A 53,789-nucleotide genomic window follows, 5' to 3' on the forward strand; every position below is an offset into this window, starting at 1 on the left:
GATCCATCAATACTATTTGAGTAGAAGCCTAATCCAGCAAGATCTTTTTGCAATTGCGTGACGGCTGAGCCTTGGCTGCCTAAGGCAAGATCTTTGGTCCCATAATCTACAGTGGCTGTAGCTTTGGATGTTGCTGCATGTACTGACGGAGTTAATCCAGTCAATGCAAACAATGTCAAGAAAGTTAGAATTGCGAAACATTTTAACAAATCGCGATTTTTTTTCAAAATATTCTCCTTCCTTAATAAGGTCGTTTTAGCAAAAAAATAATTAAAGACAAAATTCTACATAAATAATCAAACCTTTCATAAATAAAATTTTTTTGGTAATAGAGTAATCAATGACAAATTTCTACAAAATATAGGAGAACCCTGCCGATTTATGGTGGTAAATAATGGAGATAACCGGTATTATTCGTCATAAATGGGGGATCGTCGGGATTTTAGAGGGGTTTATGTCGACACCAGAAGGTGGAGTTTAATGGGTTATAGCGGCAAGGATGATCTTGGACTGGAAATAGCAGACTAGATTGACGAACATATCATATGAAATCGATGCAATTGAAAAAACCTATGATGGAGAACCTTGGATATAAAATGTTCCGGGCAGGATTAAAGGAGTGTTTATGTGCTGGACCGTTATCATCAAGCCAGATATGTGACCCAAGCAACGGGGCATATTGAAGGCAGCGCAGCTATAATGTGGAAGTATATTCATAGCGGTGAAAAAAAGTTGCGACAGGTTTTTGCAGTATTAATCACTGCAATTGAAGGTGAAGCTAAGAAGCCATCTGTAGGGGAAGCTAGAAATCATCATGTACAAAAACCGGCTTGACAAGGGAGGAAGGCATGTAATATAATTTGTCTTGCTGAGGCAATAAATCAGCATTAAGCGGCAGTGGCGGAATTGGCAGACGCGCTAGATTCAGGTTCTAGTCCCGCAAGGTGGTGGAGGTTCGAGTCCTCTCTGCCGCACCATAATTAAGCCCTCAAAAAGATGTTCTGCGGAAAAACCGCAGAACGTTAACTTTTTTCGGGCTTTTTTTATACGGTTTTTGCCCCGCCAAGACAGATATTCGGTTTGAGGATATCTTTTCAATGTTTAGAGAAATCCTATATTCAAACTCACACATGAGGGACTTTTACGATGATTGATACGGAAATGAGGACTTGCAGCGCTCAAAATGGTTTTATATGTCCTAACGCCTTCCCGCCCTTTTCTGTAATGGTACATGAGTATACCTCCCTACTGGAAAGGGCGCCGCTTCTCATATTCTCATATCCGACAGCAGAAACGACTCCTACCATCTGATCCTAACGGCGTAGTTCCGGCAGGAAAGGAAAAGGGCGCTATGATATCAGTCTGCCTTTGGCTCATTCCCTATCCATGTTCTGCAAAGAGCGAATAAAGGCCGCCACTGCCCTCAGCTCCCCGTTATCCATCTGCTTCACTTTCTGAATGGTGTCGTTTTGCAAATCGCTATGCGCGATTCCATTGTTTTCTGGCCTTTTGCCGGTCAGTATCCACTCGGCGGAGTACCCGTAGGTGCTTTCAATCAGTCGTGCCAACGGCCCGGATATTAAGGTTTTCCTGCCGCTGGTCAGCAGATAGACATAATTTGCGCTGATTCCAAGTGCTCTGGCGAAGTCCACCTGCTTAATCTGCTGTTCTCCAATGATCCATTGGATGCGTGACGCTAAGGTTTCCAGTTCTCTCGGTTCACTTGTTTCCCGCATTTGCGCAGCCTACCTCCTCCATCATCTGAATATACACCATCAGCTCCTTGCGGGAGGTAACGTTTAGCTTCATATAGATGCGCCGGTTATGTGTTTTAATTGTATTGATGGAAAGGCAAAGAATCTCTGCAATTTCCTTGGCCTTGTGCCCCTGCACGTACAGATCAAAAACCGATTTCTCAGCGGCCGAAAGCGTTCGGATATTCCTTACGAACTCCAGGTACAGAGCGGAAGGCTCCCGTGCCGGGAGCTCCTTTTTTTCTCCGGACACAGGTAATGCATCATGGGCCGCGAGAAACTCGATCAGATCATCGATTTCCGGAATTTTGGTTTTGGCGGTTAGGTTGGGTTCTTTCAGATGCTCCAAAGCCGCCGCCACCGGGTGGACATACTTGTGGCTGATAAACGACGCCAGGCCAATGTTGACAAGCATCAGTATCAGAAGCCCTAAGATCAGGTTGCGGCTCTTGGCTGAAATCAGCGTGTTAAGCCCTTGATAGGGCATCATCAGCGCCACCACCCACTGCTCATCCGCGTATGCGGAATCAGCCGGATACAGGGATACTGTCTGGTGCAGGCCGGCATAGCTCTCCTTTTCCGGCTGCTGGTAGCGGTAAAATTCGCCGCCACCGGAGGATATCTCCATTTTCGTGTGTTCCGGCGCGTTGGGGCCGGCAGCAAAGTTTCCGGCAAAGAGTGCGCCAGACAGCCGCAGTGTATTTTCTTCCAGGGGCGAGAGCAGACAGAACAAATGGTCATAGCTCTCTGATCCCGGGGTGTGGGAGAGCTTAAAGAGCATCTCGCTCACCTCAAACCCGCACACGCCAAATACCGTGCCGTCCGATGCGATCAGCGGCACGATACAAAGCATAATCCGTTCGCTGTTGCCCGGCAAGCTTGTCCCTTCGCTCCAGCGGTAAAGGCGGGAAAAAGGGAGCTTTTGTTCTCTTGCGGCAGCCATCAGCTCAGTAAAGCAGGGCATCTCGCTCAAATCAAACTCCATCTGCCACTGCGGAAGAATATGGATGCCATTGTTTCTTGCAATGGTCATGGGGCCAAAGCTCAGGCGCAGATTTGCCGCCATGCCATTGATAATATTCGGCTCCATATTTTTCAGGTAAAGGCAGGCGCGGGAATCCTTCGCACCTGGCAGCTCGGGATTGACAGTCGCATCCAGTAGCAAGAAAACGCCGCTTCCTCGGGATCTTTCCAGGGCGCCGGTGAGCCTGTCCAGTTCCTCCTCCAGCAGATGCTCCAGCAGATCGGGATTTTCCTGCAACGAAGCAGCCGATCCGCCGTGTTCTTTCAGATTGCGCTCCAGTCCCGCCGAGAGCTCTTTGGCCAGATCCACCGTCTGTACCGAAAGGTTGCCGAAGGATTTATAGATATCCGCCGTATAGTGCATCAATTCCCTTTCAAGAACCGGTCTGTGCTCAAGCAGGCCGGCTTTGAAAACGCCGACGGAAAACAGGATGAGAAGAACACCCAGCATAATGGTGTTGAGGAACAGAATCAGAAAAAGAAACAGCCGCAGACGCATGGGCAGGCCGTTTTGGCCGCCGCGGCGTATGGCCTCGCGATAAAGTCCCACAATCTCCATTAGTCTCTGCTTTGGCATTACCTGCCCTCCGTCTGTCTCGCAATAAATTCCTTCAGAGCGCCGTTTGCCGCCCTCTCAAAGGCGCCGTCGGGCTCCATTGTTTTCAGACTTTCCATATACTGCTCCCGCCTTTGCTCCGTTATGGCAAGGAAACTGGCTTCAAAGCTCGCGCTGATGGTGTTGAATCCATCAAATACCGGGGGGATGTAAAAATCGTATTCTTCATGAACTGTAATAGCGGTGCGCAGCAGCCTTTGAATATTCGGGTTGCTGTTTTCAGAGATCTCCCGCTCCATGTGGTCGGTAAAAGCCCGCCCGGTCACTGGAAGGTACCCGGTGGAAGCCACAAAGCGCATGTTTTGCTCCGGGGCGGTAAACCACTTGAGGAATAGAGTGGCCGCTTTTTCCTTTTCGGGGGTGGATTTTGCCACTGCCAGGCCACCACCTCTCTGGATGGCGATTCTTTTGCCTCCCTCAAAGGTTGGGTACGGCAGGATAGCGTATTCAACCGCTTCCTTAGTGTTATTGGGATAGGTGATCTCCTCACCGTAAAAGAGGACACCCGCTGTCGAGCCCGTTGAACAAAGAATATCGCCTGTCTTGGAAAGATCGGAGGAATAGCCGTCATATATGGCGTAGCCGCCACGCACTGCCGGTTCCAAGATCGTGTTCCAGATCTGCTCGAATTCCGGTGTGTTCAGCCGAAGCTTCTCTCCATCAAAGAGGGAGGTTCCCATCTGTTCCATCCCCACCTGAGCGAGATTGAAAAAGGAATCCGCAGTATAAAAGGCTTTTCCATCGTTTGATATGTCCGGTGTTTGCTGGTCGGTCCAGCGGTAGTACTGTGTCGCTGCATCAGCAATCCCCTCGAAGGTGGCAAGGCTGTCCGCAGTGACCCCGGTGGCAGATGAAAAGCGCTCAAAAAGCGTTTGGTTCAGGAAAAGCACCTCGGTGGATTTGGCAAAGGGAAACACATAGAGTTTTCCGTCGGGCAGCCTGCCCTCCTCCAGGAACCGGGGCAGATAATCCATAAGCTCTGCGTCGGTAAAGTACCCATCCATCGGCGCAAGAAGCCCTTTGTCCGCAAGCAGCATGGCCGTGGCCGGATAACAGGTGGTGATGTCGGGCATTTCCGGAGCACCGGGATCGCCCCTGGCAATCATGGTCAGCTTCTCTTGGAGGGCAGCCGAACTGGAAATAGACGTGACGCTTACGATCACGCCTTTTTCCTTACCAATCGTGGCGTTAAACTCCCCGATCTGTTCATCCATAGTGGCCTGCATCTGTCCGCCAAAATTGTGCCATAGTGTGATGGTTACCGGGCTTTTCGGATTCAGCCCCTTTGTCTGCCCACAGCCAGACAGTAGGACGGACAGCAGCAGCACTGTCCAAATAATATATTTCTTTTTCATAAGAACACCTATTCCCTTCCGCAAGGCTCGTTTTAGAAATCTTCCTTTCATCACCTGTTCCCGGTGCCAGACAAGCATTTCCCAGGTAACTTAGACAGGCTATTCGGAGGATTATAAAAAATCACCCCAATAATCACCCCTATTTTGACTTGACAATCACCCCGGGGATGATTACAGCAGGTGGCATTTTCAGTATGATAACACGGAAAATCAATGGGACCGTTGCCTGTATATTACCAAACAAATCTAACTCAGCCAAGCATTTCCTGCCGGTGAGAAAGAGGGGGTGCGATGCAAAAAGATCACAGACAATTTGGAGGAAATAATAGAGGCCATCCGCAGGCTGGATCATTTTAGTATGCAAAAACTGCCTTTATTGCCGGTTAGGAAAGTGTGAAGGTACGGGATAAGGAAAGCGAGGGTCAAGATCATGGTGGCGGATCGGCCGGTTCCAATATTTACGGCAAAATACCGAACGGTGCGGGAAGGGGCCGGGTTTCGCCTGACCTTTTTCTGCGAACTCTGCGGCGGTGGATATACCACTCCGCTGCTTGGCTGCGATACTCCGAAGGAGGCCCTGCATTTGGGGGAGCAGGATGCGCGGCTGCATTTCAACCGCTGCGAATGCTGCCACGGGTGGGTGTGCGACGAGCATTTCAATGAGAATCGCATGATGTGTATTGCTTGTATGCCCCGTATCTGCACCCAGTGTGGCGCCCCTGCGTCCAAGAGCGAACAGTTTTGCAAGGTGTGCGGTGCACCGCACTTCGAAACATGTGAGGAAAGGATGGATGACTATGAGTGAGTTGTCCGGCGGATTTGGCGGCCTGATCAAGGGCTCTCCGGCTTCATGCCGCAGGCTCAAATTCTGTGGCAGTTGCGATAGCAAGATATAACGGGATATGAAGATATATCACCGTAAGCCCACCGAATCCAAACAAATATAAAAACTTTGGAGGAAATTGACATGACAGAGCAAAATAATAATCTTGAAAACCAGGGATTGGAATCCATACAGAAAGACATCTATACCATGGAAGATATCGAAAAGAATAAGACTATGGCGGGACTTTCCTATTTTCTGTTCTTCCTGCCGCTGATCGCCTGTCCCGAATCCAGGTATGGCAAATTTCATGCCAATCAAGCGCTGCTGCTCTTGATTACAGGAATAGCAGGCAACGTAATACTGGGTATCATTCCCGTGATTGGCTGGATGCTGATGCCAATTTTCGGAGCCGGTGTTTTAATATTGGGTATTATGGGACTCATCAATGGATTTGGGGGGAAAGCAAAGCAGTTGCCCCTCATCGGCAAGTTTACCATCTTGAAATAAGGCATGGTTTTATAACTGCGAAATCGTATTCTGATCATAAGAACTTTGGAGAACCGATATGAAGAAATTCTTATCTTGGCTTTAGCGACCACATGGAATTTTCCGCTTTCAAGGACAGCAGCATGATGGTCTGCGCTTATACAGGTGAGGAAAAACAGGTATCCATTGAATTTCAAAAATAGGGCAGCTGCAAAATAGCTGCGTTTAAACTGAGAGGAGAGATGATATGAAGAAGATTATAGTCGGTCTTTTGGCCTTTATGCTGATCTTATCCTTGGCCGGGTGCGGCGCAAAAGAAAAAATGGAGGAAAAGGCCGGAGAGGCCTTGGCGGAAAAAATTATCAAGGAAGCCGGAGGGGGCGATGTTGACATCGACGGAGACAAGGTGGTCATCAAGGGCGAAGACGGAGAACAGGTGACTTTCGGTCAAACTGAATGGCCAACCTCCGACTTGGCAAAAAGCATTCCCAAATTCAAAGGCGGGAAAGTCGTTACAGTTATGGAAATGAATGATTCGCTGATTATCGCCCTGGAAGAGGCATCTAAGGAGGACTTTACAGATTATCTGGGTGAAATCAAGCAGACCTTTACCGAGCAAAGCTATGATATGAAGTCGGAAGGAAATGTGACCTATGGTGCGGAGAACGGCGAAGGTATTGGCGTTTCGCTCATTTATACCACAGACCAAACCCTCAGCATCACGGTCGCGAAAATACCGCAATAGCATTTTATCAGGGTGATCTGCCCCTTGGCGCCAGCGAGGGAACGGATCACCATAACATAATCACATAGAACAATAAATCCCTGATATTATTTCAGGGATTTTTACTTTTCAACAGGAACCAGCATCATCAACTGTTAGCTTGCGAGCACCCGCCAACATATTGACGATCCGCTAATGTCAGCGCTTCACGCTCTTCTGCCATCTACTTAATAAATTTTGGTATTAGTGAGACTAGCACAGAATAGTGTCTGCAAGGTATATATTGCAATTAATAGAATACTAAAAGAAGGGTGATATATGCAGACCAGCAACCAAACCCGCCTGGAAAAGTCATTGCTCAGAATTCTCGATCAGATAGAACAATTACAGGAGCAGATAGGAAAGTCAAGCGATGAGGAAGAGAAAGCTTCGCTTAAGATCAAACTGAGAAACCTGGGGATATTAAGATCGTATTATATTCAGTTGATTATGATAAAATACGGTGATCCGAATAGCGATAAACATGCCGCACGTTGATTGCAGGATTTCCGCAACTGATGCTTTAAGCCCCAAACCTGCTTTGGTGACTGTGGCGCTGCAGCCTTTCCCAGTAGAATCCGCAGCCGGCTAGCAGCACACCCACACCACCCAGCATCAGGGTCGTCTTCATAAAGGCGGCTTGAACAGCCGTTTTTAAAATTCTGGCCAGTACGGCGGGATTTGCGCCCAGTGAAAGCCAATTGCTATTGTCGGTCACATGTTCTATTATATAACGTTCCACGCGGACATCACCGGCATTTAAAGCCACCAAACACAGTATGCTGGCCAAAACCAGTCCCAGGCCAAACCATCTTAAGCCTGCGGCAAAGCCCCGAACGAGGATCAACATCGCCAGCAAGCCCAGGAGCACATAGTACAGGTAGGCGGTATAAGGGTAGTACTGTCTGAAAGCCTGCATGTATTGCTGTGTTTCGGGCCGGGAAAATACCGTGTTCTGAGTAATATCAATAGTCTCCGGCAAATGCAGGAATTGGCTTATATGACTTAATAGACGCTCGCTTTGCTGCTCGATCATGTCTGCCAGGGCGCTGTTTGCCGGGGGAAGTGTTCTGAATTGTTGGATATATTCCTGCAGTAATAAATTCTGCCTGGGACGCAAGTCAATGGTTAGATCCAGTACATCCTCCTGGTTTTTAAGGTAGCCCAGCAGGTTCTCAATCAAGCGGGAAGTCTCCTGACGGGTCCATTCCGGGGAAAAAGACCTTTCTATAGCATGCATCAAGGCATCACGAACCGGTTCCGCCAGCTGCTGGTTGATGCCGGAGCGTATCTCCATAAGAACATAGCGCTGTGACAGCTCGTAGATATTATGCCGGGTAAATTGCTGCTCATAAAAATCGGCGTTGAGCAGCGAAGCTTCACTTCCCAGCCCAAAACACGTCACCATTCCGGCAGCCACAACTCCAAAAAATAATATTATAAAAACAAGTAAACGAAAATATTTCATGATAGGACCATATCCCTAATACTCTTACTAATTATAACAGATTAGCACCTGTAGAAAGCAATGTCATGTTTATCGGCATTAGCCAGGGCTTCAAGGAGCAACCTATACATGATAGAATAATCCCATAAGTCAATTATTCCATAAGGAGGATGCAATGATGGAAATGGGCAAGTACAGATTGGATCGGCTGGATTCGCTCTTGTTGATTATCGACTTGCAGGACAAGCTATTAAAAGCCATGAAATACCGGGACTCGGTGGTGAAAAACACCAGCCTCTTGCTCAAGCTCGCCAGGGAAACAGGCCTGCCGGTTTTAGTCACCGAACAAAACCCCCGTGGCCTGGGCCCTACCGTTACCGAGATAAAGGAGAATTTTCCCGAAGGAACCGAGGTAGTCGAAAAAATGTCTTTTACCGCCTGCACCCTGGAGACCAGAAAAGCGCTCTTCGCGTATGACCGGCCCAAGATCATCGTTACCGGCACTGAGACTCACGTTTGCGTGTACCAGACCGTGAGGGACTTGCTCGAGAACGGCTACACCGTACACGTGGTAGAAGATGCGATCTGCTCGCGTTTTAAACAGAATTATCGCAGCGGTCTGGAATTGATGAAGCAAATGGGAGCGGTGATCACCAATGCGGAGACCATATTCTTCGATATCCTCAAAACTTCAGGCACTCCGGAATTTAAGGCATTGTCACCGCTGCTCAAATAGGTAAATTCAGAGAGGCATGGGAAGCGGATACGATGGGTGTAAAGGGCATAGGCCAAAGGCGCGGAGGAGCGGTAAGATGAAGAGAATATATATGGACCATAGTGCAACGACTCCTGTTGATCCTGAGGTTGCCGACGCGATGATGGAAGTTATAACAAATGGCTGGGGGAATCCATCCAGTTTGCACAGCCAGGGACGCGAGGCCAAAGAACATTTAGAAACTGCGCGGAAACAGGTAGCCGCACTAATTGGAGCAGAAGCTCAGGAAATAGTGTTTACCAGCGGCGGAACCGAAGCTGATAATCTTGCCATCATCGGCGCGGCCTTGGCCAGGCAAAAACAAGGGCGCCATGTTATAACTTCCGCAGTAGAGCATCACGCAGTGCTTAACGCTTTTCAATTTCTGGGTCAGTTGGGTTTTGAGGTAGCAGTTTTACCCGTCGACTTTTATGGAGCTATTAATATAGACCAATTAAAAAAGACTATCCGTGAGGACACAGTCCTTATCAGCATTATGCACGCCAATAATGAGATCGGCACAATGCAGCCCATCGCTGAAATCGGAGAAATCGCCGGGCAGAACAACATATGTTTTCATAGTGATGCGGTGCAGTCCGTAGGCCGCATCCCGGTAAATGTCAAGGAACTGGGTGTAGATCTGCTGTCGCTGTCAGCCCATAAATTATATGGGCCCAAGGGGAGCGGCGCATTATACATCAGGTCGGGAATAAATGTGGCCCCACTGGCTTATGGAGGGGGACAGGAGCGAAACTGGCGTCCGGGGACCGAAAACCTGCCGGGTATCGTAGGTTTGGGCAAAGCCGCTGAAATAGCCCGGTATGAAATGGAAAAACGTGCTTCTCATCTGGGGCGACTGGGACAGAACCTTATTCAAAGGGTGTTGGATGAAATTCCTCAGAGTTACCTTACCGGACACCCGCAGCATCGTATCCCCGGCCATGCCAGTTTCGTATTCCCCGGGGTGGAAGGTGATTATTTAATATATTTCCTGGACTCGCAAGGCATCTCCGCCTCCAGTGCGGCGGCTTGCAGCTCCAATTCATTTCAGGCATCCCATGTTTTAAGAGCCCTGGGATTAAAAAACGAAATTGCCTTAAGCGCTTTGCGGCTAAGTCTGGGTAAAGATAACTGCGAAGCGGACATCGACAAGCTGATGTCAATCCTGCCGGAAGTGGTGGAGCGCTCCAGGCTTATCTGGTCGATGTCGCAGTAAAACAAAGGATTCGAATTATGCAGGCATAAAGCATCAGCCCATATGGCGGCTGAGTAATATTACTTTTCCATCAACTGCATCATTCATCCCGAAAGCACCCCATCTGGAGGTGCTTTCAGGCTGGATAAGGGTTCTTTAGGTCTGTGAAAGTTTAAATACCGGATGGGTGCATTACAATTCGCAAAGAAAATGCTACACTATTTTGGAGGAATATGCCTGATATTGAAAGCTCTCTTTAACTTAGAGCCAGCCTTTAAGCCACTACAGTAAAGAAATATTGAATATAGCTTTTACCCCAAATCAGTTGCAGTGGGACATAAACAGCCGGATAGCGGTTGAACCTAACCTCAAGGAGGCGGCAATTTGAATATTTATCGCAAAATAAGGCATAGGCGTCGTTACCGGCAAATCATCCAGACCTTGTTGAAGCATGGCCTGGGTTATTTCGTCCACCGGTTGGGTCTGGAAAGCGTAGTGCCCTTACCTGCGGTATATTCACTGCAAAAATGCCAAAAGGAATCGGACAGCTGTATGGCAGATAAGCTGACCAACGCCCTGATGGAACTGGGCCCCACCTTTATCAAGTTCGGTCAATTGCTCAGCACCAGGTCAGACATTCTTTCACCGGCTTTTATTGAAGAACTTGAGAAGCTGCAGGATAAAGTACTGCCTTTTCCTGTCGATCAAGTCAAAGCACAGATCGCTGCGGAGATTGGCCCGGTGGAGGAAATCTTTGCAGAGTTTAATCCTGTACCGCTGGCGGCCGCATCTATTGGACAAGTGCACCGGGCCCGTTTAAAAAGCGGGGAAGAGATTATTGTAAAGGTGCAGCGCCCAGGCATTGAAAACCTGGTGGAAGACGACCTGCAGATACTGATCGATTTGGCCGGCCTGGCGGAAAAGCGCTCTGCGGATGCCAGGCAAATCGGCATACAGGCTATGATTGAGGATTATGCCAAAATATTGCGCCTGGAATTGGATTATGAACGGGAGGCCAAAAACACTGAAAGAATGCGTGTGAATTTTGCCGCGGACCATTCAGTGGTTATTCCCCGTGTTTTTGCGGAATACAGCACCAGAAAGATTCTGACCGAGGAATTTATTGATGGAGTAAAACTCAGTGATTTTAATACCATTCAAGCCCGGGGATGGAACCGCAATAAGATTTCCCGTTTGGGAACCCGGGCCTTTTTGACCCAGGTCATGATGCACGGTTTTTTTCAGGCTGACCCGCATCCCGGGAATATGATGCTCCTGAATGAAGATAAAATCGCCTTTATTGATTTTGGGGAGATCGGGTTATTGACGGAAAAAAGGCTGACCACCCTGGGACAGCTGCTGGTGGGGATCGACAAAAAGGATCTGGACAGTGCCATGAGTGCCTTATATGATATGGGAATATTAAATGAGCGGGTTGATCTGGACAGTTTTGAGGCGGACTTCTCGGATCTGATAGAAAGGGTATATTTATCCAATATGGGGAGCATTGACGCCGACCGCTTGCGCCGGGAAATGATGGACATCGCCTACCGTTATCAACTGCGGCTGCCCAATTACCTCACCGCTCTCATGAAGGCTTTGATCACCGTGGATGGCGTCGGCAAAAGACTCGATCCGAACTTTAATATCTCCGAAGTGGCCGGTCCTATCATTCGGGAAATGTTTATAGAAAGGATAAAGCCGGAAGGTATTTACCGCAGCCTGCGCCGTAATTATTATCGGGAAATCAAGCCTTTGTTTGCTTTCCCCCGGAATCTGAACCATTTGGTAAAGGTGGCCGGGCAGGGGGATCTGGAAATATCCCACAAACATGAGCTGAAGAAGAGCTTCGAAACTAAAATCACCCAGGTATCAAACCGTATAAGCGCCAGTTTGATCATTGCCGGCGGGCTGATCAGCACGTCTTTGCTGCTGCTGGCGGGGGATCATTCCGCGGCTCACTTGAACAGAGTCCTCATGGCTACCAGCGGCTTTGCCATCTTAATGGGCTTATATGCCTTCCTTATTTCAGGGCGGCGTTACTGAAAAACCGTCATCCTGACAATGGGAAGGGCAGAGGTCTCAAACCCTGCGGGTATAATCACGACGGTACACCCATATGGCCGAAAAGGCTAATAAGGTGTCTGCGTCTAAATTGACAAAAACAAAGCCCCCGCTTAATCTGTGAGGACATAGCGGGGGCTGCATATTTTACTGACGAGGTCGATCATTGATAATGATTAGCTGTCTCTCCAATTGGTGAAGTATGGCAGTTGGGTGGCAATAAATTCTTTGGATAAGGCGATGGTGCTGCCCAGATCGGTTTTATCACTTCCCATGACCGGAACCGGATTGCATCCGCCTTTTATCTTTTCGACCTGGTCAATATGAAATCTATTTCCGCAGTTCTGGCAGACCAGATAGGAGCCTTCCTGAATATAATAGCCCCGGCCCGAATCATAGCAAACCTGACAGGTATTTAAGGCCGTTCTGATAGTGCCGTCGCTTGCCTTAACCGCAATTATCTCCATGTTCACGCCATTAAGCGTATAGGGGATAAAGCTGGCTTGGGAAGAGATTTGACTCTTGGTAATATTTATGGCGATGTCTCCATTTTGGGGATTGTTTTTGCTGTCAGCCTTATTGGATTGAGCATTGCCGCTTGGTTGGTTTTCGCGGGGCGCATTGGGGGCCGGTTTGGTGATAGGCTCGGGTTCAGCATTGTTTCCCGCGGAAGTGCTTGTTCTGTCGGGAACGGCTGGATCAGCTGATCCGGGGTTTAAGCCATAAAAAGCTATAATGGCCAGAGATAGCGCCACACATCCCCAAAATACTATTTTTGAAATACCACCGCTTTTCTTCATTAAAAATCCCTCCTGTACTGAAATTGCTTTGACCATTTTATCTGGTAAATGTGCAGATATTGTGAAGACATCATAAGCCGGCCTTAACTAGCTTGCTAAAGCATAAAATATCATTACGTTAACCAGAGCCAGTATAATTACTTGGCCCCAGACGAGAGGGGCCACCCAGGTTGATGATGGGGTTCCGGCTATTATTTCACCCGGATTTCGTTTGCCAAGCCAGCTATTTAGCGCATAAGACACTACAATGAATGCCAAACTGGTTAAATGCGCCGGGGTGACGTCGCCAATGATAGTTGGATTGGTTCTGAAAAACTCCAGCATCAGTCTGATCAGCGCGTAACCGCCCAAATAGTACACGAAGATTTGCCCGGTATATTTTTGCCGGGAGCGCTGGCCCCATAGGAAGACAAAAAGTGCCAGGTCCAGCAGGGCTTCATAGATCTGTACCGGGTGCACCACGAGGCCGTTTACCTCTATACCCCAGGGCCAAATTCCGCTCATGACCTTCCCGTATACATCACAACCCACGCGGGCAATTCCCTGTCCCAAAACGGCAGCTGGAGCTATCAGGTCAGCGGTCTTCCAGAAGGGCAATTTAACCTTTTTGGTATACCAAAGTCCGGCCAGTAACGCGCCCAAAATACCTCCATGTATGGAAAGCCCCCCTTCATAAAGTTTGAAAATATCGGCCGGGTTGTGCCAGTAGTAAGCAGGTTGGTAGAAAAGAACAAAGAATATACGTGCCCCCAGAACACCGGCCAGCAGTATAACAAGTATTAGGGTAGATAACTTTTCTTCATCCAGAGCGTTTCTTTTGGCCTCTCTAATGGCCAGCAGGTAGGCAGTCAAAGTCCCAACCGCGATGGCAAAGCCAAAGGTATATATTGTCAGCGGACCAAACTGAAACAGAATTCTATCCATATCTCGCGGTATCCTTTCTGATCAGGGCTCATTGTTGAATGACGATAGCAGACAAAACAATCCCGCTTCAAGACTATCATCACAGAGTGAAGATATTGTGAAGAAGTATCAGCGCTAAAAAAATTCTCATGGCTTATATTTTAATTTATGTATTCATTGTCAAATCATCGTGCTGCTTGCATCCGCTGTCAAGGATATATTATTATTCATATAAGAAAACTATATGGTATCTGGAGGTCTGGGCTATGAAGATGTCAACCAAAGGTCGTTATGGTTTAAGGGCTATGCTCGATCTGGCGCTAAACTCGGGCGGCGATCATGTTGCTTTAAACACTATAGCTGAACGGCAGGACATTTCCACCAATTATCTGGAGCAGGTATTTTCCACCCTGAGAAAGGCCGGTTTGGTAGTGAGCATAAAAGGGGCTCAGGGAGGATATATGCTGGCCGATAGCTTGAACCGGATTACGGTTGGCCAAATACTTCGAGCCTTGGAAGGGGATCTGGCCGTAGTCGGGGACAAGACCGGCAGTGAAGCGTTAAATCCGGTTGAATATTGTTTGAAGACGCAGGTATGGGATAGGATCAATACGAGCATCGACACAGTCGTTGACAGTATCACTTTGGAGGACTTGTTGATCGAGTATAGGAAAATGCAGGGAGCGGAATCTCTTATGTTTTATATCTGATCAACCTCGTGACTCCACCCATTCAAGATGTGATGCCGGGCAGCACATGGTATAGGTGACCGCAGATCCCTTGGTACATACGCATCCTTTTTGCCGGCAGTAGCTGGGTATGATCGTGATTAATCCTTAGGTCTTCATAAAATCAACACAAAAGCTTTTTAAAATGGAGTCAGTTAGAAAATGTAAGCGGCACGGCTAATGGATGGAGGTAATGGAGTATGGATTGCCATAATCATAATGAACGAAGCTCAGAACATAACCAACCCAATCAAAGTTCTAACCTGCCAAGCCCCAAAACCAATGGGCTAACCTGGTTGCCCTGGTTGCTGGTAATTGTCTTGGCAGGCATGATGGTCTTTTATTATATTGCACCACCGGGGAATGCCGAGGCTGGTTCCAAGAACTTGAGTTGGCTGCCCATATTGATAATGAGTCTGGCCTGCCCTTTAATGATGTTATTCATGCCTGGACATGGCCGAAATGGCGGCGGTGGCTGCTGCCACCCCCAGGAAAACCCCAATGAATCTGATGCCAATAAAGCCCCAAGAAGATAGGACACCACCCGCGCCAAGGTTGGGGCAACTTTTGGCCGGGGATAGTTATTCGGTTTAATTGATGCGCAATAATAGCAAGGAATACCCCCCGTTATTAGGGGGGTATTTATTATGAGAAAGCCCTAGCAGCGATTCACAAGAAAGGCTGCCGGAAAATATCCAACAGCCTATAACCATATTACTATTTGAGCCAATATTTCATTAAGTCAGGTTATGCAAGCATCTCCAGCCTATTTCAGCTGGTAGACCATGGTTACCGTGGCGTTTACCTTAAGCTCACCGGGACTGATGGGGACGCTGTTGACTGCCCCTCCCATACCCTTGGCGGAATCCATGGCTATGTTGGCTACATTGGGATATATGGTGGCGTTGTAACCTTCGCTGATGTTCAACAGGTCGCCCAGACTCATCTGGGCTGCACTGGCTATGAGCTGCGCTTTATCATGGCCGCGGGCAATGGCCTTGAGCAGGGCCTCATTTTCCGCCGCATCCAGGTTGGCCTTTTCAAAAGAGACATAATTCACGTTATTGGCCCCTGCCTGAACTGCTCCATCCAATATGGATCCAGCCTTGCTTATATCCTTGACCACTATGGTAATTTCATTTCGAACCTGGTAGCCTATCAGGACGCCGGTTGATCTCGTATTGTAATCGTATTGGGGATAGATGTTAAAACTGCTGGTCTGAATATGGCTTTTGTCAATTCCCATGGTTTGAACGGCAGCTATGACTTTCTGGGTGTTCTGATTATTCTCGCTCTGGGCCAGGGCCAGGTCTTTATTGCTAGTGACCACGCCCAGTGAGATTCTGGCTTGATCCGGGGCTACGGTGGTGGTTCCGGTGGCGGTAACCACCACCACCGGACCGCTATATTGCACTGGAACATCTGCAGCCAGGGCTGGCCCGGCAATAGATAAGACTAATAGACATATAATACCTAAAAAGGCGGTTTTACGGATTCTTTGCTTTAACACCTTGGATGCCCTCCTCTAATTGTAATGAATTGGCTATTACGGCTAATTCCTCAGTACTCAAGTTGCCGCTGACTACTAGTTGATAAAGCTGTTGATCATAATTCATTTCCGACTGGAAAGAGTTGATCAGGACCGTTTTTGGTGGTGAAGGGCCCCCTGATCCTTCTGTCCTGGCGGGGGAAGCGCTTTTTAACAAAAGTTCATCAGATGAACCCGTGATTTCAGCGCTATTTATTTGATTATCAACCACCGTCAACCTGAGGTTTAATTCCTGTTGTGTTGCCTGGTTTTGATATACAAAGGTAATATCCCGGTCTGAGTTGCTGACAACAGCCTGAAGCGTATACTCAGGCGGCAGGTTGGCCGGATGCAGGGTCGATAACTCCGCCCCACGATTAGGATTGCTAGTATAATTGGGTGATTTCATAATCTGATCAGCGGGGGCTGCGTAGGAAAAAGATCTAGCATCCGGGGCGGGTTGAGAAGCATCTGGCAGCAATGTGTCTTTTGGGGAAACGGGTGTCTGAACATCTTGCACTGCCACCTGGCGGGGTTGACCGGCAGTCTCTTCAACAGGCTCTCCCGCCTGGGGGGTCTCAGTTGCTGGATTTTTTTCCGGGACATTTTCCGGGACATTGTTCAACGCTGCGGGCAAGGTTTCGGTGTGCAAGCCAGCCTGGTCGTTTTGTCCGGCCAGTCTGGAGCTCATGGGATGTTCCAAAAGGGGCAGCGAATACAAGGCCAGGATTAAAACGGCTGCGCTGGCCGCACCCCACCACCACCGAATCTGTTGCGGATGGCGGGAAGCATGAACAGCCAATATACTTGCCGGCCTGTTATTGTACCTTTTCTGGATCAGGGATATAACCTGACCGGTAAATTCAGGCTGCAGGGTCGGAATGATTTCCAAACTCCGCAGCAAATTGCCCTCCCGCCCGGCCGCAGCTACTTTGTCGCGGCAGCTTTCACACTGGTCAAGATGGGCCTGGATGCCGTCCTGCATCTGGGGAGTCAATTGTTTGTCACAGAACTCATAAATGTATTTATCGATTTGCTGACAGTTCATTGTTTATCCCCCTTTCTGCTTGACGGTTTAATAAAATCTTCTGTAAGGCCTTACGGGCGCGGTGTACTTTTACCTCTACATTCTCTTTGCTGATTCCCAGGGTATCTGCTATCTCCTGGTTATCCAGATCCATTTGATACCTTAGAGTGATAACCACCCGGTAATTCTCTGGCAATGCCATGATGGCAGCATCAATCTCGCGATGCATTTCGCGCTGTTCGAACATGGAATGGGGATCGCCCACCTGAATCGAGGCATAGCAATCCATTGGGGCGCTATAGGCCTCGTCAAAATTGACCATAACTACCTTTTTTCGCTTGCGCAAGGCGCTGATACTGGTGTTGGTGGCTATGCGATATATCCAGGGGGCAAACTTCTTATTAGAGTCAAACTGGTACATCTTCTCATAAACAGTCAGAAATACCTCCTGGCTTAAATCCTCGGCTTCCTGCGCATGGCCTATTATACGATAGACGATGGCATAAACCTGATTCTTATATCGATTAACCAGTTCCTCATAAGCTGCTATATCACCGCTCAGAGTCTGCCACGCCAGCATCTCGTCGCTAATCAATAGAATCAGCTCCCCAATCCCGTTCATAAACAATACGCCGTCAATATTTTCAGCTTACACCAATAGGGGGAGGATGTGGGATAAAATTTAGCCATAAGCCCAACCAATTTGTGTTAAACTATTCTATGATTATTTAGGAGGGAAAAACTTGCTTTATCAGCAGGGAAGCTTGGGCAGGATATTTGTGGTTAAGCTGGAACACGGAGACGATCTTCTCCTGGAAGTAAAGCGCCTGGCTGTAAAGACGGGGCTCAAATCCGCCTATCTCTTCATGATTGGCGCCTTGCAGAGTTCCACTATGGTGGTGGGGCCCCGGGAATGTGTGCTGCCCCCGCAGGGAATAGAGACTCACTTGGATGACGGCCGGGAGATCGTGGCCATCGGGACTTTGTTCCCGGATCAGGACAAAGGCGAACCGGTCCTGCATATACATGGCTCCCTGGGGCGCGGAGATACTAGTTTAACAGGCTGTCTGCGGGCGGACAGCAGGGTTTTCCTGGTAGTGGAGATGCTTATCATAGAATTGCTGGGTTTTGATGCCCAAAAAGGCCATGATCCCCTGACCATGATGAAAACCTTATTGTTAAACCGGGTCGACAGCCTATGAGAGTATTAGTAGATGCAGACGCCTGCCCAGTTAAGGATATTATAGAAAAAACCGCCCAGGAATGGAATCTGGAAGTGATTATGTTCTGCAATCCCAACCATTCTATAGAGAGCAGTTATGCCCGGATAATCATGGTGGACTTCGCCCCCGAAGCAGTGGATCTGGCTATCATCAATCGAACTCGGGCCGGCGATATTGTGGTCACTCAGGACTACGGGCTGGCCTCACTGGTTCTGGCCAAACGGGCCCAAGCCATCCATCCTGACGGCAAAATTTATGACCCGGGGAATATCAACGCCCTGCTCACCCAGCGTTATTTAAACGCCCGAGCCCGCAGGGCAGGAGTACGCATCTCCGGCCCATCCAAACGGAGCCCGGCGCAAGATCAGTGTTTTACCAAAAATTTCATAAAATTGCTGCAAAATACCAGCGATATGAAAGGAGACTAATCATGTCTGACAAATGCAATACCTGTCCATCTGCGGCTGGCTGCAATATCGATGCCAGTTCCTGCGGAGTAGAAAGCCAGCCTAATACACTGATAGGGGCTTTTAACAGCATCCGCAACGTGATCACCGTAATGAGCGGCAAAGGCGGGGTGGGCAAATCATCGGTCACCGGTCTTCTTGCCTTAAGTCTGACTCGTCAGGGCAAAAAGGTGGGGATACTGGATGCCGATATCACCGGACCCAGCCAACCTAAAGCATTTGGCATAAAGGGAAACATTAAGGCGGGAGATTATGGCATGATCCCTCCCCAGAGCCAAAGCGGGATAAAATTGATGTCCATAAATTTCTTTCTCCCCAATGAAGACGACCCCGTAATCTGGAGAGGGCCTATGCTGGCCGGGGCGGTGAAACAGTTCTGGTCCGATGTGGACTGGCGCGATTTGGATTATCTGATCGTAGACCTCCCGCCCGGAACCGGAGACATTCCTTTGACGGTGATGCAATCCCTGCCGGTGAATGGCATAATCATTGTCTCCTCACCACAGGACCTGGCCTTTATGGTGGTGAAGAAGACCATCAAAATGGCGAAAAAGCTGCAGCTGCCTATTGTTGGCCTGATAGAGAATATGAGTCATGCGGTGTGCCCGCATTGTAATGAGAAAATTGAGATCTTCGGCAAGAGTCAGGGCGCCAAAGTTGCCCGTGAGACCGGGGTGGAATTTCTGGGCGGCCTGTCCTGGGATGGGCATTTCAATGCCCTGGTGGATGAAGGAAAAATAGAAGAATACCGTTCACAAGAAATGGATGCCATCGCCGCCCGGATTATGGAGCAGCTGCCTTAACGGTTAAACGGTTTGGGGTGGGGGATATCAATGAAAATCTATTCATGGAACGTCAATGGCATTCGTTCAGTATTTAACAAAGGCTTTATCGAATGGCTGCAGTCGGAAGCTCCGGATATACTGTGCCTGCAGGAGACCAAGGCCAGCCCTGAGCAACTGCACCAGTCCTTGCTGGAAGTGCCGGGATACAGAAGTTATTGGAATATTGGCGCCAGGAAGGGATACAGTGGGGTGGCCACGTATGTGCGGGAGACTCCGCTGGAATGCCTGGTCAGCACCGGGGTGGAACTCCTCGATGTCGAAGGTCGCCTGATTGTAACCAGGCATCCGCAATTCACCTTATTGAACATATACTTTCCCAATGGGCAGATGAGCAATGAGCGTTTGCAGTATAAGCTGCAGTTCTATGAAGCCTTGATGGATTACTGTGAAGATTTGAAAAAAGCTGAACCCTATTTGATTATCTGCGGGGACTTCAATACCGCGCACCGTGCGATCGACCTCAAGAATCCTAAAAATAATGAGAAGCGCTCGGGTTTTCTGCCCGAAGAAAGGGAAGTCCTGGATCGTTTTTTAGAGCGGGGCTATGTAGACGTTTTCCGCCACCTGTACCCTGAGAAAGTCCAATACTCCTGGTGGGATTACCGCACCCGCGCCCGGGAGCGCAATGCCGGCTGGCGCATTGATTACTTCTATGTCAGCCAGCCCTTGCTCCCCAGGATTACTGATTGTGCCATATTTGATCAGGTCACTGGATCTGACCATTGCCCCATTGCTCTGTACCTAAAATAAGAAAACCAGGGAGAACCAACCCCTGATGCGGCTCACCAACACGTGGTTGTTATTTGCAAAAAACGGTGCTGCGATTTTGGGGCCGGTTAGAGAGTCTGCCCGGCACAGTGCCACATTTTCAGGGCAATTTGTTTGTCGGTTTGTTGAACAGTATAACCCCTGGGGAATCGCAACTATAGTTTACGAATGAGCCGCTGGAAATTAAAAAAGGGGTACGAATTCCTGTCATGGATGTATATAATTAAACTATAGACATGCATCCAATACATTAGATAACAACCAAAACATGAAATCGAATAATGTGTCAAGGTTGCAGGAATCGAAATGGAGGAGTTATCATGGCAACCAAACTGTTATTAGAATTAAAAAACTTGCTTGCTGATCTGGCCTCCACCTTGATTCTGGGCAAGAATAAAGATGCGGCCTGTTTGGCCTTGAAATTGTCAGAAAAGAGCAAAGCCCTGGCAGAGGAACTGGTTAAATAGCGGTGGTCAGGAAGGCCATCTGTTAAGACTGACATAACATAACATAACAGAATAAATACAAGACGAACCACGAAGGTCGGCCCCTGTTACAATGGTCGTTCTGTGGTTTCTTTTTTTTCATTCAAATGTTATTATGAAGCAGAAAAAGGACAGTTCTAAGATGATCGTGCCGGTTGTTGCTTCAGAAAACTCAATTATCAACCAATAATCGACAAGCGGAGGGAAGATTTTGAAAATCGCTGTGATTGACGGTCAAGGGGGCGGGATCGGCCGCTTAATTATTGAAAAGCTGCGCAAGGAATTTGGACAAGAAGTATATATTATCGGGGTGGGAACCAATGCGGTGGCTACATCGGTCATGTTGAAAGCCGGAGCGAATGACGGGGCCAGTGGGGAAAACTCGGTGGTTTGGTGTGCTTCACGGGTCGATATGATTGCCGGTTCGGTAGCCGTAATTGTTGCTAACAGCTACGCCGGGGAATTGACGCCGCGCATGGCTGAAGCCGTTGCATCTTCTCCGGCCATGAAGATATTGATACCCATGAATCGCTGTAATATAGAAATCAGCAGCAGTCAGGATGAGCCTTTGCCCCTTCAGGTAGATCAACTGGTAGCCAGAGTTCGAGCTCATTGCCAGATGTGCCAAGATGCCGACAGGTAGAGAATGAAAGGTGGTTTATTATATGTGTAAAGACATGACCCCGTTAGAGTTAGCCATACAATTCCACGGCCATATCTGTCCCGGTTTATTGATGGGAGTTCGAGCCTCTCAGTTGGCTATGCAGCATCTTGACCTGAAGCGGGACCAGGATGAAGATGTTGTGGCCATTGTGGAAACGGATTCCTGTGGCGTAGATGCCTTGCAGGCCATTCTGGGTTGTACCTTCGGCAAAGGCAATTTAATTTTTAAAGATTATGGGAAAGCGGTCTATACCGTAATTAACCGCCAGGATGGCCGGGCGGTGCGAATTGTTCAGCGAAGATCAGCCTCTAGCGGGAAAACCGGACAGCGTTATCGTGAGCTCAAAGGCCGTGAAGATCTTAATCCGGCTGAAAAGGAAGAAATGGAGCAAGTTCTGCAAGAACTGTTTGAGCAGTTGATGACCTGCCCTTATGAAGAGCTGTTTGACTGGCAGGATGTTGATGTAAAACTGCCTCCTAAAGCCAGTCTATATTCGACCCTGACCTGCAGCAATTGCCAAGAAGGGGTCATGGAAACGAGGGCGGTTGAAACAGCGGATGGAGTATTATGCATACCCTGTTTTGACCTGCAAAGGAGGTAAGTGGTTATGTGTGAAGCCAATGTCTACCTGCTGCGCGACGGGCAGGAAGAACTCTTGATGGAAAAGGTGGACAGGGTTATTCCCGGTGAAGAACACACCTTGTTTATGGAGAATATATTTGGGGAACGCAAGATCATCAAGGCTCGTATCCGTGAACTGGAACTGGTGCACCACCGCATCATAATTGAAGAGATCCCTCAGCGAACCGTGGTTAGGGAAGAAGAATTGTGGCTGGAACCGGATACCGACCACGGCCATTTTCATGAAGGTGAAGAAGTCGGATTGAAGCTGTTTAAGGGATATAATATGCAGCCCCAAAAAGATGCCGATTTGGGGGGCGTAAAGGCTTTTATGGCCAATAGCGGGGGGAGACGCGATCTGCAGATTCACCATCATGAAGGTCAGTATATGCTTCATCCCGGGCAGGAAGCTGACGGACTGATTCAGGTGATCGTCCAGCAGTCTGGAAACAAGGAATTGTATGCCAAAATCCTGGTTGAAATTGGTCATCACCATCATCATCACATTGAGGCCGTAGGTCTGCCGGTGGAGATCGTACCCAGCGGATACAGCCATGCCCGCATCGGCGAATATTATGAGGTGCAGTTATTAACAAATGGCCAGCCTCTGGCGGGTGTTGAAATAAAGGCCACCTATGCCGGCGCCGGTGGTCGGGAATACCCGAGGCGGCAAAAGACAGACCATCTAGGTCAGGCCAAATTCTTTTTATCAGCACGAGGGCACTATCTTTTTTCCGCTGAACATGATGGCATAATAAGCACTTTTACCCTGGTCAAAGGTGTTTAAATTTAATTTTCCTCGTTAAGGGGAGATACTGGAAATAGTCTTATCAGATTAAAGTCATTAAAAAACCATGAAGTTGTAACGGGATGAAACCGAAACGCTTCATGGTTTTATTTTGACTGGGCGAGGTGTTTCCCATGTCCATCTTTACACCCGCAGCCAAGGTTTACAACTGATTTACTTGCCTGAATGCAACCGAAACCTTTGTTATTAAATTGCAACGCTCTATTGCAGGAAAAATATTTAGCAGGTAGAATATATAAATTAGAATAGATGAATTAGAATAGATAGTTAACATCATTTTATGAATTACAATTAAATAATTCTCCAAGCCAACAGACCTAAGGCTTTCGCAAAGCTATGGTTAATTGGCCGGGGTATAATTGGAAACGATTATGCCTTCCCGTATTGTGAGTAGGAGATGTCTTGGTACGGCAGACGTTAGCGCTATAATGCGCCTGCTTAGCTTTTTGTGTTTAATTACCCGGCCTCTCTACGAGTCCGGGTTTTTAGTTGTTTTTTCGTGTAATCGTAATCGGCCTGAAGGAGCACATATGCACGAATTGTCTTTAATAGCGGGGATGATGGATTTGATCCGCAACAGCGCAGACAAAAACCAGATCACACAAATAAGCCGTATCAAACTGGTTGTCGGCAAGCTTTCCATGGCCCTGCCGCATAGCCTCAGCTTCGCTTTTGAAACCCTGGCTCAAGAAGAGCTGTTTAAAGATGCGGAATTGCTGATCGAAGAAAGGGAGATCTGTTGTCAGTGCCAGCAATGTCAGCAACAATACGTTGCTGAGATGCCGTCCCGGCTTTTCTGCCCTTACTGCGGGAGCAGTGACACTCAGATGCTTACCGGACGGGAATTATTTATCGAATTCTACGAAGGGGATTAATGAGAAATGGCTCAAATTCGTATGGAAACCAATATTTTGGGAGCTAATGATATGCTGGCCGCAAAGAACCGCCGCATCTTCAAAGAGGCCGGAATGTTGGTGGTCAATTTGATGAGTTCGCCCGGTTCGGGAAAGACCACCCTGTTGGAAAAAACCATTGAAGGTATCAAAGGGCGCATCAGGCTGGGCGTAATCGAAGGCGATCTGTACACTGATCAGGATGCCATGCGCATTGAAAACAAGGGCGTGGAAGTGGTGCAGATCAATACCGAGGGTACCTGCCATCTGGATGCAAGCATGGTGGAAAAGGCCTGGCGCCGCCTGGCCCATCATCCCATCCAACTGTTATTTATAGAAAATGTAGGCAATCTGGTATGCCCGGCCGAGTTTGACCTGGGCGAACATTTTAAGGTCGTGGTTTTGAGTACCACCGAGGGTCATGACAAAGTATTAAAATATCCCCTGGTTTTCAACCAGGCCAGGGCAGTGGTACTCAATAAAATAGACCTTTTGCCATATACAGATTTTGACATGGATGCTTTCAGCAGGGACCTGCAACTGGTAAATCCTATGGTTAAAGTTTTTCGAGTTTCAGGTCGCACTGGTGAAGGAATAGATCAATGGAACCAATGGTTGTTAGAGGAGGTGGGAAAGCAGCACTTTTAAAGCCAAGCTAGATTAGAGAGAAAAATAGTGATTGGGATTATATGGCAGCTTATTCACAAAATTTGTTTCGGGGGGAATAGGTAAATGCCTACCAAACTAAGCAGACGTGATTTTATACGTCTTTGTGCCGGAAGTGCGGCAGCGATATCAATGACGCCATTGCTGGCACCACTACTTACCGAGGCGGCTGAAGCAGGTGCGCCCCCGGTAATCTGGCTGCAAGGGGCCGGCTGTACCGGATGCTCAGTATCTTTACTCAACACCGTACATCCTGACATACAAAAGGTTTTATTAGAGGTTATCAGCTTACGTTATCATCCCAATATATCCGGGGCCGCTGGGGATTTGGCCATGGAGGAAGGGATCTTTAAAGTCGCCGAAGAGTACAAGGGGAAATTCTATCTGGTAGTTGAAGGGGCGGTCCCCACTGGTGCAAACGGAAAATTCTGTATGGTTGGGGAAAGAGACGGGCACCACATTACTTTCGTAGACCTGGTAAAAGAAGTGGGCAGCAAAGCCGCAGCCATTTTGAACTTCGGAACCTGTTCAGCATACGGCGGAATTCCAGCTACTCCGCCCAATCCTACCGGCTGTAAATCGGTTCCCGATATTGTGAAAAACGTTCCTTATATAAATGTACCCGGTTGTCCTCCGCATCCCGATTGGATGGTGGGTACTATTGCCCATGTATTGCTATACAATGATATACCTGAGCTGGATCGCTTTGGCAGGCCGACCATGTTCTTTAAGGATATCATTCATGACAATTGCCCCAGAAGGCAATATTTCGACAACGCCATATTTGCCAAGAACTTGAGTGAACCGGGATGTCTTCTGGAAGTAGGATGCAAAGGTCCTATCGCTCACTGTGACTCTACCACCCGCCTGTGGAATGGCGGTACAAACTGGTGTATCAAATCAGGTGCACCCTGCCTGGCTTGCACCGAACCACAATTTCCCGGCTGGCCGGTATATGCGCGTGTGCCTGAGATGCCTATCGCTCCTGGTATTACCGCTACCACTGATCAGATCGGGATTGTGCTGGGGGCAGCTACCGCAGTCGGCATTGGCGGACATTTAGCCGGCAATATCGCCACCGGGCGTATTGGCCCTAAAAAGCACAGTGATGAGAAGGATGGTGACAACTAATGGCGCAGAAAATCATAATAGATCCCGTAACTCGTATAGAAGGACATCTGAAGGTGGAAGTAGAGGTTGAAAACGGGGCAGTCATAGACGCCCGCACCAGTGGCACTCTTTTCCGGGGACTGGAACTGATCATGCGCGGCCGGGATCCCCGGGATGCTCAGCAGATTATGCAGCGCATTTGCGGGGTATGTCCTACCGCTCATGCCACCGCCGGCACCCTGGCTCTGGATGATGCTTTTGGTATCCAACCGCCTCCAAACGGAAGGATTATACGCAATCTGATCTTCGGAGCCAATTATATACAATCCCACATTCTGCATTTTTTCCATCTGGCGGCTCTGGACTATGTCAAGGCCCCGGAAGGGGTTATGCCGTTGAATCCTCAATACGCCGGGGATTACAGGCTGCCTGCCGACATCAACGCTCAGGCGGTGAATAACTACCTGAAAGCCCTGGAAATGCGCCGCAAAGCCCAGGAGATGCTGGCCATCTGGGGCGGCAAAATGCCGCATGTTCAGGCCATCGTTCCCGGCGGGGTTACCGAACTGCCTGACACTCAAAAAATTTATGAATTCCTGGTGCGCCTGGAAGAACTGACTGATTTTATAAACAATGTATATGTTCCTACCGTGAAGGCGGTGGCGGGAGTATATTCAGATTGGTTCGATATCGGGCGCGGCTGCATGAATATGCTGGCTTACGGCGGATTCCCTCTCGAAGAAGGGGAGGACCATATTAAAAAACAGAAATTCTTCCCCAGCGGGGTGTATGTACGCGGACAGTACAAAGAACTCGATCCTTCGTTGATAACAGAAGAAGTCAAATACTCCTGGTATAAGGATGACACCGGCGGCAACAGTCCGGATATGGCAGTAGTCGAACCCGATGCGGATAAGACAAACGCTTATTCCTGGCTGAAAGCCCCGCGCTACAACGGAGAACCCATGGAAGTAGGGCCTCTGGCCCGCCAGTGGGTGCTCAAGCAAAAAGACCTGGTGGAAATGGGTCCCAATAAGGCTTTTTCCGTTATGGGACGTCACTTTGCCAGGGCGGTGGAGACCTCAGCCATGGCGGCTGCCATGAAAGAATGGGCATTGCAATTGAAGCCGGGCGAACCGGTAGCTGCTCCGCACAAGATACCTGCAGACGCACTGGGTATGGGCCTCACTGAAGGTTCCCGCGGAGCCCTGGGACACTGGCATAAAATCGAGCATGAACGCACCAAGGTATTGAACGCCGTGGTTCCTACTACATGGAACGCCGGTCCCAGGGATGTAAACAATGTGGCCGGGCCGATGGAGCAGGCTATTATGGGGGCGCCTTTGGCAGATCCGGCCAATCCCATTGAAGTGGTTCGAATCATCAGATCAATGGACCCCTGTCTCGGGTGCGCCATCCATGTTATGACTCCGGACAAGAAACAGATCAGCCAGTTCATCGTAAACTAGGGGGTGTTGATAAATGAAAAAAATGGAAAACCGGCACTCCATAGCTATTCGATTGTTTCACTGGAGTAATATGATCAGTATTACCCTGCTGATTCTGACCGGGTTCTATATTCATGCGCCCAACAGCTTCAGGTGGCTGTTTTCAAACATGGATACCCCCCGTATGCTCCATTTTGCCATGGCCTATGTCCTGCTGTTTGGGGTGATCGGACGGGTGTATTATGCCATCGTGGCCAAAGACGCTCATAATATCGTATTCCGGCCTATTAAAGACACCCTCAATTTCCCCAGCATGATCAAGTATTATCTATTTATGGCAGACAGCCATCCCTATTACGGGAAGTATAATCCCGGCCAGAAGATGATGTATACCGGCTGGCTGTTTATGGCACTGGTGCAGATTATAACCGGTTTTGTGCTCTACGCTCCCAATGCCTTCCCGGCTTTGGCTGGTTGGATGGGAGGGCTATTAGCCGTCCGCATTATTCACTATGTGGTCAACTGGTTATTCGTATTGTCGGTTGTAGTCCACGTTTATCTGGATGTATCAGAAGGCATCCCGGTGCTTATGTCCATGTTTACCGGAAAGATTCCGGCAGGAGCCCATGGGGCCCCCGGTGAATCCCATACTGCAGACAGCGATGGCCGCAGTCTGGGTGCCTAAGGAGGCTTGCCTTGAAGCTTATCGTGGCTGGAATCGGAAATGTATTGATGAAGGATGACGGCCTGGGTGTTTATGTGATTCAGAAGTTGTCTGAACGCCCCTGGCCGGAACAGGTTGAACTGGTAGACGCAGGCATCGCCAGTTTCGAAATCTTGGATGTATTCTGCAGCGCAGATCACATCATTGTAGTAGATACCATGACTGCCGGAGGAGAGCCCGGTACCATATACCGGGCCCCTCTGGAAGAATTGGGGCTGATAAGCAATCCTGCAGTGACCTCATTGCACGAGTTGCATTTCACCGAAGCCATCAAGATGGTTAACCTGATGGGGTACCACCCTCAGGTAATCGTCTTCGGGGTTGAACCATACCAGGTCGAACTGGGCATGGAATTGAGCCCGGTAATCGCGGAGAAAATACCCCGGTTATTGGAATTGGTTGAAGCGGAGATTCATCATATTATAGACAGTAAGTAGATAGTCGCTTGCTTCAAGCATGCTAACGGCTTTGGGGCAGAAATTCCGGTCTTTCCGCCATTGCGAGGCTGTTTAAACCACTGCTTCTCACGATTATTGTCCCGATATCCGCCAACGCGGTGGGGGTAGTATATGACTCAACATATAAGCAGTAAACGTTTTACTATTAAAGGAATCGTCCAGGGGGTGGGATTTCGGCCTCACGTATACCGCCTGGCGGTGGGATTGGGACTTAAAGGCTGGGTCTTGAATTCGTCCAGCGGGGTGTTCATAGAAGTTGAAGGGCTAACCTCAAGAGTAGATGAGTTTATCCGCACCCTGCTGGAACAGCCTCCTCCTCTGGCGGTAATCAGGAGCTGCCAGGAAGAAGAGCTTCCTATACAGAATTTTGCGGATTTCGTAATTTTGGAGAGTGTCAAGCAAGAAACCCGTGAGGTTATGGTATCCCCGGATATCGCCATATGCGGCGACTGCCGCAGGGAAGTCCTTGATCCTGGTGACCGGCGCTATCGCTATCCCTTCATAAACTGCACCAATTGCGGACCGCGTTTTACCATCATTAAGGATGTGCCCTATGACCGGGCCAAGACTACCATGGCAGAGTTTCCCATGTGTCCTGAGTGTGAGGCCGAGTATAGGAATCCACTCGACCGGCGTTTTCATGCCCAGCCCAACGCCTGCCCGATCTGCGGCCCCGGGGTATGCTTGACGGATAAGGATGGTAAGGCAAATCATGCCAGTGTTATCGATGTATTAAAATCAGGGGCTATAGTAGCGGTTAAGGGCCTGGGAGCGTTTCATCTGGCGGTGGATGCCAGCAACCGCAACGCAGTACGCCAACTGCGGCAGCGCAAACTGCGGGATGCCAAACCATTTGCGGTGATGGCCAGAGACCTTACAGCGGCCAGGAAATATTGCCTTATTTCCGAACCGGAAGAGGCTTGGCTGGCTTCAAGACAGGCCCCCATCGTAGTGATGAAGAGCCTGAACAATCCTGTGATTCCAGGAGACCTCTTGCACCCCGGCCTCAATACTCTGGGGGTGATGCTGCCATATACCGCCCTCCACTATCTGCTGTTTGATGAAGAATTGGACCTGCTGGTAATGACCAGCGCCAATGTCAGCGATGAGCCGATTATCACCGACAATTATCAGGCATTGAAAAAGCTGTACAGCCTGGCCGACTATTTTTTTATTCACAACCGGCAGATCTTCAATCCCTGTGATGATTCGGTGCTAAGCTGTACAGCCTTAAAAACCACCAACATCATCCGCCGCGCCCGGGGATTCGTGCCCCAGGGCATCAAGCTTCCCCGGATGAACGGACATAAATCCGTATTGGCCGTAGGGGGGGAGATGAAGAACACCTTTTGTCTGACTCGCGGTGATGAGGCATTTTTAAGTCAGCACTGGGGGGATTTGAATCATTACCACAACTATATCAATTTTCTTGCCGGCATTGACCGTTTCCAAAAAATGTTGGCGGTGGAACCCAACATCATAGCACATGACATGCATCCCGATTATCAGTCAACCCGTTGGGCTAAAGAGCAGGGCCTTTTACCACGGGTTGCAGTTCAACACCACCACGCCCACATGGCCGCCGCCATGGCTGAAAACGGCCTGCAGGGCAAAGCCATCGGGCTGATATGCGACGGTACCGGATGGGGAACAGACGGAAACATATGGGGCGGAGAGGTATTGACCGGAGACTATCGCAGTTTCGACCGGGTGGCCCACCTCAACTACCTACCGCTGCCGGGCGGCGACTTAACCGCCAAGAAACCCTATCGTATGGCTTTTATCTATCTATATGAACTGTTGGGAGAAAGAGCAATACGGTACGCCCAGCGCTGGCTGCCGGATATGAGCCGGGAGGAAGCAGATATTATTATCAACCGCCTTGATCGCGGCGAGTCCCTCTTGACCTCATCCTGCGGCAGGCTTTTCGATGCGGTCAGCGCAATATTGGGGGTTTGTCAGATTAACCGCTATGAAGGTCAGGCCGCAATGGAACTGGAAGCCATGGCGCGGCATGGTGCTGCGGGCAGTTACCCGGTTCGGGTTCATAGCGGGCCTCAAGGCCTGATAATGGATGCAAATCCGCTATGGCTGAGCATAATTCATGAGCTGGAAAAGGGTATTACGCCGGAGATTATTGCGGCTCGCTTTCATCGCGGCCTGGCCGCTTTATTCACCGAGACTATCCGGCTGGTACGAGAACGGAGCGGTATCGATCAAGTGGTTATGAGCGGGGGGGTTTTTTATAACCAAATACTTTCTGAACTCATGATGGAATCTTTAAATAGAATGAATATGAAAGTTTATGTACATCGTCAAGTCCCGGCCGGAGACGGAGGCATTGCTCTGGGACAGGCGGTAATAGCAAGCGAGGTGACAGACTGATGTGCCTGGGAGTACCTGGAAAGATTGTATCCAAGGACAACTACACGGCCACCGCTGATATTAATGGCAATCAGGTGGTAGTGAGCATCGCCATGACCCCTGATGTTGTTCCGGGTCAGTATGTATTGATCCATGCCGGCTTTGCCATGCAAATCATAGATGAGAATGAAGCCGAGGAGACTATGGGATGGCTCTTGGAATTGCGGAAACTGGGAGAAGCTTATGAAAACTGATAACGCCTATAATAACCGCCTGTTGCAGGAAATACGCAGCTTCGCTAAACCGGCCGCCCTCATGGAGGTGTGCGGAACCCATACCATGGCTATCGCCCGCGCCGGCATGCGTGATCTGCTGCCCGAGAATATCCGACTGTTATCGGGGCCGGGATGCCCGGTCTGCGTGACTTCACAGAGCGATATCGATAGGGTGATTCAACTGGCCAGAAATCCGGAAGTTACACTATTAACCTTCGGGGATATGATGAGGGTTCCGGGAAGCGAGACCTCCCTGCAGGAGTGCCGCAGCCGGGGCGCGGATGTCCGGGTGGTGTATTCCCCCCTGGACGCCCTGCAACTGGCCAGGGAGAATCCTCAACGAGAGATGGTTTTTCTGGGTATCGGTTTCGAGACCACCGCACCGACGGTGGCACATACCATTGTTGAGGCCCAGAGGCTCAAGGTAAACAATTTTTCTGTATTGTCGCTGCATAAAATCGTACCTCCGGCTTTAGAAGTAATATTCTCCGATGCCCAGATGCAATTGGACGGACTGATATGCCCGGGCCATGTGTCGCTGGTTATCGGCCTTGGTCCTTATGATGAACTGGTGAGTAAATACCACAAGCCCTGTGTGATCACCGGCTTCGGGGATGAAGACATCCTGGAAGGCATCTACATGTTGATGCGGCAGATTATAAGCGGTCAGGCCAGAGCGGAAATTCAATATAGACGAGTGGTAAAACCCAATGGCAATCCCATTGCCCAAAAACTACTGTCCAGGGTATTTCAGCCGGTAACTGCGCGTTGGAGGGGCTTGGGGGCCATTCCCGGCAGCGGTCTGACCATACGCGACAGCTATGCGCATTTCGATGCCTGCCGCCGCTTCAGCATCCCGGAAATAGAAGAAAAAACCATCAAAGGATGTGCCTGCGGCGGCATCTTGACCGGCAAAATCTCCCCAGCGCAATGCGCCCTGTTTGGCAAAACCTGTACCCCGCTGAATCCGGTGGGCCCGTGTATGGTGTCGCAGGAAGGGGCTTGTGCGGCGCATTATCGTTACGCTCCTATGAAAGGAAGAGAATAAATTGAAAGATGAACGTGTCCTGCTGGCCCACGGCAGCGGAGGTTTGTTGAGTCACCGCCTGGTAGAGGAGATTTTCAAACAAAACTGGAGCAATCCATATCTGGATGACATGTTAGACGGCGCCACAATACAACTGCCATTGAGCAGGATTGCGGTCTCGACAGATTCTTTCGTCATCACCCCGGTATTTTTCCCGGGAGGAGATATTGGCAAGTTAGCGGTGTGCGGAACCGTAAATGATCTGGTGGCCTGCGGAGCCCGCCCCCTGTACCTGACCGCGGCCTTTATCATCGAAGAAGGTTTTTCCATCCGGCAGCTGAAACAGATAGCCGCTTCAATGGCGGAAACTGCCCGCCTGGCCGGGGTGCAGCTGGTGAGCGGCGATACCAAAGTGGTGGAAAAGGGCAGCGCTGACCAGGTTTTCATCAATACTACCGGTATTGGCGTACTGGAATCGGAAACACCGCTTCATCCCCGTCGTATACAGTCCGGAGACCAGATCATCGTAACCGGACAGGTGGGGGATCACGGACTGGCTATATTGGCCCAGCGTGAAGGGCTGGCCTTTTCCACTCCAGCGGTAAGTGACTGTGCCGCTCTTTACCGCATCAACAGCCTGACTTCCATGTTCCCCGGGCAGATCCGCTGTATGCGCGATCCTACCCGCGGAGGGTTGGCCACTGTACTTAACGAGATCGCGGATCAAGCCCAGATGGGAATCGTAGTTGAAGAAAGACGTATTCCGGTTTCGCCGGTGGTGCGGGGGGCATGTGATATGCTGGGGATGGATCCCCTGTATATGGCTAATGAAGGGAAAATGGTCATTTTTGCCGGACCGGAACAAATACAGGATATGGTGAGGGAACTCCGGCAGATCCCTGAGACCAGTGGAGCTGAGATCATTGGAGAGGTGAAAGGCAATCATCCCGGTATGGTGTTGTTGGAGACAGAACTGGGGGCCAAACGCATTCTAAGTGCGCTGGAAGGGGAGCATGTGCCCCGTATATGTTAAGAGAATCGCCTGCAGTCTTGCCGGAATTCCCACGCGATTGATTAATAATGCTTTACCCTGCCGTCTGGAGGATGAAAACCCCTGGCGGCAGTGCTACAATAGAGGCAGTGTTTGATAAGGCGGGGCAATATGCAGGGACGGTTGTATGTATTCGATATCTTAAGGGTCCTGGCCACACTGGCGGTCATCGGCATACATGTAACAGCTGATTATGCCGGAGCATCCCGGTGGGGTTTGTTTTCTAATCAGGTGGTGCGCTTTGCGGTGCCCATGTTCATTATTATATCAGGCTATCTGCTGTATTTTCAGGATATGATCTCGGCTCGCAGGGAGCCGGTGGTCCTTTTCTACCGCAAGCGCTTCGGCAAAATCCTGTGGCCTTATGTGTTATGGACCTTGTTTTACTCCCTGGTGACTCAATATATGCTTCATACCTGGCCCGATGGGCTGCTCCTTTTAACGGCAGTGGGAAAGCATCTCCTGTGGGGCACCGGTGCATACCACCTTTATTTCATGGTCATCATCATACAGTGCTACCTGTTATACCCTCTGCTCAAGGCCTGGATGCAAAAACACCCTTCAAGCTTTTTGATTTCACTTCTGGCACTGTGTCTGTTCTGTCAGATGATCTTATATATGAACACCATAGGCAGGCATGCTCTGCCCAGTGTCGCCTATCCCCAGATATATCTGGTGGCCTTCCCCATATGGATCGGCTATTTTGGCCTGGGAATGTACATGGCTCGATTCAAAGCCCGGATAGAACCCACCCTGGCTTCAGGTTGGCTCAGCTGGGCAATGCTATGGACAGCCAGCCTGGCCGTATTATTGTGGGACAGCCATGTCACCGAAAGTTATGCCTCCTCTGGAAAGCCCACCATCATGATCTATGCCATCATGTCCTTCCTGTTCTTTTATAGCCTGACCTTGAAATACGGCCTTGAGGGACTGCCATTCACTGACTGGTTTTCCCGGCAGAGCTTCCTGATCTATCTCTCCCACCCCGTAGTCTTGCTTTTCTTACAGCGTATAGTCCATAAATTGGGCATCCCTGGCGCCTGGGAAGGAGCGGGGGGTATGATCACGCTATATTTGCTGACTGTAGCTATAACGGCGGCCGCCGTTTACTGTGTGCGAAATGCCCCCTTGCTGTGGCTTTTGGGCGGGCAGAGCGGCAAACCCCGTCATTAAAATATCCGGCCATTGAATCAGCCCGCAGCAAAGGCCCGCTCCAACCTATTTCAAACGGAACGGAGCGGGCCTTATTAACCTGCAATGCCAAAGCGTCATTTTATTTGGCCTGTTTCACTCCCAAAAGCCTCATCCCGTTAAGGGTGACCAAGAGAGAACTGCCCATATCACCAACTACCGCCAGCCAGAGGGTCAGCCATCCGGGAATAACCAGCAAAAGAATCAACCCCTTGATCAAAAGGGCGAAAGCGATGTTTTGCTTAATGATGTTCAAGGTCTGGCGGCTCAGTTTTATGGCATAGGATAATTTGGTCAAATCATCCGCCATCAAGGCGATGTCCGCCGTCTCCAGAGCGGTGTCGGTTCCTGCTACCCCCATGGCTATGCCAACGGTTGAAATGGCCATGGCCGGGGCGTCATTCACCCCGTCTCCCACCATGGCAACCTTGCCGCATTTGGACAAAAGTTCCTTCATGGCATCCACTTTGTCCCCCGGAAGCAGGTCGGCCCGGTATTCATTTACTCCGGCCTGAGATGCTATGGCCCCGGCGGTTATCTCATTGTCTCCGGTAAGCATCACGGTTTTCTTAATGCCCAGTTTTTTCAGCTGCTGAATAGCTTGACGGCTGTTGTCCCTGAGAATATCAGCCACGGCGATAAGCCCCAGGATCTTGCCGCCTTGCCCCAGTACCATGACGGTTTTGCCCTGATTCTGCAAAGCTGCGATCTTTTCTTCCACCTGATGGATTTCGGCATAATTATCTCTGAAGAATTTCACATTACCTATCTGATACGGTACGCCATCAACCTGGCCTGTAGCCCCCATTCCCCAAACCGCTTCGAAGCTGCTTACCACAGGAATGTCCAGCTCTTTTTGGCGGGCATATTTAAGTATGGCCTCCCCCAAAGGGTGCTCTGATCTGGATTCAATGGCTGCCGATATTGACAGCACTTCATCCTCCGTAATGCCATTGATGGTTATCACATCGGTCACCTGAGGTTTCCCCCGGGTCAGGGTGCCGGTCTTGTCGAAGGCGATTACTGAGAGCGCGCCGGCCTCTTCCAGATAGAGACCACCCTTGACCAGAACCCCATTCCGAGCCGCACTGCCTATTGCTGCCACAATGGATACCGGGGTGGATATGACCAGTGCACAGGGGCAGGCTACCAAGAGCATGGCCATAGCCTCATAAAACCATTTCTGAAAAGGCTGGCCCATAAAGAGAGTAGGGACAGCTACCACCAGAGCTGCCCCGATGATAACCAGAGGGGTATAATACTTGGCAAATCTCTCTACGAACTGCTGAGAAGGGGCTCGTTGTCCCTGAGCATCTTCCACCATGGTAATTATCCTGGCTATGGTGTTGTCTTTAGCCAGGCGAGTAACCTCGATCTGCAGAGAACCACGCTCATTAATGGTGCCGGCATAGACCTCACTGCCCACGGTTTTTTCGACCGGCACCGACTCGCCGGTTATAGAAGCCTGGTTTACCGAGGAAAAGCCATCTACAACCTTTCCGTCCATAGCAATCCTTTCTCCCGGTCTGACAATGATGATATCGCCGATGACAATATCGTCAACCGGTAAAGTCATCTCCTCACCATTGCGGGCAACCAGAGCCTGGTTGGGGGTGAGATCCATTAAAGTGCGGATTGAATTGCGGGTCCTGTCAAGGGTGTAGCCCTGCAGGGCATTTCCCAGGGAGAAAAGGAAGACCACTGCTACGGCCTCCTCGAATTCTCCAATGGCCGCAGCTCCAATGACAGCTATTGACATAAGAATATTCATATCCAGTTCCCGGGCATTAATTAAGACCGCTATGCCATTTTTTGCTGGGAGAAATCCGCCCAGCACGATTCCGGCTATGAACAGGCCGGTAGGTATCAGTCCAGGCATCCCCATTTTTTCAGCAATAATCCCCATTGCCAGCATGAACATAGAAATGCCTGTGGGTACAACATACTGATTACGCTTCCAATAAGGATGCTCTTTCCTGGGTTGCAAAGGCTGATCAATCTCTCCCTCATATCCCATATTCCTGATTGTGTCTATTATTTCTTGGACTGGACTCTGATGGGTGACGGTAAGTTTGGAGGCACCAAAATTAACATTTACCTTTTGAACTCCCGGGAGTGAACTGATATGCCTTTCCAATTTAGCTGCACAGTCGGCACAATCCATACCGGCAATGCACAGTGTGGTAGAACGGTTGTCCCCACCATCCCCGGCTTCCCATTGTGCATCATAACCCAGGGTCTGAACCTTTTCTAATATCTCTTCAATCCCGGTTTGTGCAGCGTCAAAAGCAACATTCAGTTTTCCCAAGGGGAAGGCCAGTGTAGCTCGTGATACACCCGGTATCATTTTGACGGCCTTTTCGACCTTAGCCGCACAATCAGGGCAATCCAGGCCTTTTATATACAAGCTGCAAGCGATATCCAGATCTTTTATCTCAATGGCTTCACCCATAAATAACACTTCCTTTATTATGAAAAGTTAAGGTATAAGTATTGCAATTACTTTATGAAATCAAGAAATTGGGCCGCCCAGGCTTCATCATGACTGGCGTGTTCCAGGCCCTGTTTGAAAAGGGTCTTAACATGATCATCAGCTAGGGAGTAATAAAGTATTTTGCCGTCACGGCGAAACTTCACCAGTTTGTTGGTGCGCAGTATTCTCAACTGATGGGAGACAGAAGATTCGGATGCCCTGATTACCGCGGCCAGGTCGCAAACGCACAGTTCCCGGTGCATTAAGGCAAACAACATCTTTACCCGGGTGCTGTCAGCCAGGGTCTTAAATATGTCAGCCAGGGACTGGGCCACATCATCGCTTATCATGACCTGCCTTACAGCGGAAACGGCTTCTTCATGTATACACGTGACTTCGCAGCGATCAAAACGATCAAAATCTGCCATCTTTATCCCTCCCAATAATTATACATATGAACAACTGTTCATATGTATAATTATAATCCTAACCCCATCGATTGCAAAGAAAAATATTCACTTCGAGTCACTTATTAAAGGACCCTATCGGCAGCTCTATTCAACTATAGGGGAGCTACGATAATACCCCCGCCAATGACTTCATTTTTCTGGTAAAACACCGCTGCCTGACCCGGGGTTATGGCCCGCTGAGGCTGTTCGAATTTGATCTCCACCTGGTCTGGTCTCAATGGGTTAAGCAGTGCGGGGACGGCCGGAGCGGAATACCTGATCTTGACATCTACCGCCAGGGCATCTCGGGGTGCTTCCCCAGAAATATAGGTGACCTGATCAGCCCGCAAGCCGCTTTTGAACAATTCCTGATTCTTGCCTACAGTGACCGTATTGCTCTCGGGTTGGAGGCCTGTCACAAAGGCCGGATAGCTCAGGGCTAAGCCCAGCCCCTTGCGCTGACCGATGGTATAACGGTATATACCGGAGTGCGTGCCCAGCCTGGCGCCGCTATTATCGACGATAGGGCCGCAGCCGGGCTTGTGATTCAAATACTGTTCAACAAAATCAGCATATGAACCCTTTTCTACAAAACATATCTCCTGGCTGTCTGCTTTATCAGCCACTATAAGACCAGCCTCCCGTGCTAAAGTCCTAACCTCGTCTTTATTTAAATGACCCAGGGGAAAAAGCGTAGTTTTCAATTGTTCCTGAGTAAGGCTGTAAAGTGCGTAGCTCTGGTCTTTCTTTTTATCCCCGGCCGTAAACAGGCGGTGTTTTTGACTCTCTGCATCATATATATTCTGCGCATAATGACCGGTTGCGATGAAATCAGCCCCCACACCCAAGGCTTTCCTGCGGAAAGTATCAAATTTTATATAGCGGTTGCAGTCGATGCAGGGGTTGGGGGTTCTGCCCGCCAGGTATTCCCGGCAGAAAGTGTCCACCACCCGGGATGTAAACTCGGCGCGGAAATTCATCACATAATGAGGTATATCCAGTTTCCATGCTACCTTGCGGGCGTCACTGATCGCATCGAGGCCGCAGCAGGTTTTATGCCGGTCTTTTTCCGCCGGCCAGATCTGCATGGTGATGCCGGTCACCTCGAATCCCTGCTTTTTGAGCAAAAGGGCCGCGACTGAACTGTCCACTCCACCGCTCATGGCCACAAAAACCTTTGTTGACAAAGACTCATTCCTTTCTTTGATAGCTTGACAGCTTGACAACACGGATAGTACTATGTTTTAAGCCTGTGATGTTTCCTGTCACTATTATTATCTGTTATGGTTGACGGCAAACATCCTCATTAACGGCTTGATTCCTGCTAATCTATATACTATCATCTTTATAGGAATTATAGTGTAAACTTGATTATATTTAATGCTCAAGGGCTGCCTTTGGCCGCGCAGGTTATAAGCAGATACATTCAATTTGGCTGCCTGCGGCCGGATGCGGCGTTGTGTGATCGTCAGAAGATATTGTCTATAGGACAAAATATATAGGGGTTTATCGATTTTGCCCGGATGGAATATTTAAATGTCTGCATACATCCGGAAAGAGTCTTTTAGAAGGGCGGGACATAAATGAATAAGACAGAAAAACAGCAATTAAAAGAAGAGATTCTTAGAAAAAAACAGGAAAAGTCCATATATATAATCGCGCATTACTATCAGCGCTCGGAGGTACAGGAAATCGCGGATTTTGTAGGTGATTCATATGCTATGGCCCTGGCTGCCCGCGATTCTGAAAGCGAAATCATACTGGTGGCAGGAGTGGACTTTATGGCCGAAACCGCAGCCATCCTTTGCCCGGATAAGATTATTTTGTCGCCTGAACCCGCGGCCACCTGTCCGATGGCCAACAGTATATCGGCTGAGCACATTCGAACCTACCGGGAACTGCATCCGGACACCCTGGTGGTAACTTATGTCAATACCCCGGCAGAGGTAAAAGCGGTCAGCGATGTTTGTGTGACCTCTTCCAATGCCGAAAAGATTATCAGCCGCCTGCCGGAAGATAAAAAAATCTACTTCGTGCCCGACCAGAACCTGGCCAGGAACATTGCCCGGGGACTGGACCGCGAAATAACGGCTTATGATTCTGCTTGCCCGATCCACGCGGTGGTTACCAAAGATGAGATTATAAAGCTCAAAGCTGAACACCCCGAAGCCCTGGTACTGGTGCACCCGGAGTGCGACCCGGAAGTGGTTCAGTTGGCCGATTATGCGGGCAGCACCGCCGGCATACTGAACAAAGTGGTTAAGTCTGATGAAAAGATATTTATCATCGGCACAGAGTCGGGCATCTTTCATGCCATTCAGAAGCAGTGCCCGGAAAAGCAGTTGATTCTGGCCTCTAAAGAATTAATTTGTCCCAATATGAAGAGCATTACCTTGAGCAAGATCAAGTATTCAATCGACGACCTGGAGACCCCGATAACCGTGCCAGGCAACATTGCACGGCAGGCTGCAGTTGCTCTGGAAAAGATGATTGAACTTGCGTCTGAAAAATAACGAATCACTCATCAGCGTCAAATGGTTTATGGAATAGGGGCTAACAAGCCCCTATTCTTTATACAGGTGAGGCCCCGGCAGAACTGTACCGGAGGTGGCGGCCTTCATATAATCTTCACATTTTTGCCCTACAATTAGGCATGAAATTGACGGAAGGATAAAAACCCTGCAACAATCCGGAGGTTTAATTTCACCGGCAAATAGTATCAGGGAGCGGTTAATTATATGAAACCGGAATTGATCGATAAAACACTGACCATAGCAGGCATGCACTGCAATAACTGTGAGATGCGGATAGAGAGCGCGTTGCGGGCTTTACCGGGTGTAATTAAAGCCCGGGCCAATTATAATACTGCGCGGCTCTTGATCAAATATGACCCTGAGCTGGTTGAACTCCAGCAGATTATTCAGTGCCTGGAAAAGCTCGATTATGCGGTCGAAAAGGAAGCGCAGAGTCCAGGCCATACCAAGCTCGCGCAGAACAACAACGGGAAGCTGTCGTCCGCCCAATTGCTGGGGATCGCTGTTATATTCCTGGCAGCATACCTGGTAGTAAACAATACGTTTGGCTTTGCATTCCTGCCTCAAATTAAACAGAACATGGGATATGGCCTGTTGTTTGTGGTGGGTTTGATAACTTCGGTGCATTGCCTGGCCATGTGCGGCGGCATCAATATTTCCCAATGTACGGCGGGCTGCAGCCTGCCCGAAACTGAAGCCGGCAAAACCAAACCGATCAGCCCCAGCCTGATGTATAATCTGGGCCGGGTGACATCGTACACCATTATAGGCGGCCTGGCAGGAGGGCTGGGCTCAATTATTGCCTTGCCGGGTTCAGCCAAGGGATTGGTAGCTGTCATTGTCGGCATATTGATGGCTATCATGGGTCTCAATATGCTGAACATATTCCCCGGGCTGCGCAGGTTGAATCCCCGCATGCCCAAAAGGTTAAGCGAATTACTGAACCGGAATAATAAGAATAAGCGGCGTGGGCCATTTTATATCGGCTTGCTGAACGGGCTCATGCCATGCGGGCCGCTGCAGGCCATGCAGTTGTATGCCCTGGGAACCGGAAGCGCCTGGGTTGGGGCATTATCCATGCTGTTTTTCAGCCTGGGGACAGTCCCTTTAATGTTTGGACTGGGTGCGGTCACTTCCTTTTTGGGCAGTATATTTAAGCAGCGTATGCTACAGGTAAGTGGCGTACTGGTCATGCTTCTTGGTATATTAATATTAAGCCGGGGGTTAAACCTGTCCGGAATCAATCTGGCTTACGCCTCACCGGAAGTTTCCCGAACCGGAAACATCGCCGTCATTGAGGAGGGAGAGTCGCAGGTCGTGGAGACCACACTGCAGGTGGGGCGTTATCAACCTATCGTGGTTCAAAAAGGCATACCGGTAAGGTGGACTATTAAAGCTGACGCACGCGATCTAAACGGATGCAACAATCCGGTTACAATACCGAAATATAACCGGCAGAAAGAATTGGTCCCGGGGGATAATGTAATAGAGTTTACCCCCCAGGAGTCTGGAAAGATCACTTACACTTGCTGGATGGGCATGATCACCAGTACCATAACCGTTGTCGATGATATTTCAAATGTAACCGAGAAGGATTTGGCCCCACCGCCTGGCGCATCATTCTCCAGCGGTGGCTGCTGTGCAAAAGGTACGGCTGGCACGGCCTCCGATTCATCCCTAAGCGGATGCTGCGGTTATAAGTCTACAAGTAATGGCGGATTCGGAAAGAATGGAAACTCAGCAATATAAGCACTTGTTTAGTTACGTGCTATTCAGTTTAAATAAAGGAGGGGCACCAGAATGCACCAAGAATCCCTAAAGATATCAGGCATGAGTTGTGCCGCCTGTGCTGCCAGGATAGAAAAAGGTTTGAAGAAGATTGAAGGCGTAGAATCGGTAAATGTCAACCTGGCTTTGGAAAGAGCGACGGTTAACTATGACGAAAATAAGCTGAAGAGAGAGCAAATTGACCAGGTGGTGCAGAAGCTGGGATATGATGTGATCCCCGAAAATTTGGATGAACAGGCCACTTTGCAAATATCCGGTATGACCTGTGCAGCCTGTGCCGCCCGTATAGAGAAAAAACTGAACAGCCTGGAGGGGGTGACCCGGGCCAGTGTAAACCTGAGCACCGAAAAGGCCATGGTATCATACCGGCCCGGACAGGTCAGGGTAAGCGAGATGATACGGAGTATTCAGAACCTGGGCTATAACGCTGAACGGGTTGAGGATATCAGTGCAGACCGGGCCCAGGAAGAGAAGGATAAAGAAATCAGGTCATTGCGCTGGCTGCTGACAACCTCCGCAGTTCTTAGCCTGCCCCTGGTTGTAGCCATGGTTTTGAGCTTATTTAGAATCCACAACCCCATCGTAACGTTTTTGCATAACCCCTATTTTCAATGGGTAATTGCCACACCGGTGCAATTCGTGATTGGGGCCCGATTCTATAAACAATCATATTTCGCCTTGAGGTCGGGAAGTGCCAATATGGACGTATTGATTGCCATGGGGACATCGGCGGCCTATTTTTTCAGCCTGTACAATGTGTTCTTCGAAGTGGTGCCTCAAGGGATGATGAAGAACCTGTATTTCGAGGCCTCTGCCATAATAATAACGCTGATCCTGCTGGGCAAGTATTTGGAGGCAGTGGCTAAAGGAAGAACCTCTGAAGCCATCAAAAAACTGGCCCGGTTGCAGGCTAAAACCGCCCGGGTTATTAGGGAGGGCGAAGAACTTGATATTCCTGTTGAAGAGGTTGAACTGGGCGAAATAATCATTGTCAGACCAGGGGAAAAAGTACCTGTTGATGGAAAAATCACTGAAGGAAATTCGGCTCTGGACGAGTCCATGCTTACCGGAGAAAGCCTGCCGGTTGATAAAAAGGCCGGTGACCTGGTTTACGGCGCCACCATCAACAAATTCGGCGCCTTTAAATTCGAAGCCACCAGGGTGGGCAGGGATACCGCCCTGGCACAGATAATCAAGATGGTTGAAGATGCTCAAGGCTCTAAAGCACCCATTCAGCAGATCGCCGATCGGGTGGCCGGAGTATTTGTTCCGGTTGTCCTGGCTATCGCGGTCATAACCTTTTTAGCCTGGTACTTATCCGGTGCGGGAATTAATAAATCGTTGATCAGCGCGGTTGCGGTCCTGGTTATCGCCTGCCCCTGCGCCCTGGGATTGGCCACGCCCACCGCGATTATGGTCGGCACCGGAAAAGGGGCGGAAAAGGGTATTCTCATAAAGGGCGGGGAGCATCTGGAAATGGCTTACAAGCTCAATGTTGTGGTCTTGGACAAAACCGGCACCATAACTAAAGGCAAACCGGAAGTAACCGATATCATAGCCCGGGGAGAATTGGATCAGGATGACTTGCTGCGTTTGGCCGCCCGGGCGGAAAAAGCCTCAGAACATCCCCTGGGGGCGACCATCTATGAAAAAGGCAAAGAGGCATATCAGCAAGTGCAAGACCCGGACAGTTTTGAGGCTATTCCCGGCAAGGGAGTAAAAGCCGTTATGGACGGGCGCGAGATCTATCTGGGGACCCGAAAGCTTCTGACTGAAAACGGCATTGCGGTTGAACCCGTAGAAACATCGATAAGCGGCCTGGAGGATCAGGGCAAGACCGCTATGCTGATGGCTGTTGACGGCAGACTGGAGGCTATCATCGCGGTAGCCGATACCGTCAAGGAAAACTCGCGGGAGGCGATAAGTGACCTGCAGAACATGGGCATCGAGGTTTATATGATTACCGGAGACAACCTGCGCACCGCTGCGGCCATCGCCCGGCAGGTCGGCATTGATCATGTCCTGGCCGAGGTTCTCCCCGAAAATAAAGCCGAAGAGGTGGAAAGGCTCAAAGCCGCTGGAAAAACGGTGGCAATGGTGGGAGACGGCATCAACGATGCTCCGGCTCTGGCTACAGCTCATATAGGCATGGCTATGGGGACCGGCACTGATGTAGCCATGGAGGCTGCCGACATAACATTGATGAGAGGAGATCTCAGAACCATTCCGGCTTCTATCAGGCTTTCCCGGCAGACCATGCGCAAAATCAAGCAGAACCTGTTCTGGGCTTTTATTTACAACATCATCGGTATTCCTTTTGCTGCCCTGGGAATGTTGAATCCCATAATCGCTGGCGGCGCCATGGCTTTTAGTTCAGTTTCGGTTGTAACCAATTCCCTCAGTTTGAAGCGCTATGATCCCAACCGGAAAGATCATGACAACAATGATGCAAACCTAAATCCGGAGCAGTCGCATATTACCGATCCCCCGGTTGGCAAGGCTAAAGAACATGCGGTAGCTGCGGTCAAAAAACCGGATTTAGAAGCTGATAAAACGCCAAAGGAAAAGGGATAATGAGGAGAAGAGAAGCGGCACGAGCAGCTGGTGAGGAAAGGCGAGTTTTTAATACAGCTCGCCTTTCACTGATATGGGGGGCTTATATTGAATCATCCCAACAAGATTTTGATTATTGACGATGAAGTCAAGATCACTGAAGTGATCAAATCATACCTGGAGCGAAGCGGTTACGAGGTTTATACCGCTTTCAACGGAGAACAATCGTTAGAAGCGTTTGAGAAGGTTCAACCCGCTCTGGTTATATTGGATTTGATGCTGCCGGATATGAGCGGAGAGGAGATTTGCCGCCGGCTGCGCAAGCAATCGCGAGTCCCTATCATCATGCTTACGGCAAAAATTGAAGAACCTGATATCATTCATGGCCTGGATATCGGCGCTGATGATTATCTTACCAAACCCTTCAGCCCCAGGCAGCTTACCGCCCGGGTAAGAGCACTGCTGCGCAGAAGCGGCCCGGATACCGTCCCTCTGGCTAATATAATGTCATTTAGTAAAGGAGACCTGGTCGTAGATTTTACGCGGCATGAAGTGAAAAAGGGAGGGATAGCGGTCAACCTGACTCCGAACGAATTTAAATTGCTCGCCACATTGCTGAAATACCCCAAAAAGGTATTCACCCGGGAAGAACTGATCCGATTGGTCATTGGCGAGGATTTCGAAGGCTATGACCGCATTATCGATACTCACATAAAAAATCTCAGGCAGAAGATTGAGGAGGATTCCAAGAACCCCGGTTATATTTTGACCGTCCATGGAGTCGGCTACAGATTCGGTGGTGAATGATTTGAAGTTAAGACTGAGAACCCGCTTGACCATATCTCATATTTGCATTTCCCTGTTTCTGGTGGCTTTTATCAGCATACTGACCAATTTGCTTATAGAAAAACAGTTCAGTCATTATATTGTCAAGCAACAGGAAAAAGAAAACAGCAGAATTGTGGGTCTGATCAGCCAGCAGTATCACCGTAAAGAAAACTTGTGGAACCAGGCCACTATAGAACAGATCGGAATAGAGGCCCTGGAGCAGGGTATGATTGTCAGAGTTACGGACAACCAGGGTAATACCGTATGGGATGCCACTCTGCACAACAACGGACTCTGCATTCAAATGATCAACCATATGTCGCAGAATATGCTCAGCCGTTATCCAGATTTCCAGGGCAGTTATGTTGTTAATGAATATCCGCTGCAGCAGGAGTCCGAGGTTGTCGGCGGGGTAGCGATCGGCTATTATGGACCATACTATTTCAGCGATAATGATCTGGCATTTATCAGTACTTTGAACCAGGTTCTGCTCATAGCAGGCGTATTAGCCCTGGTTATGGCCTTAATTGCAGGCATCCTCACTGCCAAGCGTTTGAGCCTGCCTATAACTCAAGCTGTAAAAACCGCTCAAGACATGAGACGAGGCGCATATAAAACCCGGCCTGTTAAACCGTCCAATATTATCGAAATAGACCACCTTACCGATACCGTAAATGATCTGGCCGCCGGTTTGGGGAAACAAGAACTGCTGAGGAAACGCCTCACCGCGGATGTAGCCCATGAGCTGAGAACCCCCCTGGCCACCCTGCAGAGCCATATAGAGGCCATGATCGACGGTATTTGGGCAGCCGATTCGGACCGCTTAAAGAGCTGTCATGAAGAAATCTTGAGAATCAACCGCATGGTGGGGGATTTGGAAACCCTGGCCAGGTATGATAGTGAAAATCTGGTGCTGCATGAAGAGTCTATTGATTTCAGTCATCTGACGCAAGAGGTTATAAGACTATTCGAGGCCGACTTCACAAACAACGGGGTTCACCTCGACTTCCACGGGGAGACCGTCATGGTGCTGGCTGACCGGGATAAGCTTAAGCAGGTAGCAGTAAACCTCATTTCGAATGCCCTTAAATATACCGCCGCCGGTGATCGAGTGGAGGTAATGGTAACCCGGGAAGAAAACCGGGGGGTTCTGACAGTCAAAGATACCGGGGCAGGGATTGCCCCTGAGGATCTTCCCCATATTTTCGAGCGCTTCTACCGGGCAGATCGGTCACGCACCCGGGAAACCGGAGGTTCTGGTATCGGCCTGGCCATTGCCAAAGCGATTGTCGAGGCTCATGGAGGGCAAATCAGTGCAGAGAGTAAACCAGGTGAATTTACCCGGTTTATGGTATCCTTGTCCGGACCATAGGATGCCTTTGGAACTCATAAAATACAGGGAATCGGAGGCAAGTCTTTTTTAAGATAAACCAAATTTAACGGGGAAAAGCTATCATCGTTCAGCAGCATGTGATGTGGTTGCCAGGGGGGCGGAGTCGGGACAAAATGAGATCCAGATGAAATGATCAACCAAAGGAAGATACGGATTAAGGGCCAGGTTGGAAATAGCCCCGCATCAGGATGAGGGGCCGGTTCCAATCCACGTTGTCGCCCAACAACAAAATCTTTCCAGCCGTTATCCGCAACAGTCGTGTTAATATCTAGCGGAGGACTGAACGCCAGTCAACTTCTGACTGCGCTGGAAAATAATTAAGACTATTCCGGGTATTGTTTTAGTTGCCGGCACAGGTTATAATAAAAGTGCAATGGCGGAGGAGTAAAGGTATACTGTCTTAAAGTCATTGGTTGTAGCCCTTAGTTTTTGGTTCCCATCAGTTTCGGTTAGGTTTAAAACTTGCTTAGGTTTGGAGAGAACTTCCTTAATTCCTTTTTCAGGTTTTTTGGTTTCGGATAGACTAGGTTATTTAAGATCTTGGACCCAGTGTTTCGAAAACTTCTCCGCCATAGCGTTAAAAAAGTCAGCTAAAAGCCTTCACATGGTGAGGGCTTTTATCATTGTGCGCCCATAATGCCACGCTACGAAACTGCAGCAATAAAATGCCTGCTGAAACTGCACCGATAATCTCCGCAAGACATTTAGACTGCTTAATTATTGGCTTTGTGGTGACAAAATAGTGTCATCGAATGGAGTTAGACTGGACTAAATTGCCAGCTATGTTTAACCTACCAATAGGAGGTGGAGAAGTTGCGCATATTGCACAGTGCCGATTGGCATCTGGGCCGTTCTTTTCATGGATACAATCTTATCGAAGAACAGGCCCATGTTTTGGAACAGTTGGTCAACCTTGCGGGGGAGAGCGGAGTCGATGCAGTTATTATAGCCGGAGACGTATTTGACCGTTCCCAGCCTTCCGCCGAAGCTGTCAGTCTGCTCAACACGGTGTTGACCAGGATTTGTCAGGACCTGTGCATACCCGTTATCGTGATTGCAGGCAATCACGACAACCCGGAGCGGATAGGCTTTGCGCAGCACATGCTTACCCAGCAGCAGCTTTATATGGTCGGCCCCTTAAACGGCCTGTGGCAACCGATTCCATTATATGACGAGTACGGTCCGGTATACTTTTGCCCGCTTCCTTATAGCGAACCGGCCTTTGTCCGTAATTTTACAGGAGACCAGTCTATCCATGACCACCACAGCGCAATGGCAGCCATGATAGATTACATAACTTCCACCCTGCCGGCTTCAGCCCGAAAGATCGCGGTTGCCCACGCTTTCATCAGCGGGGGAGTGGAAAGCGAATCAGAGCGGCCCCTAAGTGCGGTGGGCGGGGCTGGATGCGTTTCGGCAAATCTTTTGGAGCTATTCAATTACTGCGCCCTGGGCCACCTGCACCGCCCGCAATACATAGGCAATGAAAAGGTTTGTTATGCCGGGTCGCTGCTTAAATATTCCTTTGCCGAGGCTGAGCATCGCAAAGGTGTAACCTTGCTGGAGATCGACCAGAACGGGGAATTAATGAAGGGTGAAAACATTGCTTTGAGTCCGCGCCGGGAATTGCGCTGCATAGAAGGGAACCTTGAGGAAATCCTCACCAGCGATAGAAGCGATGATTATATCAAGGTGGTGCTCCTCGATGAGGGTGCCTTATTAGACCCTATGGGCAAACTGCGCCAAGTTTTTCCTCACATCGTGGAATTGCAGCGCCCGGTTTTGCACCAGGTACCCGCGGGGCTGGGTGGTGAAAGGGATTTTCGAAACCTTACCGAGGTCGATTTGTTTAGATCTTTTTACCAGCAGGTTACGGGAAATTGCCTCTCCGAGCCGGAGCAAGGAGTGGTGGCCCGCCTCGTCGACAAATTTTACGAAAAGGAAAGGGGGGACTGAAGATGCGGCCGCTATTGTTGAAAATAACCTCTTTTGGACCCTTTGTGGGTACTCATGAGGTGGATTTTGGCCTCTTGCAAGGGCGCTCCTTTTTCCTGATCCATGGCCCTACCGGTTCAGGTAAGACCACTATCCTGGACGCTATCTGCTTTGCCCTCTACGGGGAAAGCAGCGGGGCGGAACGTTCCGGCGCTGATATGCGCAGCGACTTCGCTGCTCAGGACAGCCTAACTGAAGTGGAATTCGATTTCTCCCTGGCCGATAAAACTTACCGGGTACAGAGAAGACCGCGCCAGCTGCGTCCAAGCAGACGAGGCACAGGCACCGCCGAGGAGCCTCAACATGCGGTCTTTTATGATATCAGCCCCGACGAAAATCAGAAACCGCAGGAAGTTGCCCTGGCCAGCGGCTGGAACCGGGTAAATGAAATGATTCAGAAATTGCTGGGCTTCAGGAGCGACCAGTTTCGTCAGGTGGTGATGCTGCCCCAGGGACAGTTTCGCCGCCTCTTGATGGCTGATTCTAAAGAACGTCAGGCCATTATGCAGGTTTTGTTCCAAACCGGCCTGTACAGCCGTATCGAAGCCTATTTTAAAGAGCAGGCCAAAACCGTGGAAGACCTGGCTTTGCGAATCGAAGCCAAAAAAGCAGAACTTCTTCAGGAGCACGCTTGCACCTCAACTGAAGAATTACGGATGGCCATTGATAAGGAAATCGGTGTTATCGCCTCCGACAGGAAACAGTTGGAGCAGATTACAAAGGATTTGGCTGGGGCCGCCGAGGCCCTGGGCCAGGCTAAAAGGATAGCGCAGCTTTTTAAGGCCTGCGCTGAAGCCCGGCATGAGCTAGAGCAATTGTCTTTGCAAAAAGATGATATCGAAAGGCAGCGGCGGATCCTGGAAAAGGGCAGGAAGGCCTTGCTGCTGGCTGCTCTGGAAAATAGCCTCAACCAACGCCAGACGGAATATAAACAGATCCAGATCGAGCACAGAAAAGCAGCTATGGAGTTGGAGCAGCTCAAAATGCAAAACAAGGCGGCTCAAGAAGCCTACCAGGCCGAAACCGATAAGGAAGCGGAGCGCTACCAGGCTTCCCGGCACTTGCACTGGCTGCATAGTTTAACCCCGGTTTTTGAGCAATATCAGGAGGCCAGGAATGAACTGGCGGCAGCAGAACAACAGCGCGGCCTGTTACAGGAAGATCTCAGTCAAGCCGAAGCTGAAATGACTAAAATCCGCCTGCAGCGGGAGGAGATCAACAACAATTGGCAGACTGCACAACAGTCCGCACTTCAGGTGGAAGTCCTTAAAACCGAGGTGCAGGCACAGGAAACAATCTTCAGCAAGCGCAATGAACTGGAACAAGCCCGCCAATCTCTGGCCAAGCACAAGTATGAGTGGAAAAAGGCCGTCCGCCAGCTTGAAAAGGCCGAGCAAAAATATAATGAATTAAAAAATCATGGGTCCGTTCTGCAGGATGCCTGGAACCAGGGCCAGGCCGCGCTTTTGGCGACTGATCTGCGGGAAGGCGTACCCTGCCCGGTTTGCGGTTCCTTGAATCATCCTCATCCCCATACTGCCAGCGGCCAGCTTCCTGATGAGAAACAACTCAAGGAGCAGCAGGCCAGGATTGACCTGGCCGCGGAACAACTCAACGAGGCCCGGAAAAATGCGGTCGCTATAGAAATAAAACTGAGGCTTTTTGAAGAAAAAACCCTGAGGTTGGAAGCCGAACTAGGCGACAAAGGATCGCAAACACTGGCGGCTTTGCGGCAAAGCCTGGAATTGAGCCGGTCAAAATATCAGACCACCATGAAATCCGCCAGTCAAGAGGGACAGTGGGCACAATCCCTGGCATTGTTGGAAGAGGGGGAAAAGCTGAGTTTTTCCCGGTTGGAGCGGCTTAAATATGAACTTGGACAGGCAGAACAAGAGTGTGCTTCCACGCAAGCCATCTTTAGTGAGCGCGCCCAACACCTGCCGCAAACCATTATTGATCGGGAAACCTTGCAAAAAGAACAAGAGCAGGCTTTAAAACACTGTGAGGTCCTGGCCCAAAACCTGGAGAATGCCAGACTGCTGGCCGAGGAACTGAACGTTAAGCTGTCCAATACCGCCACCAGGGTAGACAGCCTCTTGGAGAAAACCAATCAGGCCCGGCTGCATTTCGATAATGAAAGCCTGCTTTTTACCCAGGAATTACATAGGGCCGGCTTCAAGCAGCAGGCAGAATATGAGGCAGCCAGGAGCAGTGAAACCAAACTCAACGATCTTGAGGTCTTTATTAAGCAATATGATTTGCGTCTGCATTCAGCGCAGGATCAGCTGGCAAGGTGCGAAGCAGAGGTTCACGGGCTGCAGCCACCCGACTTGGCGGCAATTCAGACCCGGCATGAGCAGCTGCAAACAGAACGGGATCGAATCCATGCGGAGTTCACCCTGGCTGAAGAGCGGCTTAAAAAATTGAACAATGATTTGATTACTGTGGGAGGCTATGAAAAACAGCTAGAGGCGGTTACCGGGCAATACCGGGTGCTGGGCCGTATCGCCGATGTAGCCAACGGCAAAAACCCCAAAAATGTTACGTTTCAGCGCTTTGTTCTGGGGGCCTTGCTTGATGATGTAATCCTCCGGGCCAGTGAAAGGCTCAGCAGGCTGAGCAAAGGCCGTTTTATACTGAATCGCAGCCAGGATTTGACCCGTGCCAACGCAGCGGGAGGACTCAATATTGAGGTATACGACCATTACACCAGCACTACCCGTCCGGTTGCCAATCTTTCCGGAGGGGAGTCATTTTTAGCTTCGCTGGCCCTGGCACTTGGGCTGGCGGAGGTGGTTCAGTCCTATTCCGGAGGTACTTATCTGGAGGCCATGTTTATAGATGAAGGCTTCGGTTCCCTGGATGCCGATTCCCTTGATGAAGCGGTTCGCATCCTTTTCAGCCTTCAGGAACAAGGCCGTCTGGTAGGGATCATTTCCCACATTGATGAGCTCAAAGAACGCATTGATGCCAGATTGGAAGTGAAGAAAAGTGAGTTCGGAAGCAGCCTGAGCTTCCATGTCTCTTGAACTGCCGTACAGGGCTGAGGTACCCGATGTTCCCTCTGTACCGGCTAATGAATCACCTGCCCCTGCATGAAACTATCCATCAAATAATCGGCCAGAACGTTATCTATGATCCCTTTACCGGTGGCTATCACCTGTTCGGGATAATCAAAGTACTCGCGAATGGTTTCCGGCGGCACAATAAACCAGCGCCCGGTTGGGGCATAGCCCGGTGTCAAAGGCGGCCTGTCGCTGCTGTGCTCGTCGACTACTTCAAACAGCACTACCCCCAGTCCCCAGGTGCGCCGGCAGGCGGGGCAAGGCTCATAACTGGCCAGTACACCGGGAATATCATAATCTTCAGGAGAGGCGGCTTCAAACACCGAAGTACGTCCGGTAGCCTCACCACACCAGAAGCAGAGTTCGGGACATTGCACCATGCGCATTTTCTAATCCCCCTTTGCAGCAAGGTCATAATTGGCCACTAAGCTGTTCTATACACAGGCGTAAGATTTTTAATTAGGCTTCCCCGGGATATGCGGATTTATTAATGGACACAAAAAATGAGGACGGGAGAATGTCCGATTCTCCCGTCCTCAGCGGGTGATGCCAGGGGGTAATTCTCGGGGACTCCTATTTTTTCATGTTATCTAAGAGATGCTGAAGTATCTGTTCGGGGGTTAAAGCTGATATCTTTTCTATTCCAAACCAAGGACCATGATTTGTTGCTTTTTTGGAGCGAATCTGCTGTTCATCGCCCGAGGCTTCCCGTTTATGGCCGTTTTCCAGATGACTGGCCAATTGTTGGCACATTTCAACGCGGGATTGATACTGTTCATCAAGCAGCTTTGCCAAAGTCTGGTAGTGATTGGCTGAATCTTTATTATTCGTCATGGCCGCACTCCATTTCTATTTTCAGGTAGGGACCTTTGCGGTGGGGCCCGCAGTCTCTGGCCTCTATTCCAATCACACCGTCTATGGACTCGGAACCAACCAGAATAAAGCCGTAATTTGGACACTCAAAATAGTCCTGAATATAATCGCTCACATCTATACACAACGGGCCGAAAACGCCGCCCGGGATTTCAATTCTCCAATGCTCCCGTGCTATTTCAGGACCGTCATTCCAGGTAGCGGTGTCTTCGCACCAGTCGGTTAATATCGGATGCATGGCAACGCGCGCACCTCCATGGGGCAATTCATTGGTGCACAGGGAAACGATTAACTCCGCTTTTATAATGGTGCAGTTATCTGGAATTTTGTTGAGATCGAACTGCATCAGGGTTCGAAAAACGTTATTGGGATGACCATGACGACCGAAATACAAGGCATCGTAATCATTGAAATTCTTGTCAGGGTAATACTTGCTTATAAAGACGCCCTGCTGGAGAGGAATGATAACGGACTTGATATCTGCTTCCCGATCCCGACAACCATGATCATGTTTATGGTTTTTTTTGTTATAATCTCTGACCATATCCTCCAGCCAACGATGATGCTTTCTCTCGCCGGTTATGATATTTTCTTGAATTAACTTTTTGAGATCCTTATCAGGGGTAGTATCTACCATATCTTTATATAACTGCAGGCTTTTGACTTTGTGTTTTTTAGCAACTTTAATCAGGGTTTTAAATCTGCCCGAGTTCAATTTATATCCACTCCTTATGTTTTTTTACCAGTATACGGATTGAATACCCATTATGTTACTTGTCGGGAAAGTTTGGCAGGTACAGGCACTCCCTTTGAGAGCATTCCATAATATGGAATAGCCGGATGTGGCTAATCACATACAAGGAGGTCGGATGGATGTTCAAAAAGAACCATCGTGAAAAAATGCCGAAAAAGGGTTATGGACATGCAGAACCCAAGAAGCCGAAATGGTATTACGAACCTGAGGAAGACGAGAAACGCAAATGGTGTTATGAACCCGAGGAAGATAAAAAGCACAAATGTTGGTATGACGATGAAGAAGATAAGAAGTGTAAATGGTATCCCGAGGATGACAGAGAACCCAAAAAAGACAAAAGGAGAAAGGACGACATGATGCCCAAAAAATATTATGAGCCTGATGATGATTATTGCCCCTCACGAGATGACGACAAAAAAGATTTCTGCCAATTGGTGGAGGAAGCCATCACTGATGAAATCGGGGCTGTTTCCATGTATGCGGCTATGGCCAACATGGTTGATGATCCGCTGCTGCGAGCCCTGATTCTCAACATCGCAGGGGATGAATACGGGCACGCCAAATTCTGGCTGGCAGTATTGGCATTAAGCGACTGCTAATTTATCAATATAGAAGGGAGCCCGCTAATATAGGCGGGCTTTTTTAATTCCGTTACCCTCATCCGCTAGCTCCAACGCAGCATGATAGGTGATGTTAATCTAAATGAAAAGGGGGAGGCTTACTCCCC

Annotated in this window: 54 protein-coding genes, 1 tRNA gene and 1 riboswitch; of the genes, 39 read left to right on the forward strand and 16 right to left on the reverse strand. The window is 49.4% G+C overall.

What is annotated here, in order from left to right; all coding sequences use genetic code 11:
- A partial coding sequence (locus B2633_RS04090) for a peptidoglycan-binding domain-containing protein (RefSeq protein WP_483169325.1) occupies positions 1-227 on the reverse strand: 227 nt, incomplete at its 3' end.
- A 400-nt stretch (positions 228-627) separates the two neighbouring features.
- Between B2633_RS04090 and B2633_RS04095 the strand changes: the two genes are divergently transcribed.
- Entirely contained in the window at positions 628-834 is a 207-nt protein-coding gene (locus B2633_RS04095; protein WP_483169326.1) for a hypothetical protein, read from the forward strand.
- Between the two features lie 57 nt (positions 835-891).
- Positions 892-977: transfer RNA gene (locus B2633_RS04100), tRNA-Leu, on the forward strand.
- 396 nt (positions 978-1,373) lie between these two features.
- Here the strand turns inward: B2633_RS04100 and B2633_RS04105 are convergent.
- Complete coding sequence (locus B2633_RS04105) at positions 1,374-1,736, reverse strand: helix-turn-helix domain-containing protein (protein ID WP_483169327.1); 363 nt, start codon at positions 1,734-1,736, stop codon at positions 1,374-1,376.
- Positions 1,720-3,087, reverse strand: coding sequence for a LuxR C-terminal-related transcriptional regulator (locus tag B2633_RS04110; RefSeq protein WP_483169328.1), 1,368 nt, complete (start codon positions 3,085-3,087; stop codon positions 1,720-1,722). Before B2633_RS04110 ends, B2633_RS04105 begins: the two co-directional genes overlap by 17 nt.
- 78 nt (positions 3,088-3,165) lie before the next feature.
- Here B2633_RS04110 and B2633_RS04115 point away from each other — a divergent pair, with 78 nt between their 5' ends.
- Positions 3,166-3,339 carry a hypothetical protein gene (locus B2633_RS04115; protein ID WP_483169330.1) on the forward strand — a complete coding sequence of 58 codons (174 nt, stop codon included), beginning with the start codon at positions 3,166-3,168 and terminating at the stop codon, positions 3,337-3,339.
- 14 nt (positions 3,340-3,353) lie between these two features.
- On the opposite strand, the gene B2633_RS04120 is transcribed toward B2633_RS04115, so the two are convergent.
- On the reverse strand, positions 3,354-4,748 hold the full coding sequence (locus B2633_RS04120) for an extracellular solute-binding protein (RefSeq protein WP_483169332.1): 1,395 nt from the start codon (positions 4,746-4,748) through the stop codon (positions 3,354-3,356).
- Between the two features lie 430 nt (positions 4,749-5,178).
- Here B2633_RS04120 and B2633_RS04125 point away from each other — a divergent pair, with 430 nt between their 5' ends.
- The 4 genes from B2633_RS04125 (at position 5,179) to B2633_RS04140 (ending at position 7,321) form a co-directional block, all read left to right on the forward strand.
- Entirely contained in the window at positions 5,179-5,553 is a 375-nt protein-coding gene (locus B2633_RS04125; RefSeq protein WP_483169334.1) for a hypothetical protein, read from the forward strand.
- Between the two features lie 162 nt (positions 5,554-5,715).
- Complete coding sequence (locus B2633_RS04130; RefSeq protein WP_481038526.1) at positions 5,716-6,081, forward strand: DUF4870 domain-containing protein; 366 nt, start codon at positions 5,716-5,718, stop codon at positions 6,079-6,081.
- 226 nt (positions 6,082-6,307) lie between these two features.
- Positions 6,308-6,805, forward strand: coding sequence for a DUF6591 domain-containing protein (locus B2633_RS04135; RefSeq protein WP_483169335.1), 498 nt, complete (start codon positions 6,308-6,310; stop codon positions 6,803-6,805).
- Between the two features lie 297 nt (positions 6,806-7,102).
- Complete coding sequence (locus B2633_RS04140) at positions 7,103-7,321, forward strand: hypothetical protein (RefSeq protein WP_481038530.1); 219 nt, start codon at positions 7,103-7,105, stop codon at positions 7,319-7,321.
- Between the two features lie 25 nt (positions 7,322-7,346).
- Here B2633_RS04140 and B2633_RS04145 read toward each other — a convergent pair whose 3' ends face one another.
- Positions 7,347-8,231: a hypothetical protein gene (locus tag B2633_RS04145; protein WP_483169336.1), complete on the reverse strand. Its 885-nt coding sequence runs from the start codon at positions 8,229-8,231 to the stop codon at positions 7,347-7,349.
- Positions 8,232-8,448: 217 nt separating this feature from the next.
- Here B2633_RS04145 and B2633_RS04150 point away from each other — a divergent pair, with 217 nt between their 5' ends.
- From B2633_RS04150 to B2633_RS04160, 3 genes are all read left to right on the forward strand, one after another.
- Positions 8,449-9,006, forward strand: coding sequence for an isochorismatase family protein (locus B2633_RS04150; protein WP_481038534.1), 558 nt, complete (start codon positions 8,449-8,451; stop codon positions 9,004-9,006).
- A 76-nt stretch (positions 9,007-9,082) separates the two neighbouring features.
- Positions 9,083-10,240, forward strand: a complete 1,158-nt coding sequence (locus tag B2633_RS04155; protein ID WP_483169339.1) for a cysteine desulfurase family protein — start codon at positions 9,083-9,085, stop codon at positions 10,238-10,240.
- Between the two features lie 363 nt (positions 10,241-10,603).
- A complete protein-coding gene (locus tag B2633_RS04160) occupies positions 10,604-12,265 on the forward strand; it encodes an ABC1 kinase family protein (protein ID WP_483169341.1) in 1,662 nt (553 codons plus the stop codon).
- 194 nt (positions 12,266-12,459) lie between these two features.
- Here B2633_RS04160 and B2633_RS04165 read toward each other — a convergent pair whose 3' ends face one another.
- Together B2633_RS04165 and lgt are read right to left on the reverse strand one after the other, a co-directional pair.
- A complete protein-coding gene (locus B2633_RS04165; protein WP_483169343.1) occupies positions 12,460-13,083 on the reverse strand; it encodes a DUF2318 domain-containing protein in 624 nt (207 codons plus the stop codon).
- An 87-nt stretch (positions 13,084-13,170) separates the two neighbouring features.
- Positions 13,171-14,007 carry a prolipoprotein diacylglyceryl transferase gene (lgt, locus tag B2633_RS04170; protein WP_483169345.1) on the reverse strand — a complete coding sequence of 279 codons (837 nt, stop codon included), beginning with the start codon at positions 14,005-14,007 and terminating at the stop codon, positions 13,171-13,173.
- A gap of 245 nt (positions 14,008-14,252) precedes the next feature.
- On the opposite strand from lgt, the gene B2633_RS04175 reads away from it, so the two are divergent.
- Together B2633_RS04175 and B2633_RS04180 are read left to right on the forward strand one after the other, a co-directional pair.
- Positions 14,253-14,696, forward strand: a complete 444-nt coding sequence (locus tag B2633_RS04175) for an RrF2 family transcriptional regulator (protein ID WP_483169347.1) — start codon at positions 14,253-14,255, stop codon at positions 14,694-14,696.
- Positions 14,697-15,046: 350 nt separating this feature from the next.
- Complete coding sequence (locus B2633_RS04180) at positions 15,047-15,250, forward strand: DUF2933 domain-containing protein (RefSeq protein ID WP_483169397.1); 204 nt, start codon at positions 15,047-15,049, stop codon at positions 15,248-15,250.
- A gap of 230 nt (positions 15,251-15,480) precedes the next feature.
- Here the strand turns inward: B2633_RS04180 and B2633_RS04185 are convergent, their stop codons facing one another.
- Genes B2633_RS04185 through B2633_RS04195 form a run of 3 tightly spaced genes read right to left on the reverse strand, consistent with a single transcriptional unit; the run spans position 15,481 to position 17,891 of the window.
- Entirely contained in the window at positions 15,481-16,224 is a 744-nt protein-coding gene (locus tag B2633_RS04185; RefSeq protein WP_483169348.1) for an SIMPL domain-containing protein, read from the reverse strand.
- Positions 16,202-17,290 (reverse strand): anti-sigma factor family protein, encoded by a 1,089-nt coding sequence (locus B2633_RS04190; RefSeq protein ID WP_483169350.1) that lies wholly within the window; start codon positions 17,288-17,290, stop codon positions 16,202-16,204. The genes B2633_RS04185 and B2633_RS04190 overlap by 23 nt, the downstream gene beginning before the upstream one ends.
- Positions 17,268-17,891: an RNA polymerase sigma factor gene (locus B2633_RS04195; RefSeq protein WP_483169352.1), complete on the reverse strand. Its 624-nt coding sequence runs from the start codon at positions 17,889-17,891 to the stop codon at positions 17,268-17,270. The genes B2633_RS04190 and B2633_RS04195 overlap by 23 nt, the downstream gene beginning before the upstream one ends.
- 121 nt (positions 17,892-18,012) lie before the next feature.
- Here B2633_RS04195 and B2633_RS04200 point away from each other — a divergent pair, with 121 nt between their 5' ends.
- The 19 genes from B2633_RS04200 to B2633_RS04290 all read left to right on the forward strand — a co-directional run bounded on the left by B2633_RS04200 (position 18,013) and on the right by B2633_RS04290 (position 34,339).
- The gene (locus tag B2633_RS04200) at positions 18,013-18,471 is read left to right on the forward strand and encodes a PPC domain-containing DNA-binding protein (protein ID WP_483169353.1); all 459 of its coding nucleotides are present in this window, start codon (positions 18,013-18,015) and stop codon (positions 18,469-18,471) included.
- Positions 18,468-18,920, forward strand: a complete 453-nt coding sequence (locus tag B2633_RS04205) for a YaiI/YqxD family protein (RefSeq protein WP_483169354.1) — start codon at positions 18,468-18,470, stop codon at positions 18,918-18,920. Before B2633_RS04200 ends, B2633_RS04205 begins: the two co-directional genes overlap by 4 nt.
- Before the next feature lie 2 nt (positions 18,921-18,922).
- Positions 18,923-19,762 carry an Mrp/NBP35 family ATP-binding protein gene (locus tag B2633_RS04210; RefSeq protein WP_483169355.1) on the forward strand — a complete coding sequence of 280 codons (840 nt, stop codon included), beginning with the start codon at positions 18,923-18,925 and terminating at the stop codon, positions 19,760-19,762.
- 30 nt (positions 19,763-19,792) lie between these two features.
- Positions 19,793-20,554, forward strand: a complete 762-nt coding sequence (locus tag B2633_RS04215) for an exodeoxyribonuclease III (protein ID WP_483169356.1) — start codon at positions 19,793-19,795, stop codon at positions 20,552-20,554.
- A 338-nt stretch (positions 20,555-20,892) separates the two neighbouring features.
- Complete coding sequence (locus B2633_RS04220; RefSeq protein WP_481038562.1) at positions 20,893-21,039, forward strand: hypothetical protein; 147 nt, start codon at positions 20,893-20,895, stop codon at positions 21,037-21,039.
- Between the two features lie 229 nt (positions 21,040-21,268).
- Positions 21,269-21,700, forward strand: a complete 432-nt coding sequence (locus tag B2633_RS04225) for a DUF3842 family protein (protein ID WP_483169357.1) — start codon at positions 21,269-21,271, stop codon at positions 21,698-21,700.
- Between the two features lie 22 nt (positions 21,701-21,722).
- Positions 21,723-22,322 (forward strand): FmdE family protein, encoded by a 600-nt coding sequence (locus B2633_RS04230; protein ID WP_483169359.1) that lies wholly within the window; start codon positions 21,723-21,725, stop codon positions 22,320-22,322.
- A 6-nt stretch (positions 22,323-22,328) separates the two neighbouring features.
- Positions 22,329-23,129 (forward strand): CooT family nickel-binding protein, encoded by an 801-nt coding sequence (locus B2633_RS04235; protein WP_483169360.1) that lies wholly within the window; start codon positions 22,329-22,331, stop codon positions 23,127-23,129.
- A 310-nt stretch (positions 23,130-23,439) separates the two neighbouring features.
- A riboswitch (molybdenum cofactor riboswitch) is annotated at positions 23,440-23,563 on the forward strand.
- A gap of 117 nt (positions 23,564-23,680) precedes the next feature.
- A complete protein-coding gene (gene hypA / locus B2633_RS04240; protein WP_483169361.1) occupies positions 23,681-24,025 on the forward strand; it encodes a hydrogenase maturation nickel metallochaperone HypA in 345 nt (114 codons plus the stop codon).
- A 6-nt stretch (positions 24,026-24,031) separates the two neighbouring features.
- On the forward strand, positions 24,032-24,691 hold the full coding sequence (gene hypB / locus B2633_RS04245; protein WP_483169362.1) for a hydrogenase nickel incorporation protein HypB: 660 nt from the start codon (positions 24,032-24,034) through the stop codon (positions 24,689-24,691).
- Between the two features lie 84 nt (positions 24,692-24,775).
- Positions 24,776-25,840, forward strand: a complete 1,065-nt coding sequence (locus B2633_RS04250; protein ID WP_483169364.1) for a hydrogenase small subunit — start codon at positions 24,776-24,778, stop codon at positions 25,838-25,840.
- Complete coding sequence (locus tag B2633_RS04255; RefSeq protein WP_483169365.1) at positions 25,840-27,288, forward strand: nickel-dependent hydrogenase large subunit; 1,449 nt, start codon at positions 25,840-25,842, stop codon at positions 27,286-27,288. The genes B2633_RS04250 and B2633_RS04255 overlap by 1 nt, the downstream gene beginning before the upstream one ends.
- A gap of 13 nt (positions 27,289-27,301) precedes the next feature.
- Positions 27,302-27,952 (forward strand): Ni/Fe-hydrogenase, b-type cytochrome subunit, encoded by a 651-nt coding sequence (gene cybH, locus B2633_RS04260; RefSeq protein ID WP_483169366.1) that lies wholly within the window; start codon positions 27,302-27,304, stop codon positions 27,950-27,952.
- An 11-nt stretch (positions 27,953-27,963) separates the two neighbouring features.
- Positions 27,964-28,428 carry a hydrogenase maturation protease gene (locus B2633_RS04265; RefSeq protein ID WP_483169368.1) on the forward strand — a complete coding sequence of 155 codons (465 nt, stop codon included), beginning with the start codon at positions 27,964-27,966 and terminating at the stop codon, positions 28,426-28,428.
- Between the two features lie 132 nt (positions 28,429-28,560).
- Complete coding sequence (gene hypF, locus B2633_RS04270) at positions 28,561-30,834, forward strand: carbamoyltransferase HypF (RefSeq protein ID WP_483169370.1); 2,274 nt, start codon at positions 28,561-28,563, stop codon at positions 30,832-30,834.
- Positions 30,834-31,067, forward strand: coding sequence for a HypC/HybG/HupF family hydrogenase formation chaperone (locus B2633_RS04275; protein WP_483169371.1), 234 nt, complete (start codon positions 30,834-30,836; stop codon positions 31,065-31,067). Before hypF ends, B2633_RS04275 begins: the two co-directional genes overlap by 1 nt.
- Positions 31,057-32,136 carry a hydrogenase formation protein HypD gene (gene hypD / locus B2633_RS04280; RefSeq protein ID WP_483169373.1) on the forward strand — a complete coding sequence of 360 codons (1,080 nt, stop codon included), beginning with the start codon at positions 31,057-31,059 and terminating at the stop codon, positions 32,134-32,136. Before B2633_RS04275 ends, hypD begins: the two co-directional genes overlap by 11 nt.
- Position 32,137: 1 nt before the next feature.
- Entirely contained in the window at positions 32,138-33,148 is a 1,011-nt protein-coding gene (gene hypE, locus B2633_RS04285) for a hydrogenase expression/formation protein HypE (RefSeq protein WP_483169375.1), read from the forward strand.
- A gap of 129 nt (positions 33,149-33,277) precedes the next feature.
- The gene (locus B2633_RS04290) at positions 33,278-34,339 is read left to right on the forward strand and encodes an acyltransferase (RefSeq protein WP_483169376.1); all 1,062 of its coding nucleotides are present in this window, start codon (positions 33,278-33,280) and stop codon (positions 34,337-34,339) included.
- A 100-nt stretch (positions 34,340-34,439) separates the two neighbouring features.
- Here the strand turns inward: B2633_RS04290 and B2633_RS04295 are convergent, their stop codons facing one another.
- From B2633_RS04295 to mnmA, 3 genes are all read right to left on the reverse strand, one after another.
- The gene (locus tag B2633_RS04295) at positions 34,440-36,809 is read right to left on the reverse strand and encodes a heavy metal translocating P-type ATPase (protein ID WP_483169377.1); all 2,370 of its coding nucleotides are present in this window, start codon (positions 36,807-36,809) and stop codon (positions 34,440-34,442) included.
- Between the two features lie 47 nt (positions 36,810-36,856).
- Positions 36,857-37,258 carry an ArsR/SmtB family transcription factor gene (locus tag B2633_RS04300; RefSeq protein WP_483169378.1) on the reverse strand — a complete coding sequence of 134 codons (402 nt, stop codon included), beginning with the start codon at positions 37,256-37,258 and terminating at the stop codon, positions 36,857-36,859.
- 134 nt (positions 37,259-37,392) lie between these two features.
- Entirely contained in the window at positions 37,393-38,466 is a 1,074-nt protein-coding gene (gene mnmA / locus B2633_RS04305) for a tRNA 2-thiouridine(34) synthase MnmA (protein WP_483169379.1), read from the reverse strand.
- 396 nt (positions 38,467-38,862) lie between these two features.
- Between mnmA and nadA the strand changes: the two genes are divergently transcribed.
- From nadA to B2633_RS04340, 7 genes are all read left to right on the forward strand, one after another.
- A complete protein-coding gene (gene nadA / locus B2633_RS04310; RefSeq protein WP_483169380.1) occupies positions 38,863-39,792 on the forward strand; it encodes a quinolinate synthase NadA in 930 nt (309 codons plus the stop codon).
- A 225-nt stretch (positions 39,793-40,017) separates the two neighbouring features.
- Positions 40,018-41,562, forward strand: coding sequence for an urease accessory protein UreH domain-containing protein (locus tag B2633_RS04315; RefSeq protein ID WP_483169381.1), 1,545 nt, complete (start codon positions 40,018-40,020; stop codon positions 41,560-41,562).
- A gap of 51 nt (positions 41,563-41,613) precedes the next feature.
- A complete protein-coding gene (locus B2633_RS04320) occupies positions 41,614-44,175 on the forward strand; it encodes a heavy metal translocating P-type ATPase (RefSeq protein ID WP_483169382.1) in 2,562 nt (853 codons plus the stop codon).
- An 87-nt stretch (positions 44,176-44,262) separates the two neighbouring features.
- Positions 44,263-44,961, forward strand: coding sequence for a response regulator (locus B2633_RS04325; RefSeq protein WP_481038607.1), 699 nt, complete (start codon positions 44,263-44,265; stop codon positions 44,959-44,961).
- 1 nt (position 44,962) lies between these two features.
- Entirely contained in the window at positions 44,963-46,354 is a 1,392-nt protein-coding gene (locus tag B2633_RS04330; protein WP_483169384.1) for a sensor histidine kinase, read from the forward strand.
- 834 nt (positions 46,355-47,188) lie between these two features.
- On the forward strand, positions 47,189-48,331 hold the full coding sequence (locus tag B2633_RS04335; RefSeq protein ID WP_483169385.1) for an exonuclease SbcCD subunit D: 1,143 nt from the start codon (positions 47,189-47,191) through the stop codon (positions 48,329-48,331).
- A 2-nt stretch (positions 48,332-48,333) separates the two neighbouring features.
- Positions 48,334-51,399 carry an AAA family ATPase gene (locus B2633_RS04340; RefSeq protein WP_483169386.1) on the forward strand — a complete coding sequence of 1,022 codons (3,066 nt, stop codon included), beginning with the start codon at positions 48,334-48,336 and terminating at the stop codon, positions 51,397-51,399.
- Positions 51,400-51,443: 44 nt separating this feature from the next.
- Here the strand turns inward: B2633_RS04340 and B2633_RS04345 are convergent, their stop codons facing one another.
- From B2633_RS04345 to B2633_RS04355, 3 genes are all read right to left on the reverse strand, one after another.
- Positions 51,444-51,821: a hypothetical protein gene (locus B2633_RS04345; protein WP_483169388.1), complete on the reverse strand. Its 378-nt coding sequence runs from the start codon at positions 51,819-51,821 to the stop codon at positions 51,444-51,446.
- Between the two features lie 187 nt (positions 51,822-52,008).
- Entirely contained in the window at positions 52,009-52,269 is a 261-nt protein-coding gene (locus B2633_RS04350) for a hypothetical protein (RefSeq protein WP_483169390.1), read from the reverse strand.
- Positions 52,259-53,023, reverse strand: a complete 765-nt coding sequence (locus B2633_RS04355) for a DNRLRE domain-containing protein (protein ID WP_483169391.1) — start codon at positions 53,021-53,023, stop codon at positions 52,259-52,261. The genes B2633_RS04350 and B2633_RS04355 overlap by 11 nt, the downstream gene beginning before the upstream one ends.
- 158 nt (positions 53,024-53,181) lie before the next feature.
- Here B2633_RS04355 and B2633_RS04360 point away from each other — a divergent pair, with 158 nt between their 5' ends.
- Entirely contained in the window at positions 53,182-53,661 is a 480-nt protein-coding gene (locus B2633_RS04360; RefSeq protein WP_483169392.1) for a ferritin-like domain-containing protein, read from the forward strand.
- The last annotated feature ends 128 nt before the right edge of the window (positions 53,662-53,789 follow it).

The organism is Syntrophomonas sp. UBA1041 (assembly GCF_002316705.1).
GTDB lineage: Bacteria > Bacillota > Syntrophomonadia > Syntrophomonadales > Syntrophomonadaceae > DTU019.

What these genes read in the sequence shown, in the direction of transcription:
- B2633_RS04105 (WP_483169327.1), bottom strand. Translation starts at nt 1,736, where the DNA reads ATGCGGGAAACAAGTGAACCGAGAGAACTGGAAACCTTAGCGTCACGC.
- B2633_RS04120 (WP_483169332.1), bottom strand. Translation starts at nt 4,748, where the DNA reads ATGAAAAAGAAATATATTATTTGGACAGTGCTGCTGCTGTCCGTCCTA.
- B2633_RS04125 (WP_483169334.1), top strand. Translation starts at nt 5,179, where the DNA reads ATGGTGGCGGATCGGCCGGTTCCAATATTTACGGCAAAATACCGAACG.
- B2633_RS04130 (WP_481038526.1), top strand. Translation starts at nt 5,716, where the DNA reads ATGACAGAGCAAAATAATAATCTTGAAAACCAGGGATTGGAATCCATA.
- B2633_RS04135 (WP_483169335.1), top strand. Translation starts at nt 6,308, where the DNA reads ATGAAGAAGATTATAGTCGGTCTTTTGGCCTTTATGCTGATCTTATCC.
- B2633_RS04140 (WP_481038530.1), top strand. Translation starts at nt 7,103, where the DNA reads ATGCAGACCAGCAACCAAACCCGCCTGGAAAAGTCATTGCTCAGAATT.
- B2633_RS04145 (WP_483169336.1), bottom strand. Translation starts at nt 8,231, where the DNA reads ATGGTGACGTGTTTTGGGCTGGGAAGTGAAGCTTCGCTGCTCAACGCC.
- B2633_RS04150 (WP_481038534.1), top strand. Translation starts at nt 8,449, where the DNA reads ATGGAAATGGGCAAGTACAGATTGGATCGGCTGGATTCGCTCTTGTTG.
- B2633_RS04155 (WP_483169339.1), top strand. Translation starts at nt 9,083, where the DNA reads ATGAAGAGAATATATATGGACCATAGTGCAACGACTCCTGTTGATCCT.
- B2633_RS04165 (WP_483169343.1), bottom strand. Translation starts at nt 13,083, where the DNA reads ATGAAGAAAAGCGGTGGTATTTCAAAAATAGTATTTTGGGGATGTGTG.
- lgt (WP_483169345.1), bottom strand. Translation starts at nt 14,007, where the DNA reads ATGGATAGAATTCTGTTTCAGTTTGGTCCGCTGACAATATATACCTTT.
- B2633_RS04175 (WP_483169347.1), top strand. Translation starts at nt 14,253, where the DNA reads ATGAAGATGTCAACCAAAGGTCGTTATGGTTTAAGGGCTATGCTCGAT.
- B2633_RS04180 (WP_483169397.1), top strand. Translation starts at nt 15,047, where the DNA reads ATGGTCTTTTATTATATTGCACCACCGGGGAATGCCGAGGCTGGTTCC.
- B2633_RS04190 (WP_483169350.1), bottom strand. Translation starts at nt 17,290, where the DNA reads ATGAACTGTCAGCAAATCGATAAATACATTTATGAGTTCTGTGACAAA.
- B2633_RS04195 (WP_483169352.1), bottom strand. Translation starts at nt 17,891, where the DNA reads ATGAACGGGATTGGGGAGCTGATTCTATTGATTAGCGACGAGATGCTG.
- B2633_RS04205 (WP_483169354.1), top strand. Translation starts at nt 18,468, where the DNA reads ATGAGAGTATTAGTAGATGCAGACGCCTGCCCAGTTAAGGATATTATA.
- B2633_RS04210 (WP_483169355.1), top strand. Translation starts at nt 18,923, where the DNA reads ATGTCTGACAAATGCAATACCTGTCCATCTGCGGCTGGCTGCAATATC.
- B2633_RS04215 (WP_483169356.1), top strand. Translation starts at nt 19,793, where the DNA reads ATGAAAATCTATTCATGGAACGTCAATGGCATTCGTTCAGTATTTAAC.
- B2633_RS04220 (WP_481038562.1), top strand. Translation starts at nt 20,893, where the DNA reads ATGGCAACCAAACTGTTATTAGAATTAAAAAACTTGCTTGCTGATCTG.
- B2633_RS04230 (WP_483169359.1), top strand. Translation starts at nt 21,723, where the DNA reads ATGTGTAAAGACATGACCCCGTTAGAGTTAGCCATACAATTCCACGGC.
- B2633_RS04235 (WP_483169360.1), top strand. Translation starts at nt 22,329, where the DNA reads ATGTGTGAAGCCAATGTCTACCTGCTGCGCGACGGGCAGGAAGAACTC.
- hypA (WP_483169361.1), top strand. Translation starts at nt 23,681, where the DNA reads ATGCACGAATTGTCTTTAATAGCGGGGATGATGGATTTGATCCGCAAC.
- hypB (WP_483169362.1), top strand. Translation starts at nt 24,032, where the DNA reads ATGGCTCAAATTCGTATGGAAACCAATATTTTGGGAGCTAATGATATG.
- B2633_RS04250 (WP_483169364.1), top strand. Translation starts at nt 24,776, where the DNA reads ATGCCTACCAAACTAAGCAGACGTGATTTTATACGTCTTTGTGCCGGA.
- B2633_RS04255 (WP_483169365.1), top strand. Translation starts at nt 25,840, where the DNA reads ATGGCGCAGAAAATCATAATAGATCCCGTAACTCGTATAGAAGGACAT.
- cybH (WP_483169366.1), top strand. Translation starts at nt 27,302, where the DNA reads ATGAAAAAAATGGAAAACCGGCACTCCATAGCTATTCGATTGTTTCAC.
- hypF (WP_483169370.1), top strand. Translation starts at nt 28,561, where the DNA reads ATGACTCAACATATAAGCAGTAAACGTTTTACTATTAAAGGAATCGTC.
- B2633_RS04275 (WP_483169371.1), top strand. Translation starts at nt 30,834, where the DNA reads ATGTGCCTGGGAGTACCTGGAAAGATTGTATCCAAGGACAACTACACG.
- hypD (WP_483169373.1), top strand. Translation starts at nt 31,057, where the DNA reads ATGAAAACTGATAACGCCTATAATAACCGCCTGTTGCAGGAAATACGC.
- B2633_RS04290 (WP_483169376.1), top strand. Translation starts at nt 33,278, where the DNA reads ATGCAGGGACGGTTGTATGTATTCGATATCTTAAGGGTCCTGGCCACA.
- B2633_RS04295 (WP_483169377.1), bottom strand. Translation starts at nt 36,809, where the DNA reads ATGGGTGAAGCCATTGAGATAAAAGATCTGGATATCGCTTGCAGCTTG.
- B2633_RS04300 (WP_483169378.1), bottom strand. Translation starts at nt 37,258, where the DNA reads ATGGCAGATTTTGATCGTTTTGATCGCTGCGAAGTCACGTGTATACAT.
- nadA (WP_483169380.1), top strand. Translation starts at nt 38,863, where the DNA reads ATGAATAAGACAGAAAAACAGCAATTAAAAGAAGAGATTCTTAGAAAA.
- B2633_RS04315 (WP_483169381.1), top strand. Translation starts at nt 40,018, where the DNA reads ATGAAACCGGAATTGATCGATAAAACACTGACCATAGCAGGCATGCAC.
- B2633_RS04320 (WP_483169382.1), top strand. Translation starts at nt 41,614, where the DNA reads ATGCACCAAGAATCCCTAAAGATATCAGGCATGAGTTGTGCCGCCTGT.
- B2633_RS04340 (WP_483169386.1), top strand. Translation starts at nt 48,334, where the DNA reads ATGCGGCCGCTATTGTTGAAAATAACCTCTTTTGGACCCTTTGTGGGT.
- B2633_RS04345 (WP_483169388.1), bottom strand. Translation starts at nt 51,821, where the DNA reads ATGCGCATGGTGCAATGTCCCGAACTCTGCTTCTGGTGTGGTGAGGCT.
- B2633_RS04350 (WP_483169390.1), bottom strand. Translation starts at nt 52,269, where the DNA reads ATGACGAATAATAAAGATTCAGCCAATCACTACCAGACTTTGGCAAAG.
- B2633_RS04360 (WP_483169392.1), top strand. Translation starts at nt 53,182, where the DNA reads ATGTTCAAAAAGAACCATCGTGAAAAAATGCCGAAAAAGGGTTATGGA.